A 57671-nucleotide genomic window follows, 5' to 3' on the forward strand; every position below is an offset into this window, starting at 1 on the left:
TGCTGCGACCGCTGGTGTCATAACTGGCATCGGCAATTTCATTTGCCACAGCAATCAGCTCTCGGGTTACCGCACGTTCTCTAACAATCCCAGCGTAAGCGAGAATATTCGCCGCACTCGGGGTGTTTTTCATCATTTCGGCGAGATAAACAAAGCCGCCAACATCATCAATTTGCTGCTGATTTTCCAGCGCTTCTGATAAGGTAATCAGATCAACCGGATGACCTTTTTCAATCAAGTCACCAATGTTGGTAAATATGATGCGATGAGCGCGCGAGTAAAAGTCTTCGGCAACAACGCGTTCAGAGACATTATCCCAGGCATTGTTATCAAGCAATAAGCCACCTAATACTGATTGCTCAGCCTCCATCGAATGAGGGGCAACTTTTAACTGCTCAACCTGTTTGTCTTTGGCTTGATGCTTAGCCTGCTTTTGCGCCATGGGTAATGAAATCCTGTACAGCTGAAATAGATATTACGTTAGCTGTCCAATTTAAGCGATTTCGAGCAAAATTTGAAGTGAAAAATGATTTCAGCCAATAGTTTTCAACGTCCTTTAACGGTGCATTCAAGTGGTGAATAACGGCGGATCTTTTTCTTTTGGCTTAGGGCACTGAGCTAAAATGGTGTAATCGTTGGATATCGGCTCTTTTTGCACTAATTTAACGTCAAACTGCCACAGTGAGTGCAGGTGCTTGATCACTTCGTTAAAGCTGTCGTGTAACGGCACGTTATCGACGGCAAAATATTCCAGTGTTAGTGACCTATCGCCATTCACATCAGCGTCAATAATTTGCACATTGGCCTCAAGTTGACTGAGATCGTATTGCCTAGCCAGCGCACTGCGCACTTGACGATAGCCCTGTTCGTTGTGAATGGCCACAACATCAAGGTGATTTTGTCGCTCGTCATCATGTAGCTGAAACAGTTTCATTTCGCGCATTAAGTGAGGTGATAAAAACTGACTGATAAAACTTTCATCTTTAAAATTTTGCATCGCAAAGGTCACCGTTTCCAGCCAGTCTTTTCCCGCGATATCTGGAAACCATCGCTTGTCTTCTTCGCTTGGGTTTTCACAAATACGGCGGATATCCATAAACATATTAAAGCCCAGTGCGTATGGGTTGATGCCGTTGTATGCTGGGTGGTTATACGGTAATTGGGTGATAACATTAGAGTGATGGTGAATAAACTCCATCATAAAGTTATCGCTGAGTAGGCCTTCGTCATAGAGGTGATTAATTATGGTGTAATGCCAAAAACACGCCCAGCCTTCATTCATCACCTGAGTTTGTCGCTGGGGATAAAAATACTGACCGATTTTGCGCACAATGCGCACGATTTCACGTTGCCAAGTTTCTAATTTAGGCGCGTTTTTTTCGATAAAATAAAGCAAGTTTTCTTGCGGTTGCTCAGGAAATCGTTGCTGTTTGGGTGCGTGCTCTTGTTGTAGTTGTTTATCGACTCGCTGCCACAGCGCATCGAGATGAGACTGTAAAAACTCTTCTCTGGCCAGTTGTTGTTCCTTTTCTTGCGCAACCGACAGTTTTTGCGGGCGTTTATAGCGATCGACGCCCAGATTCATTAACGCATGGCAAGCATCTAACGTATCTTCTACGGCATCTATGCCATGCTTTTGTTCACATTGATGAATATAGTTTTTGGCAAACAGCATGTAATCAATAATCGAATCTGCGTCAGTCCATGTTCTAAATAAATAATTGCCTTTGAAAAATGAATTATGACCATAGCTCGCATGGGCAATAACTAACGCCTGCATAATCATCGTATTTTCTTCCATTAAATAGGCGATACAAGGATTTGAATTAATGACAATTTCGTAGGCCAAGCCCATATGACCACGGCGGTAACTTTGCTGAGTTTGAATAAATTTTTTGCCAAAACTCCAATGCTGATAGCCAATCGGCATACCGATACAAGCGTATGCATCCATCATTTGCTCAGACGTTATCATCTCAATTTGATTGGGGTAACAGTCTAAACCATAGTGGTTGGCGACTCGTTCAATGTGTGCTTGATAACGCTGAAGGTTCTCAAAAGTCCAGTCAGGACCGTCGTCTAGTGGTGTATTCGATTTAACCTGTTGTCTGGTATTAGCCATAAGTCACCTTCGACGTTGTTCTTTCTGCTTTTTTAAATAGCTCTCTAAATACCGGATAGATATCCTGGGCATCTTTTATTTGACGCATCGTAAAATGGCTGTGTTCAATAGCCAGCTTTTGATAGTGTTGCCACATCGCTTTGGGGACCAACTTATTGATCTCGATATAAGTGAAGTAGCGACACACAGGCAACAGTTTTTTCTCCAGTAGTTGCATGCATTTTGGCGTATCGTCCTGCCAATTGTCACCGTCGCTGGCTTGCGCACCATAAATATTCCACTGCTGTGCAGGGTAGCGTTCCTCGATGATCTCATCCATTAACTGCAAAGCCGATGAGACAATGGTGCCACCGGTTTCGCGAGAGTAAAAAAAGTCGTGTTCACTGACTTCTTTAGCGGTGGTGTGATGGGTTATGTAGACCACGTCAATGTGCTCGTAATTGCGCGATAAAAACAGATACAACATAATGTAAAACCGCTTCGCCATATCTTTGGTTTGCTGGGTCATTGAGCCCGACACATCCATCAGGCAAAACATGACCGCCTTCGATGTTGGCACCGACTTTTGCTCGTAGTTGCGAAAGCGCAAATCAAAGGTATCAATAAATGGCACCCGTTGGATTTTCTCTTTGAGTTTTTCTATTTCCTCGTCGAGTTTGGCAATTTCACGCTCTCGTTGCTCACTAAACATCAACAATTGCTGCTCGACGAGCTCGTCGCGAGCCTGCTCACACCCTCTGAGTTCAGCTCGTGTCGAGGCGGTCATTGCCACTTTTCTCGCCATCGACTTTTGCAACGAACGAACAATATCTAAATTGGCGGGTACACCGGTGTTGCAGTAGCCACTGCGCACCGTTTTAGTCTCTTGTAATTGGTTTTGCTGTTTGTTTTCAAGGTTGGGTAATTCTAAATCTTCAAATAGTAAATCAATGTACTCATCGGCAGAAATAGAAAAGTTGAAATTGTCCTCGCCGCTTCCACTGTCCGAGGCATTACCTTGCCCCTGACCTTGACCAGATCCCATCGGTGGTTTGGCAATTTTATCGCCCCGATTAAACTGATCATTGCCGGGCAGCACGATATCGCGCTTGCCCCCAGCGCCTCGCTTAAACACGGGTTCGTTCAAATCTTTATCGGGAATGGTGACGTTTTGATCCGAGGTGTGATCAGTCACCTGACGCTCGGTTATCGACTTGGCTAACGATTCCTTTATTTGCCGTTTGTAACGGCGCACAAACCTCTGTCTATTAACCATAGATTTATTTTTACCGTTTAAACGTCTGTCGATAAAATTTACCATTTTACCTCCGTGCAAAAAGATAGCAGCCTCTGTTGCTCACCCAAGACATAGATTGACAAGCAACAACCTCGATGTTCACTACTCTGTATTACGATGACTTTCTCACCCGCAAATACCACTCACACAGCAAGCGAACTTGCTTTTGGGTATAGCCTTTCTCAACCATGCGCTCGACAAATTGATCGTGTTTTTTCTGATCTTCTGAAGAGGTTTTGGTATTGAAGGAAATAACAGGGAGCAAGTCTTCCGTGTTTGAAAACATTTTTTTCTCAATAACGGTACGCAGCTTTTCATAACTCGTCCACGCTGGGTTTTGACCATTGTTATTGGCTTTTGCGCGCAGTACAAAATTAACAATTTCATTGCGAAAATCTTTTGGATTTGAAATACCTGCCGGTTTTTCAATTTTTTCTAACTCGTCATTTAATGCGCTTCGATCGAGAATTTGTCCCGTATCAGAATCTCGGTACTCTTGGTCTTGAATCCAAAAGTCGGCGTAAACCACATAGCGATCAAAAATATTTTGACCGTATTCTGAGTACGACTCTAAGTACGCGGTTTGAATTTCTTTGCCAATGAAATCAATGTACTGAGGTACCAAGTAGCCCTTTATAAACTCGAGATACTTATCGCTGGTTTCTTTTGGCAACTGTTCGCGTTCTATTTGCTGTTCAAGTACATAGAATAGATGCACCGGGTTAGCCGCGACTTCGCCGTGTTCAAAGTTAAACACCCGCGATAAAATTTTGAAGGCAAAACGGGTAGATAAGCCACTCATTCCCTCGTCAACACCAGCGTAATCTCGGTACTCCTGATACGATTTAGCTTTGGGGTCAGTGTCTTTCAGTGTTTCCCCGTTGTACACTCGCATCTTCGAGTAAATACTTGAGTTTTCTGGTTCGACTAAGCGCGACAACACCGAAAACTGCGCCAGAATATCGAGCGTATTGGGAGCGCAACAGGCTTGGTATAACTCACTATTGGCCAATAATTTTTGATAAATTTTTATCTCTTCACTGACTCGTAAACAATACGGTACTTTGACGATATAGACCCTATCGAGAAACGCTTCGTTATTTTTATTGTTGCGAAAACTTTGCCATTCTGATTCATTTGAATGGGCTAAGATAATGCCGTCAAATGGCAGAGCTGACAAACCTTCTGTCGGGTTGTAGTTACCTTCTTGCGTTGCCGTTAACAATGGGTGCAGCACCTTGATCGGCGCTTTAAACATTTCGACAAATTCCATGATCCCCTGATTGGCTCGGCAAAGTGCTCCTGAGTAGCCGTAAGCATCTGGGTCATTTTGAGCAAAGTGCTCTAACCGACGAATATCGACTTTACCAACCAACGACGAAATATCTTGGTTGTTATCATCACCCGGCTCTGTCTTAGCCACCGCAATTTGCGCCAAAATTGAGGGGTTGATTTTGACCACTTTAAACTTAGAGATATCGCCACCAAACTCATTCAATCGCTTTGCCGCCCACGGCGACATAATGGTGTTTAAATAGCGCCCCGGAATATTGTATTCTTGTGTTAAAATTTTACCGTCGCTATTGGCATCAAATAAGCAAAAGGGGTGATCGTTAACCGGTGACAGCTGATCATTGGCAGACAGCACGTAAATGGGTTGCTGTTGCATAAGCGCCTTGAGTTTTTCGGCGAGCGACGATTTACCGCCCCCCACAGGTCCCAGTAAGTAAAGTACTTGTTTCTTTTCTTCTAGACCCTGACTGGCGTGGCGTAGATACGACACGATTTGTTCAATCGCCTCCTCCATACCAAAGAAATCTGAGAATGCAGGGTAGCGAGCAATAACCCGGTTTGAAAAAATGCGACTCATAACCGGATCTTTTGCGGTATCGACCATCTCCGGCTCACCAATTGCCGCTAACATACGCTCGGCTGCATTGGCATAGGCCATTTTATCGTCACGACACAGATCCAAAAACTGCTGCAAGCTCATTTCCTCTTGCCTAGCAAGTTCATAACGACTCTGATAATGTTCAAAGATACTCATAACGCCTCCATATGCGACTCGCTCTTCTTATTAATTAGAGAAGAAAAACTGCGTTAAGTTTGCAAATCAGCAATAAAATTATTTTGCGTTGCAAACACAAGCAGTACTTCTTTGTGTTACAAGGGGGTGATTACTCGTCCTTATTGATATCAAAAAGGGTAAGCAATTCATCTACCTGATAACTTAAACATGGCACAAAAGTTGAACTTGGCAAGTTTGTTGGAACGGAGAAAATAGCGAACAAGGCGCGGATTTTTATCGCAGCCAAGAAGGATATTGGCCTGCTGCACAGCAATTTTTTTTGTATACTACCTGACCAGATAAGAGCTGCGATATTGTCAATGTAGGCTTAGCGCATCGGCCCAGTTGGAGACGGCAAGCCCACAGCGGTAATTTGGCGATTTTAACGCCGCTCTGTCGCTGTGGCGATGAGCGTTAACGCTTAGATAAATGCAGCTTACCACTAATGGTAGAGGCCTTGACCAAAGCGGAACCGTCGCCAAGTCGGGTATTTAATTCTTTAGAGTTGCGATAGCCCACTTTTTTTACTGCGGTACTGTCAAGATCATTGATAATCCGACCACCCGCACCGGCAACCGCGGTGATGTCGACACTGACGTCATCAGCTAATGCCAGTGAAATGGGGCCATTAATCGACGATAGATTTAACAAGCTATCATCGGTTAATACCGCTGAGGTGATCAACGCACCATTGACCGATGAAATATTGGCATTGACCGCCTTAGCTAAGTGCAATTTCATCGAACCAGAAACCACACTCGCGTTCACGTTTGAGGCTTCGGTTTGAGCGCGAATTTTACCGCTTACCGCGCGATACTCCACTCGACCACGAGAACCTTGCTCATCAATCGAGCCGCTGACCGTCGACAAGCGAACATCGCCGGTTAATTGCTCAGCGACAATATTGCCACTGACGGTTTCTAGCGTCACTTGTGAGCTTAATTTGTTAGCGGTAATGCTGCCACTCACCGTGTTAACTTGGGTATTCGATTGTAAATTTGTCAGTTCAAAGTCAGTTGATATGCCTTTGCCAATAACACTGGCACGGCTAGGCACTTTAATGAGCAAGTCGCTGCCACTTTGCTGATCGAGCCACGCTTCATTACCTAGTTGCTTTGGCATTTTAACTTCTATTCGCACATCCTTGCCGTTGACCGTGAAAACAAACTCGATCGCCTCGGGATCAAGGGTACCGGTGACCTCGACTAGTTCACTATCGGTAGTGTGGACACTGACCTTACCGCGTAAGTTTTCAATCACAATGCGCGCATCTGCAGTCACCTTTTGGCTTTGTGATATTTGCTGAGCACGAGTGTCAGTCACCGTAAACAGCACGGTGTTTATCACTGCGAATAAGATCAGGTACCTTATTGACGTCACATTCATTTGTTTCTCTCTTTTCAAGTCTATGTCAAGCTGGCGCTTGCTCGATGTTGTCGCTAAACCGACTGCCATTTGGGCTTGTATAATTGCTCGAGTAAACTCAGCTCTTGTTGCTGAGTCCAACGCAATAAATTCAACAAATCGGTATTGTTAGGATCGTCTTTTAATGCCTTTAAAATGGCTTGTTTAGCCGAGTCTATTTCAGTAAATTGTATTTGCATATCCGCTGGTAACTGACCTAAATCAGGTTCACCAAAGCGCACTAGCATCGCTTTTTTCTGCTGTTGATACTGAGTTTCAATCGACTCCAATGCGGCAAATTTTTGCCCTGCTTGGTCAGTTATTTGCTGTGGGCTAAACTGCCAAACGAAAAGCGCGCATACCAACAAAGAGGCTGCCCACGCTACCGGTATAACAAACCTTTGTCGCTGGCCTTTACCGCTTTGGTTGGCAGCTCGCTGCGGATATCGGTGTTGATGTTCAATCGCGTGTTCAATACCCGGCCACAAGTCTCTGCTCGGACGAATGTCTTTGTCGATAGCATTGACTTGCTGTTGAAGTTGTTCACGAGTCAGTTTTTCTGTCATGGTGATACCCACCCCTGCAATAGTTTACGCGCTCGGTGATAGTGTGATTTACTCGAGCCAACTGCGATGTTTAACATCTGCGCAATTTCTTCATGTCGATAGCCCTCTACCGCAAAGAGAACAAATACTAAACGCGCTTTTTCCGGAAGCCTCAATATCGCTTTATCAAGGTCCGATAAGTCTTCTATTTCTGCCGTTTCAGGCTCGACTAGGTGTTCGCTGTCGAGACTAAACACGCGTTGTAACCAGGATTTTTGTTTGCGCATATGAGACAGCACGGTATTGGTCGTCAACGCATACAGCCAAGTAGAGAATTTGGCCTCGCCGCGAAAGCTGTCTAGCTTTTGCCACGCTTGTACAAACGCTTCTTGGGTCACATCTTCGGCCTGTTCTCTATTAGAGAGCATGCGCAAGCACAAGCCATACACTCGCCCAAGGTGCAGTTGATATAATTTAGCAAATGCCTGTCGATCACCGTTTTTAGCGGCGGTGATTAATTCGGTTTCGTGCTTTTGAGCAAACAATTTGCGAGCGTCAATAATGGTATTTTGCGCCGACACACCTGATCTCTTAGGTTAATATTTTACGGTTGTAACATTATGATGCATGCGTTGTTAAAAAGGTTTAAATAAAATTTGCTTTTTTTTTGTGATATCTTGATCTGAGGCTAACAGTGATTTTGGATAGTGGAAGACAATGAAAGTTAATTGCGATCTTGGTGAACACCCGATAGATGAAGATAGCCCAGACGAAGCGCTTATGCCGTATATCGATATGGCTAACATAGCCTGTGGCGGACACGCTGGTGACGAGCACACCATGGCACAAGCCATTGAGTTGGCCGTGCAACAAAACGTGCTCATATGTGCGCACCCAAGTTATCCCGATAAAGAGAATTTTGGTCGTCTGTCGATGGCGATCAGTGAACAGCAACTCAAAGCCAGCCTAACAGAGCAGATAACGCGACTTTATCGCCTCGCCATTGCTCGTCAAGCAAGCATCTATTGCGTCAAACCACACGGCGCTCTGTACAATGACATGATGCAAGATGAGGCAATATTTAACTGTATCTGTCAAACCGTTGCCGAGTTAAACCAACGGCTTAATGTCGATATGAAAGTAATGGCACAAGCTTTAGTTAACAATAAGGTTCAGCGTCGTATCGGTAAAAAATACAAACTCGACATTCTATTTGAGGCATTTGCCGACCGAGCCGTATTAAGTGATGGTCGATTGCAGCCCCGTACTCAACACAACGCGGTGATCACCGACCGAATCACCATCAAAAAACGCCTCCAACAGTTAGTTGTTCATGGCGAAATGACCACAGTAAACAGTGAAATTATTGATATCAATGCCGATACCGTTTGCTGTCACGGAGACAATCCCAATGCCGTAGAAATCGTCTCTACCGTACGCGATTTGCTAACGGAGCTAAATGAGGATGGTTGATTCAAGTCAGCGCCACTTCCCGTTGCGTTCGGTAGAAGCGGTCAATGAAACCAGCGTGTTATTTGTCTGGACAGATATGATTGACAGCAACTTAAACCGTTACATCCAACAAGTAAGACGCTCGTTGACTGAGCAAAACGGCACTATTATCGACGATATCGTTTGCGCCTACAGCTCCTTAATGGTGTACCTCAAACCTCCCTCTATTGCCACCGCAACTCTAGTAGAAAGGCTGAAGCAGCAAGTTATGGGCTGTGACCCACAACAATCTGGCTTTAGTACGCGCAGTATCAGGCATCACCGCATCCCCGTCTATTACGGCGAGGACGCCGGTTGGGATCTCGCCGATATCAGTCAACAAACGGGGATGACAATAGAGCAAATCATCAGCTGCCACACAAACACCTCCTATCAGGTGTTTGCCAACGGGTTTTTGCCGGGTTTTGCCTATCTCGGTGTAGTTAATCAACAACTGCAATTACCCCGTAAGAAAACACCGAGAACCGCAATTCCAAGCGGTGGCGTTGCCATTGCCGAGCAGCAAACCGCCATTTATCCATCAACATCACCGGGGGGATGGTTGATCATAGGGCAAACGCCGTTTCAATTGCTCGATTACCGTGACTGTCCGGCCAAACCAATCTTACAAGGCGGTGACCAAGTCTCGTTTTACTCGGTAACTAAGCAACAATTTGAACAACTTGGCGGCCGCGTCTGCCTAGTTGACGATACACACCATCGCTAGGACGAGATAGTCATGACGGTAACCGTGACCCGATGCACAACCAATGCGCTTATCCAGACCTTGAGTAATAGCCAGTATCAACACTGGGGCTACAGCGAAGGCGGAGCCATGGATGAATACGCGTTTATGTGGGCTAATCGTTTACTCAACAATGCCATTGATAGCGCGGCACTTGAGATAACACTGGGTCAATTGCAATTGTACTTTGAGCGCGATTGCTACATAGCGATAACTGGCGCCGATTGCGCTGCTTATAAAAGCTCAGCGAGTCAAAGTGGCACGCAAACGGTGGGTAATTGGCAAGTCAGTGCGATGTCTGCAGGCGAGACGCTGACCTTAAAGATGCCCAAACAGGGGTTGAGAACCTACATTGCATTTGCCTCAGGTATCAGGCGGGTGATCACAGCGTCAATATCAGCTCAATCAACATCAACATCATCAGCCAAGGTGAATCGAGACAACACTGGCAACAAGGACACTCGTGCTACAGATATAGACGACTTGCCATCACCGATGATCGAAAACTCTTTGGCGAGCCATGTAATTAATCGACAGCCACTTGTGCCTAATTGCAAGCTTATCATTAATCAACCAAGCCAAACCGTGGTTAAGCGCTGCGTCAACCGTCAATACATCAGCAATTATCAACAAGTAACCGACCACGATCAAACCATTGACTACGTGCCAAGTACTCTAGCCAAACAACAGGGCAAGGACTTTGGTTTAACTTTTGGCCAACAAGTCTATGTGATAGACAGCGCGTCTAATCGGATGGGTTATCGATTACGGGGCCAGGCGTTAACGATAAATCACCAACAACGCCTATCAACCCCAACCAGTTTAGGGGCTATTCAGCTACCTGCGGATGGGCAACCGATAGTATTACTCAAAGACCGACAAACCATTGGCGGTTACCCCGTACTTGGCTGTGTTACCCGTCAAAGTACCTGGCAACTAGCACAAATGCGCCCGGGTCAAGCCGTGCGCTTTCAGGCCGTAACCGCAGCGCACGCATGTGAACAGCTAAATCAGCTCTACCAATTTTTCTTTTCTTGATGAGACGGACAGGTGGGTAGTGAATAAACCACATAAAAACCGATAACCAGCAATATCAACACAGCCAGTTTTGCGTATCCCCACGGCACCGCGAAGACAAGCGAAGTACCGCCAAAGAGCACGATCGACAGCAAAGCAATGTACTTAGATTTTCGTTCAATACAACGGTTGTTTTGCCAATTATCAATCAGCGGACCAAATAATTTATTGTTCAGCAACCATTGGTGACAGGTGCGCGACGAGCGAGCAAAACACGCGCCTGCGACCAAGAGAAACGGCGTGGTAGGCAGTACCGGTAAAATGACCCCAAGCACTGCCAGCACAACAAAACCCCAACCAACTGCCATGTAGAGATAACGGCGCATGGCGAACTCAGACTAGCGCCACGGGTTATTGTCGTGATATTTAATCTGCATCCCCTTTAAAAAGTTACGCAGAAATTGATCTTTGCACTGACGGTAATGTTTGTGCTCGGCTTTTCTAAAAAACGCATTGATCTCCGATTTACCCGCGCTGATCCCCGCCAGTTTTAACAATTCAATCATATCGACATCCGTTAAATTTAAGGCGATTTTAAGTTTGCGTAAAATAATATTGTTGTTCAATTTCTTTTCTGGTTTGGGTTGCTCGCCATCGCGTTTACCGCGATGGGTGTTGATTAAGCCATTTAAGAAAAGCGCCAGCATAGGGTCCGTTAAGTTAACGAACTTAGGATCGTCATCTTTGCGTAACCAATGATGTAACGTCGCTAACTCAACGCTGCTTTGTGCACTGGCGAATATAGACAACATGTCGGCATCGCTATAGCTGAATATGTAGCGGATACGGCGCAAAATATCGTTATTTGTCATAGTAGTAAGTACTAACCCAGGTTAAACTTGTTTGATCTCGATTAAAGCTTCTCGACTTAAACCGTGTGCGTGTAATTGATGCACGTAGTGCTGCCACAAGCGCTCGCGATTGTGAGCGTACTCACTGAGCAATTGAGCGCTGTATACAGCTTCGTGTTGATCGTCAAAGTGCAAGCGAAACCCGTGCTTGCCCAACGGCTCTACGGCGCGAACAACGACTTGCTTTTTATTACTGACCGGTGGCTTATTGGCATTTGCTTTATTACTTTGCTCACTCGGCGAATAACACCGCAAGAACTCGTAACTCAGCTGTTGTTCAAAGCCATCGTCAAAGTGCAAATAGAGCATTTTAGTGCGATGATTTAATTGTATTGATGTAATCACAAATACCCTCACTGTTGACACCTCAATTGTCACCATTATACAAAAAAAAGAGCAATATCGGACAGATATCGCTCTTTTTTATTAGTCGCTTAAACGTCTCTACAAAATAAATCGGCTTAAATCTTCGTCTTCAACCAGAATGGTCAGTTTTGACTCAACATAGCTTTGATCGATGGTAATGGTTTCACCCGATTTCGCATCCGCTTGAAACGATAACTCTTCAATTAAGCGTTCCATCACCGTATGTAAGCGACGGGCACCGATGTTTTCCGTGGTTTCGTTGACCTGCCAAGCCGCTTTAGCGATGGCTTGAATACCGTCGTCGGTAAATTTAACCGATACCCCTTCGGTGGCCAGTAGAGCGATATATTGCTCAGTTAATGACGCATTTGGCTCCGTTAATATACGCACGAAGTCGTCAACTGTTAACGCACTAAGCTCAACGCGAATTGGCAATCGACCTTGTAATTCAGGAATGAGGTCACTTGGCTTAGACATTTGGAAGGCACCAGAGGCAATAAACAAAATGTGATCCGTTTTTACCATACCGTGTTTGGTGCTCACCGTTGAGCCTTCAACCAGTGGCAGTAAGTCGCGCTGCACACCTTCACGTGAGACATCTGGACCACCCGACGCATCACTGCGCTTACAAATTTTATCGATTTCATCAATGAAGACGATACCGTTTTGTTCAACCGACTCTAACGCTTTGTCTTTCAAGTCTTCGTTATTAACCAATTTTGCCGCTTCTTCTTCTTGCAGCAACTTAAGCGCTTCTTTGATTTTCATCTTGCGCTTTTTGGTTTTGTCCGACGTCATGTTTTGAAACATGCTCTGCAATTGGTTGGTCATCTCTTCCATGCCAGGAGGTGCCATAATTTCCATACCAACTTGTGGCTGGCGAACCTCAATTTCAACCTCTTTGTCGTCTAAGTTACCTTCGCGTAACTTTTTGCGAAAGATTTGTCGCGTCGACGTATTATCAGCTGGCTCTACCTCACCAAAGGTATTTTTGGGGTTTGGCAATAAGATATCGAGTACGCGCTCTTCTGCCGCTTCTTCGGCTTTGTGCTTAACCCGTTCCATTTCCACTTCTTTGGTCAGCTTCATGCCCATATCGGTCAAATCGCGAATAATTGATTCAACTTCCTTACCAACGTAACCGACTTCGGTAAATTTAGTCGCTTCAACCTTAATAAACGGTGCATTGGCAAGTTTTGCCAAGCGACGCGCAATTTCAGTTTTACCAACCCCTGTTGGGCCAATCATTAAAATATTCTTCGGTGTAACTTCAGCGCGTAACTCATCGGCCAGCTGCATCCGACGCCAGCGATTACGCAGGGCAATAGCGACCGCCTTTTTAGCGTCGTCCTGGCCAATGATATGGCTATCTAATTCATGAACAATTTCACGAGGAGTCATATTTGACATATTATCTTCCTATAATTATCCCGCTTAACAGCGATATAAGGGGATGATTGTTAAATTTCGTCGATAGTCTGGTGTAGGTTTGTGAACACACAAATATTGCCGGCAATGGTTAGCGATTTTTCAACAATTTCGCGAGCTGACAAGTCGGTATTTTCGAGTAAGGCAGTTGCCGCCGCTTGCGCGTAGTTACCGCCAGAGCCGATGGCAATTAAGTCGTTTTCTGGTTGCACCACATCGCCGTTACCGGTAATGATTAACGAGGCGGTTTCATCGGCCACCACTAACATTGCTTCGAGGCGACGCAAGGCGCGATCGCTGCGCCAGTCTTTGGCCAGTTCCACCGCTGCGCGAGTTAAGTGACCTTGATGCACTTCCAGTTTGCTTTCCATGCGTTCAAACAAGGTAAACGCATCGGCGGTACCTCCGGCAAATCCAGCTAAGACTTTCCCCTGATACAAACGGCGGACTTTCTTGGCATTACCTTTCATTACCGTATTGCCTAAACTGACTTGGCCGTCACCACCGATACATACTTTGCCATTGCGGCGAACAGAAACTATGGTTGTCACATCGAACCTCTACAAATAAAAACCGAAGTTCACCCAAAAGCGGATTTTGCGGTACGACTTCGGCTAAAAATATCTACTTGTAAATCAATGTGGGAATGAAGAAGCGTTTTTTCAAGTCCAAAGCCAAATTTGGCAATGATTAATCTGACTGCGACGCAAGGTATGCTTCGCCTTTTCGGCTAAACGTTTGCGCTCAAATGGTCCTAACACCACTTTGTACCAGACCCCATTCTTGCCTTCTGTGCGACGCACGTCACTGGCATAACCGGCAAAGGCTATTTTCGCCTTCACCGTATCGGCTTGGCTCTTGGTGCGGAACGAACCGCACTGCATTTGATAAGGGCCTTTTTGCTCTACCTCATACTCACCGACTTCAACCTTTTTATCTTTTAAACCTTCCATGTAGGTCCACTTGTCATCAGGTAACGGCGGAATATCGCTTTCTTGTGCTGTTGCTGAGGTATTGGTGTTACTCGCTGATGCCTTTTTACTGACGGTAGTAACGTCGTCAGCTGGCGCTTGCGGCGCATTGTCGATCATCAGCTTCAAACCAACAGCAAATACTGCCGAAACCGCTGCGATTAAAAACAGGTAGCGCTTGGTTTTTGGCGGGTTTTGGTTTGCCTTGGCTTTTTTATTTCGAGTCGAAGTGGTTGTTTTTTTCTTGGCTCTCGGTTTCCGAGCAACATAATCTTGATGAGCCATAGCGCATTCACTCTCATTTACTAGAGCCTAGGATCAACAGACCCTAGTGCTTTAATTTTTTTATGGTTATTAGCGGTGATTTTAACCTAGCGTCAGTTAAAGTACAGCCCTTTTATTGACAACCGGCATATCGATTTGGACGCTGAGTGGCAAACGGCCTGCTACCAAGTCAACTCTTGTGGATCAATATCCACCGACCAGCGGACTTTGTTTTTATTTGGATGCTGCTCTATCTGTTCAATAATTTGTTGCACTGCCTGATGCAAAGTCTTGCGTTGAGCTGATTGCAATAACAAGTGATAACGGTACTTACCGGCTTTTTTTTCCATTGGTGGCGGTATCGGCCCGCTGACCATGCACTCGCTACCCGCGTGCTGAGCAACATCGCGCAACAGTGACTGTGGCAACTGCGGTTTGTTGGCTTGCGCTCGAAATAACGCCTGAAATGTATACGGGGGCATCAACGCCTGTTGACGTTCAGTTAGGGCAAACTGAGCAAAATGGCCATAGCCATTATTGACTAAATCTTGCAGTAACGGATGGTCAGGGTAATGGGTCTGTACGTAAACTTTGCCTTTTTTACTTTCGCGACCTGCTCGGCCTGCCACTTGCACCAATAATTGCGCCATGTGCTCTGGCGCGCGAAAGTCATAGCTGAACAGCGCCCCATCGACATCGAGCACGGCAACCAAGGTCACATTGGCAAAGTGATGACCTTTGGCCAACATTTGAGTGCCAACGAGAATGTGATGCTCGTTGTTATTTACCTGTTGTAACAATCGCGCCAGCTCGCCTTTTTTTCGCGTGCTGTCGCGATCAATTCGCACCGAGGAGTAATTTGGAAACAACTCGTTTAATCGCTGCTCTAATTGTTCGGTGCCCTGCCCTAATGTTTTCAAGCGAATACTGCCACACTGCTGGCACTGTTTAACTATGCGTTTTTGACTACCGCAGTGATGGCACATAAGCAGCCCTTGGTTTTGATGCAGCGTGTATGGTTTATCGCAGCGCTGACAATGGCATATCCAATGACACTCTTGACAGCTAATCGCCGGTGCAAACCCGCGTCGATTGAGAAACAACAGCACTTGTTCATCTTTGGCTAAGGTTTGTTCAATCGCCAACTTCAACCGTGACGACAAACCAAATTCAATGACGTCTTTGCTCATATCTATTAGCTCGACATCGGCAAACTGACTGTTACCCGCCCTTTTGGTCAACTGATGATATTGATATTTTTTCGCATTGGCGTTGTGCAGTGTTTCCAACGCCGGTGTCGCACTACCAAGTACGATGGGGATATTTAGCTGACGGGCGCGAAGTACGGCAATATCGCGCGCGTGATAGCGAAAGCCTTCTTGTTGCTTGAATGAGCCATCGTGCTCCTCGTCAATGACAATCAGCCCGGGATTTAACATCGGGGTAAACACCCCAGAGCGAGTAGCAATAACGATTGCCGCCCTCCCCGACTTGCTCTGCAACCACGTTTGCAGGCGCTCTTTATCGCTAAGTGCCGAGTGATGCAAGGCCACAGGAACGGCAAAACGTTTTTCAAAACGCCCCAACGTTTGAGGGGTTAAGCCGATTTCAGGTACCAGTACCAACACTTGCTTGTTCTGCTCTAACACTTTTTCAATGAGTTGCAGGTACACTTCGGTTTTGCCGCTGCCCGTAACCCCATCAATTAAATGACATGAAAACGACTGTAACTGGCTACCAATCGCACTAATTACCAACGACTGCTCCAGAGACAATCGCGGCTTGTTTGCCTGTTGAACTTGACCTGACTGAAATTGATAACGTTGTTCGGTGACTTGCCCTTGTTCGAGTAAGCCTTTATTAACCAGAGCATTGAGTTGCGTTTTATTAAAGCCCGCCATGCGAATTTCTGGCCAGGTGAGTTGTTTTTGATCGGCGAAGTAATCGAGTAACGCTAATTGCTGGTGTGCATTGGCACTGATTTGCGCTTTGCATTGCTCAAACTCAGCGACAGTCAATTGTGAGTGTTTAGACCAACATGGCGTTGGCTCGATATCAACTGGCTCCACTTGTCGCAATAAGGTTGGCAGTGCCGATGCTATCACTTCCCCCACGGGGTGGTGATAATACTGGCTGACGCGCTGTAAAAATTGCACTTGTAGCTCGGTAAAATTACCTTGACTGGGTAGGACGTCGATGATCGATTTTATTTTATCCGTTGCTAACCCCGCTTGCTGGTGCGTGGTTATCACTACGCCGATTAACTGTCGGTTGGCAAATGGCACCAACACCCGAGCGCCAATGACTATCTGAGCATCGACTAACAGAGGGTCTGCGCGATAAGTAAACGTTTGTCGCATTGGCACAGGGAGTGCGACCTCAATAAATATGTCCTTGTCTGACAAAACAATATCATTTTCATTGGCTAAATTAATGACTTGTATTGTGACCATTAAACAGATATTTGCCAAGTGAAAATAAGTGCGCAAAAAATGTCACATCTGTGCATAATTTAGTTGAACATTGGTTTGCTATCACGTATTATGCGCACCCTAAAATGTAACTCGTATGGTGTCTGGCAAAAGATCAGATAGCGATACGGCCTAAATAGAGGTTATCCCATGAAAGAAGGTATTCACCCTAACTACGTAGCTATCAAGGCAAACTGTTCTTGTGGCAACGTGATCGAAACGCGTTCAACGGTCGCTAAAGATCTTAACTTGGACGTATGTTCAGAATGTCACCCATTCTACACTGGTAAGCAAAAAGCTGCTGAAACTGGTGGTCGTGTTGACAAATTCAACAAGCGTTTCAACATGCTTGGTGGTAAGAAGTAATAATTACTTCGACCGAAGAGTTTTAAAAAAGGCGCTCAGGCGCCTTTTTTGCTTTTTGCAACCAAATTCACCACCACTCGCTTTTTTGCCAAATCCCTTATCTCTACACATCAACCCGCTGCTCTCATCAATGTACCAACACGCTTTGGGTAACACTCGCTCAGGCGCCTGTTTTGTTGCCACGGTCATACCAACTCTTTAAACACTCAACATTTGCATTAGTTACAGTGAGTTGCACGAAATTTTTTGTTAGCCCAAGCGTTTTGGTTCCAAATTTACTGCCGCGTTAGCAACTTTATTGCAATATATCTCTCTGACATACAAACAATATTTGAAATTTGTCTTAAAATTTAAAATACTAACGTAAAACATATATGTAAAAATAGACTATGCTTAAGCACCTTGTTCCGCTAGCCGTGATAACGGCTATAAGTGGCTGTATGATGACATCTGAGCCACACCCGAAAACAGTTGAGCAAATCAACACTCTACAAAATTCGTTACAGCGCGTTGAAACCAACCTGTCAACGGCGATAACCAGTAATTGTCAGCAAGACAACAATGCCTTGCTAGAAGACTTTATGACGCGCTTAGAGCAGCAACAACAGCCTTCTCCTAAAGAAATAGTCTATGTCGAGCGCTGTACCGCCGAGCAACAAACTCAAGCAGCCGCGAGTAGTAATCCAGCCACTGCCAATAATTCAGGCAAGTTTACCGTTGGCGCGGTTGAAAGCGTCTATTTCAGCAAAGAAAAGCTTCGTTTTGATGCCCGCATTGATACTGGAGCGGTGACCTCTTCGTTAGGGGTCTATAATGAAACTCGATTTGAACGCGATGGCGATAAGTGGGTGCGATTTCAACTGGAAGACAAAGAGGACGCGTTAACATACGAGTATCCTGTAGAGCGCATTATCCGCATTATCCAGCAAACCAGTAGCAGTGCTGATCGACGACCGGTAATAAAAATGCGATTTAAGTTGGGCCAGGAAAAATATCGCGCAGAGTTCTCGCTTGCCGATCGTGATCACTTAGATTATCAAGTACTTATAGGTCGCGAATTTTTAACCGATATAGCCGTTGTTGATGTCAGTGCAAAATACCTACAAGGTGGAGAATAACGTTGACTTCTCGCAAACCGTTTTTGCTGCTTGTAGGCCTGCTTTTTATCGTAGGCATATCCAGTATTTATCACCGCCACACCAAAATGGGTGTCCCTCTCACCCCTGGTGAGCAAATTGATATATGGCAAATAGAAGCTGAAATAGAATTTACCGCTACAGGTAATCCGGTCACCGCTAAATTGACCTTACCCAAAGACAATCGCTTTACCTTGGTTGATGAGTTCACCGCATCACCCGGCTACGGTATGCATATTTCGCGCGAAGAAAAGGCGCCATCGGTAACCTGGAGTAAGCGCGAGGCAGAGGGTAAGCAACGGCTCTATTACCAAGCGTCGGTAAAGCGCGCCATTGATCCAGCCCCGCAACCAGCGCCCACGGGCAGCAAAGATGTTGAAGTGCTCACCGAACCTTTGCAAAGTTCGCTAAACGATTTATTTAAAAAGATCTTTTCTCGTTCTGGTGACAATGCATCGCTGGTGATGCAGGCGCGCCAGGCGCTAAATTCTGATGACCAAGATGTCGCCATTCTCAAATCCAGCCACTCAAAGAGCAGTATTTTTACCAAGTTGATGTTAATGGCAGAAATTCCCACGCAAATGGTTCGCGGTCTGGTACTCGAGGATGGTCGACGCAAACAAAGCTTAATTCCATTAGTGCAAATTTACTTTGATGAGCAATGGCACTTGTTGGATATTGAGTCGGACGTTTTTGATGATGAATTGCCCGTATTAGTATGGCAGCAAGGGGCGCCATCTTTACTTGATGTGGTTGGTGGACGCAATTCCAAAGTACAGTTTTCAATAAGTAAAACCACCACCAGTGCTGTTATTGAAGCCAATAATGCGGCCACCAAAGGCGACTTCTTTGACTTTGGTTTATACCAATTGCCCCTCGCCGAGCAAAATTTATTCAAGGGCATTTTACTGTTGCCGATTGGTGCATTAGTGGTGGTCTTTTTACGAGTTATTATTGGCTTAAAGTGCAGCGGTACATTTATGCCGATACTTATCGCCACCTCGTTTATTCAAACCGAGTTACTCAACGGTGTGATTGGCTTTTTGCTGATTGTCTCTGCCGGTTTGCTGATTCGTTCTTACCTATCACACTTAAATTTGTTACTTGTGTCGAGGATTTCGGCCGTGGTTATCGTGGTGATAGGCATAATTACCGTATTTACCGTATTTGCGTTTCGCATGGGACTCACCGAAGCATTAACCATTACCTTTTTCCCGATGATTATTATGGCGTGGACCATTGAAAGAATGAGTATCCTTTGGGAAGAAGAAGGTGGGAAAGAAGTCTTAATACAAGGCTCGGGATCAATGATTGTGGCTGTGGTCGCATACTTATTGATGGACAATTACCTGATCCGCCACTGGGCATTTAATTTTCTTGGTGTACACGCCATTGTGATGGCTTTAATTTTAATGATGGGACAATACACCGGGTATCGCCTACTTGAGTTGCGTCGCTTTCGTCCGATGGCCGAAGACACCCCGTAAATGAGATCGTCTATGTTTAACTTTGCCAACCCCTTTAAACTTCGAGACCGCGGTGTCATGGGGATGAATCGACGCAATTTTTCCTATATTAGTCGTTATAACGATCGCGCCTTGTATCCCAATGTTGATGACAAACTAAAAACCAAACACTTAGCCTTAGAGCACGGTATTGCCGTTCCCGATTTGCTCGGAGTCATTCGCCAGCAACACGAAGTCAATCACGTGTTTGATATTCTCGACAAGCACAACGGCTTTTGTATTAAACCGGCCAAAGGCAGCGGCGGGAAAGGGATTTTAGTCATTTTAAAAACAGATGAAAATGGCTACATGAAAGCCAGTGGCGACTATGTAACGCGAGATGAAGTGATTCGTCACGTCAGTAATATTCTTGCCGGTTTGTTTAGTTTAGGTGGTGCCGCTGACGTTGCAGTTATCGAAGCGCTAATCGAATTTGATCCGGTGTTTAAGGGGTTAAGTCACGAAGGGGTGCCCGATATTCGCTTGATCGTATTTCAAGGTTATCCGATGATGGCGATGCTGCGCTTAGCTACTCACGCCAGCGATGGCAAAGCCAACTTGCACCAAGGCGCAGTCGGCGTTGGTATCAATGTCGCTACGGGCAAAGCCAAACGCGCGGTGCAATACGACAAACCCATTCTCACTCACCCCGATACACAGATGACCTTTGCCGACATTCAAATTCACAACTGGGACAGCTTGTTACACCTTGCTGCCGGTTGTTTTGAAATGTCTGGATTGGGCTACCTCGGTGCTGATATCGTGCTGGATAAGCAAAAAGGCCCTATGGTATTAGAGCTCAATGCTCGGCCGGGTTTGGCCATTCAAATAGCCAATGGCATGGGTATGCTACCGCGCTTGCGACAACTGGAAACGCTCGATCACAAGCGGCGAAAAAGCATTGCCGAGCGAGTCGATTATGCGAAGAGTCATTTCAACGATTAACTGCGTTATCGCCACGGCGCTGATACAGCTCGTCTGGATTAGTGTGGCGTGTTCATTTTCTGCCTTTGCGACCTCCCCAAAACCACCGGCCTTTATTGGACCCGCAGGGGATATTAGCGAGCGCTGTCAGCACGTCAATAGCCAGTTAACCAGTGAGTTCACCTTTAAGCAAAGCGATAGTTTTGACGGCTATATACGACAACTCGAAGGCGTACTTATCCCCGCTTTTAATGTGTTGCACGAAAGTTATTTATACGCTGATGTGTTAGCCGATAAGCGTCTTAAAAACACGGCAAAACAGTGTAAAAAGACAACCTCAAGCAACATCAATGCGTTGTTCGGTCAACGCCGTGTTGGCATGTTACTCGAACGTGCGAAGCCATTCGCGAGTAACCCTTTACAGCACAGAGTGCTGCGCAAGTATTTATCGCGTCACAACAAATACAGCAATCAGCAATACACTGAGATACGAAGCCGCGCTAAGCACGTATCAGGAGAATTTAGAAAGCAGGCGCAGATACCAGTAGACGCTTGGTTCGAGCTGCCACTGAGCTGCCGCGCTGGTTTGTCGGCTGAGCAACAACAGCGCTTTGTTAAAGACGATAAACTTCGCGCTGCAATAACCGATAAGCACTACCTGACTATGGTCAGTCGCATCAGCAACTCATCGTGTCGGCGCTCAGTGTATCAGCAATATCAAGGCAGGCACGCCGCCACAAATCGCGACAACTTACTCGAGTTACTGGCGTTGCGTGAACAAACTGCCAAGATTCGAAATTACCCGCATTACGCCGATTTATCACTGCAATCGACGATGCTTAAGTCAGCAGATAACGTCGCTGAATTTCTTGACGAGACGGTCAAAGCACTACCCGAGGCACCAGCCCCATGGGATTATCGATATCAAGCGCGAGTCGCCAAACAATCACTGTTAGGACAAACCGAACAAAACCAACAATCGAGTGCATTCAGCGAGGTAAAATACCTAGCGCCAACCATTGTCAAACAAGGCTTGTTTACCTTGCTTGAACAACAGTTTGCTTTAACCGTTGAAAAAGTCACGGCGCAAACTTGGCATCCTGACGTTGAAGTTTATCAGCTAAAAAGTCAGGCCGATGACGCTCAGTTATTGGCTGTGTTTTATCTCGATTTACACCCACGAGATGGCAAGTATAAAAACAACCGGCATCGCGCACTGCACCGTGGTGTCACTGACATACAGTTGCCCAGTAGTGCGCTGGTTCTCAATTTGCCGAGGAAAAAATGGACAGAAAAGCACGTTAAGTCGCTGTTTCATGAATTTGGCCATCTGTTACACAACGTGTTATCAAGTAAGCCTTACCACACCGTTTCCGGCATTCGCATTGAACGCGACGTGGTTGAAATGCCTGCTAAATGGTTTGAATTATTAAGCCTTACCCCACAACTGCAACAGCAATTATTTGGCGCTGTGTTCAACCGTGATAACGTCGATAACACCAATCCTGTGTTGCGCATCCGTTTGTATAAAGCCGCTATGGCATTGGCTTATCACCGCCAATCAATAACCAAACAAAATATTGAACAAATAAACGCCGAACTCGCCAGTCGCTTTTGGGGACATGCGTATCCGCAAGGAGCATCTAGCCAATACAGCTTTTCCCATCTGGCCACCTACGGTCCTCGGTACTATAGTTATATCTGGTCGGAACTAATGGCAAAGCGCTTATTGGCCGATTACGCTAACAAGCGCTTTAACGGTCAACAGTTTGTACAGGCAATGTTTATCGATAACCATGACGGAGTAATGCAAAATGCTCTATCTCGGTTGTATCAACAACCCTTGTCGTTAACAGATATCATTCAATGGGTTACCCATGACAAAGCGCTATAAATCCACAGCGGGGCAAATTTGCTCAACCATTTGGCTACTACTGATAAGTTACGTTACTGTTGCCGCGGAACAAGCGTCGCATGAGCATATGGCGCAACGCATTAAATCGACGTTTGAAAGTCAGTTGTTTCAACTGCCTCCCCGTATCCAGGGACATTACGGTATTCGCCTTTATCGGATCAGTGGTCAACAGCAATACCTGCCGGCTGCATTGTATGATTATTACGTGGTCAATGATCGGATGCACGCCCTGCGCACCCAACTCAATGATGCCGACGCGATTGCTGCATACAGCCAGCAGCTGATCGCACAACTAGGGGATTCAACCCGCGGTAAAGCACGTCGTCGCGCTTTAGCAGCACACCCTAGCTTTATTTTTTACGCCGATCAGTTACTGCGTTACGCCGCTCGCTTACACGAGTTCGGCGTGGCCATACCAGAGGATGTCAAACTCGCATTACAAAACTACGATTTCGGTCCCGCTCTAACCGATCCGGTAATGATTCGCGCTTGGGCTGCACAGCTGGCAAACTACGTCTATTGGTTACGCGATTTAGGCATTGCTGATCATCGACTAACCTACAAAACCGCGTTTTTAGCTGCCTACCCCAATAGCCAGGACGACTCGTTAACGCGTTGGCATTTTCGCAATAAACTCTACGGTTTAACCCATTTTGTATTTGCCGCGTCACAGTACTATCAACAGTTTGTCAGCGCTTCTGAATTTGAGTGGATTATCGATTATTTTCGCGCCAATCAACAGCGTATTCTCAAGCAAGCAAGTGAGGATATTAAAGCGGAAGTGGGGTTAGTATTTTTACTCTGTCAACAAAACTCAGAACCTATGTTAGCGTTACTTAAGCAATCCCTGGCGAGCTCTTTTGATCAACAGGCTGGCATGATCCCCAGTGTTAACGGCAGAGTTGACTTAGCAACTGGTGAGCATCGCAATGTACTCGCTTATATGTTGTTTAACTGGCCACCGCGCCTGCACCGAGGGCCCATTTTTAATGATATGGCCGAATTAAAGCCGTATTTACCGGCCTATACTCAACACTCACGCTCACTCAACGATGGACATCAATAATATGGGTAAGTTACTGTTAGTAACCCTGTTGGCTTCTGGTTTATCTGGCCTCGTCGCCAATGTCGCCAACGCTACAAGCGATAAAACCAATGCTCAACAGCAGCAACAATGGCGCGCTACAGCAGAGCGCATCCGAACAACCTACGACAGCAATTTCGTTCGCTTGTCTCGCGGTGCGCAAAACCATTATGCGGTGAGAATGTACCGCCTGACTGGTGAGCTATATTACGCCCAACAAGCCGCCACCGAAGTACACCAGATAACCGACCGACTCAATATGTACGCTGAACACATTCACGATCGCGACTGGCGTCTGCAGCAGTCTAAGGCGATGATCGAGCGCATTAGAAAAACCCCGAGAGGCAAATTGCGTCGCGCCGTTTTACAAGATACACAAGACAAGCGATTTGCCCTATTCCTCATTTATCAAATGGCCAAACTCAACGAATACGGCTTACGCCACCCTGCGCATCAGTTGTTTGTCGATTATATCAACACTGTACAGTTGTACGAGCTGCTTATGTCATCGTCGTTTATTCACGCCTATGCTGCGCAAGTAGCCAACTACGTTTATTGGCTCAAGGAGCTCAAAATTAGCGACTGGACGGATGATTTAAAGGCGGCATTTTTACGCGCCTACCCCGATGACCAAGACAGTAAATTGAGTAAACGCGAGTTCAATAACAAGTTATATGGACTCACCCACATTATTCTGGCCGATAGCCAGTACTATCAGCACACTGTCTCAAAACAGGAGCACGCATGGATTCTAGACTACTTTGAACAACGCCAACAGCGAATTGTCAAACACTCAAAAGAAGACGTTCAGGCGGAAGTAGGCTTGTGCTTTTTACTGGCTGGCCTAAACAACCACCCGACATTATTGGCTATGCAAGACGCGATCAACAACGCCGTTGATGAAGAGAAAAATATGGTGCTTTCCGTTAAAGGCAGTGACGATTTGAGCACAGGCGAGCATCGCAATGTATTAGCCTATGCCTTGCTCAATTGGCCTGAAACCCTGTTTCAAGGTCCGCACTTGTTAGAACACCGACAACTGAAAGGCAAAGTACCGATAGTGTATCGTCAATAAGTGACGTTTATACGTCGTCAGAGTAAATAACATATTGAACTAATTAAAAGTTTCTCTTGTCGATGAGACTACAACGATTATACTAATAGGCAGACTGACACCCCCGTAGACAGCAATAGTGGATCTTGACATGCAATATAACACCTCAGAATTATGCAATCTTTACTCAGATTCGATCGACGTACTCGAACCTATTTTGAGTAACTACGGTGGCCGTAGCTCCTTTGGCGGTACCGTTGTGACGATTAAGTGCTTTGAGTCCAATGGCTTAATCAGCGACATGGTCGAGCAAGATGGCTCTGGTAAAGTATTAGTGATTGATGGTGGCGGCTCTTCTCGTCGCGCCTTAATTGATTTCTACATCGCAGAAACCGCCGAGAAAAACGGTTGGGAAGGCATCATTTGTTATGGCAGTGTACGCGAGGTAGATCAGCTTGAAGATTTAGATATCGGTATTCAAGCGATGATTGCAATCCCGGTCGGTGCTGACGATACCGAGGTCGGCGAAGTGGATGTCGCTGTGAATTTTGCTGGGGTTACCATTTTACCCGAGGATCATATTTACGCCGACAATACCGGTGTGGTGTTATCTCAAGACGCTTTAGATATCGATTAACCTGGCAATAAACACCGGCGATATCGACAATCTGGCTCATCGCCATAACCGACATCTACTGCGCTCTGTGAAGTGTTGCTCACATTGCTAGGACGTATTGATCTTCGCTGTGTGTTTTAGCTACGGTCAATACGCCCTAGAGTATCTAGCGCACCTTGTGACCGTGCTTGAACAACGCTGTTAGCGGATTAACACCAAATTGATAACACAGCTGTGCTGGTTGGCTAATATCCCAAACGGCAATATCGGCTTCCATACCAACAGCAATCTCGCCAACTTTATCATCAATACCGAGTGCGCGCGCCGCATTACAGGTCACTCCTGCCAGCGCTTCATTTGGCGTTAACCGAAATAGAGTACACGCCATATTGAGCATCAGTTGAATTGAATTGATCGGTGAAGACCCTGGGTTGGCATCACTCGCAATAGCCATGCGCACATTGTTATCGCGCAACATTTGAATTGGCGGTAATTTGGTTTCTCGCAGAAAATAAAATGCCCCCGGCAACAGTACGGCCACCATAGAGGCCTTACTCATTGCTTTGACGCCGGATTCAGACAAGTACTCTAAGTGATCACTTGATAGGGCGTCATAACGAGCGGCCAGCTCTGTTGCCCCTAAATCAGACAGCTGTTCAGCGTGTACCTTGACTGATAACCCATGCTGTTTAGCCGCTTGGAATACGCGTTCAGTTTGTTGCACACTAAAGGCGATGCCCTCACAAAATACATCAACCGCATCAGCTAATTGTTGTTCAGCCACTTGCGGGATCATCTCATCGCACACCAAGTCAATGTACCCATCGCTGTCGTTTTTGTATTCTTTGGGTAAGGCGTGTGCGCCTAAAAAGGTTTTTTGCACTCGCACAGGCAACGCCTCAGATAAGCGTTTAGCAACCTTCAGCATTTTTAATTCGTTGTCGACATCCAGGCCATAGCCCGATTTAATTTCAATACTCGTCACCCCTTCGCTGTGTAACGCCGACAACCGAGGTAAAGCGGCATCAAATAGCTGGTCTTCACTGGCCTTGCGCGTTGCTTCAACGGTTGACACTATGCCCCCGCCGCTTTGTGCTATTTGCTCATAACTCGCGCCTTGCAGGCGCATTTCAAACTCATTGGCGCGGTGTCCACCAAAGACAATGTGGGTATGGCAATCAATTAATCCAGGGGTTAACCACTGCCCATCGACATCAATAACCTCAACCGATGCGGTTAATTCGGGTAGTTGGCTCATGTGGCCTAACCAGGCGATTTTGCCATCGGCAACCGCGAGTGCGGCATTTTCAAGAGCGCCGTAAGATGTCGCGGCTTGTGTCATAGTGGCGATATTGGCGTTAATAAATACCGTTTGCCATGATTGAGACAACATTGATTGCATGAGTACCCCTTTTACATATCGTCGATGAAATCGGCCGCTATTGTACGGTGAGTGAAGACGCCGCGCAAATAATGATCTCCCGGTGACGATTATCACTTGCTTGCTAGTACGTTGATAAGCGTGACTTTAAAACGGTCACTTTGTCCTTCATTTTGCTCGGTCAGATGTTACTATATGGCGATTTTTGTTAATTATAGCGATGAGTTATGTCTTTGTATCGATATGTTGTAAGCCTCGCATGTACGTTTAGCTTGCAAGCGACAGCGTCTGTTCAGTCTGCTGAGCAAGCCGCAGACCAATCCCTGGCAATGGAACGCATTGTCGTTCAAAATCAAAGTAGCCGTACGACACTCGTCAGTGGCGTTAATAAACAAGCCATAGCCAACGTCAACCCAGAACACATTGAACAGCTGATGGTGCGCATCAGTGGCAGTGAATTTCATCGAGGTAGTGGCGTTGAATATCTACCCTCGCTACGCTCCGGTGTGCTCACCGGTGCTGGTGCCTGCGGTAGCCTATTGACCTTAGTCGATAGTATTCCACTTCGCGCCGCCGGCTTTTGCAATATTAACGAATTGTTTGAGGCGCCCCTAGCTCACGCCCAATACATAGAGGTGTTCAAGGGCCCTTGGAGCTCAGTATTTGGCTCAAACGCCCAAAATGGGGTTATTAACGTGATCACGCCAAATGTCATTGCTAATGATTTTGCCGACCTAGACCTAAGCGTCGGCAGCGAGGACATCTATCGCGCAGGCATCGACATCAATCATGCCGATAGTGCCATACGCGGCCAATTGTCCGTCACTAGCGATCACGGCTGGCGACAAAGTTCAGGCGTAGAACAGCAAAACCTGTACCTTAAACACCAAACCGAAAGTCGTCATAGACGCTACACCAGTACTTTTAGTCTCAATCACTTAGCACAACAAACAGCGACATACGTGGTTGGTAAAGACGCTTATAAAGACGAACAACTCAGCCAATTAAACGCCAATCCAGATGCGTATCGCGACGCCTACTCCTTGCGCGCAGCCGTGCACATTGAACAAGATCTGCAAAATGGCGACGTGATATCGCTAAGCCCGTATCTTCGCCACAATGACATGGCGTTTTTGATGCACTTTTTACCCGGCCAACCGATTGAACAAAATCGCCAACAAAGCATCGGTATCAAGAGTCAGTATCAAACTAGCTCACAGCCAGACTTACAGTGGTTAATGGGCTTTGACGGTGAATTTAGTCAAGGCTCCCTGTTGCAATATCAGGATGGTCCTACCCTTGGCTCTAACTTTCTGCAAGCGACGATCCCCGAAGGTAAACATTACGACTATCGCGTTAACGCCCTGTACGCAGGTGCGTTTGCACGCCTCGATTGGCTTGTATCTGACCGCCTGAGTTGGCAACTTGGTCTGCGCGTCGATTATCAAGGTTACGATTACCACAACAATATGCTCGCCGGTAGAACCGACGAAAATGGCGTCGCGTGTGAGTTTGGCGGCTGCCGTTACAGCCGGCCGGAGAATAGAGAAGACAGCTTTACCACGCCTTCTTATCAACTGGGTATGCAATACCGACTTAGCGATGACAGTCAGCTCTACATCAACGCTGGCCATGGTTTTAGAGCGCCACAAGCCACCGAGCTATACCGCTTACAACGCGAGCAACAAAGTGCCGATTTGGGCGAGGAGCAAACGGATAGCATTGAGTTTGGTTACGCTATCACTGACAGCGTTTTGAGCCTCAAACTGGCGTTGTATTACAGTGAAAAACAACAGTTGATCATTCGCAACAGCGATGCTTTTAACATCAACGGCGCGGGTTCTCGTCACCACGGTATTGAGCTGGATCTCAACTGGCCTATCAATCGACACCTAACCTATTTTCAACACTCTAGTTTCAATCGTCATCGCTACACCCATGGTCAACGCAATGCGCTTGCAGATATCGCCGGTAATGACCTTGATTCAGCGCCCAAGCACTTGCACACTTTAGGCATGCAATGGCAGGCAAGTGATCGAGTCAGTGCTCAATTGCAATACCGATGGGTGGATGATTATTTTACTGATGCAGAAAACCAACACCACTACCAAGGCCATCAGTTAATCGACGTACTCAGTCAGTATCAGCTCAACAAGCGACTGAAGCTGCAATTGCGCGTACTCAACCTTCTAGATACGCGCTATGCTGCCCGAGCGGACTACAGTAGCTTTAGTGGCGATCGCTACTTCCCCGGCCAAAGCCGTCGCTTTTATGCCGATATCAATTACCAATTTTAATCGTTAGGTAATAAAAAGTGCAGCGCCTGAAAATCACTTTGGGCGCTGATGTTAACGGCCTCATTCGGGGCGAGAGCAAAGCCATCTCCAGCTTTAAATTGACGCTCTGCGATTTCAGCCTGCCCTTCGATAATATGGACATAAGTGACGTAGTGCTGGTCGTGTAAACGATAGTCATCGCCCTTAGTTAATACCAAACGCGACAATAATACATCTTGATCTAAGGTGAGCGAATCGGCGACGCCAGTTTCACTGACCAATGGCGTTAACACACCTTGCTGCTTGATATATTTTTGTTGATACGACGGCTTTCGCCCTTTGTGCTTGGGTTGAATCCAAATTTGTAAAAAGTTTACCGGTTCGGTCTTTGACCCATTGTATTCCGAGTGCATGATACCGCTACCCGCACTCATACGTTGTACTTCACCAGCAGTAATTTTATAGCGATTACCGGTACTGTCTTGGTGCTCCAAGCTTCCCGACAACACATACGAAATGATTTCCATATCGCGATGACCATGGGCACCAAAGCCAGCACCCGGTGCGACGATATCATCGTTAATCACCCGCAACACCGACACCCCCATGTGTTTCGGATCATAGTAGTGGCCAAAGGAAAAGCTGTGTTTTGACTGTAACCAGCTAAAGTCAACATGGCCTCGCTCTTCACTTAAACGAATATATTGCATCATTGCCTCCAAAAAAAACTAATAATCTCTATGATCTTTGTGGTATCGATTTCATTCGCATCAACAGGGGGTTAATCGAAGTGCGGTGAGAAAATGACTTTTAAACCAGTCCAATAACCGAATATGTTAGGACTGCGTTTATTAAGCATTTTTAACGCGTTGTGATTTACTCATCAAGAATAACCACACAGCGCAAGCGCCACTTTGAAAAAGCACTCGCATAACTGCGACAAAACAGACAGCAAAGATCAACAGTTCACAGTGTAATCAACGAGGGCGCTTTACAAAATTAGTATAAATAACCTACTGCATTCGAAATAATCGAACTGTCTGCCCACCCTAGATTCCGCGAATTTTCGGATGTCGGTTAACACAGATAGCGCAATTCGGCGAGAAACGTTCGCGCCGCAGGTCCCAAACTATCGCCATCTTTAAAAATCAGATATAACGCGGCTTCGCGATGATTTTCAAAGCTTAAATTCAATGTTTTGAGTTGATTTGATTGCAATTCTTGGTTTATTGAACTGATCGGCAGCCACGCATAGCCCAAACCGTTTTTAATGATATCGATGGAACTGCGCATATGGCTTACCGTCCAGCGCTGCTCAGCGCCAAGCCAACCTGCATCGGTATTGGTATGCAGAGCAGAGTCTCGAACCACGATTTGTCGATGGGCTTTTAAGTCTTCAATGGTTAACGGCCGTTCGATTTGGTGTAATGCGTGTTCGGGGTGAGCAACCGCTTGAAATACTATGCGGGTGAGTTGCTCACTAAATCCACCGCTTAAGCGAAACGGAGATATGGCTAAGTCAACCTCATCTTGTTCGAGTAGTTCGCGAGCACCACCTAAAATACACTCGCGAATTTCAATGTTTAATTGAGGATACTGGGCCGACACATTCTCCAGCACTTGATAGAGTATATTGACTGGAAAAATCTCTTCGACGGCCACCCGCAACGTGGTTTCTTCGCCTTTGGCTAGGGTTAAGCCCACGGCTTCTAACTTTGCCGCTTCCTGCAATAAATAATCCGCCCGTTGTAAAAGCTTTTCTCCCGCTTCAGTGAGCACCGTTTTGCGCCCTTCCACTTCGAGTAACTTAATGTTCAACGAGTCTTCAATTTTACTCACTGCGCTGTGCACACTCGATTGGCTTTTGTGGATATGAGTGGCCGCTTGATTAAAGCCACCGTACTTAACGACGGCGCGAAACATGCGCCATTGCTCTAGTGTTATTCGCAGTAATGAGTCCATTTTTTTTCCTGTTATGACGCGGCCAAACGCTGTCTATTGTGCGCACTTAAATAATCAATATCAGGACCGGCTGGCACAACTTGAGTTGGGTTAATCATGGTGTGTGAAAAGTAGTAATGACGTTTTATATGATAAAAATCTACCGTTTCAGCTACCCCTGGATATTGATATAGCTCGCGTAAATAATTACTGATATTTGGATATTGTTCAATGGTTTGTCGATTGCATTTAAAATGTCCCACGTAAACGCTATCAAACCGGATCAAGGTGGTGAATAAACGCCAATCGGCTTCGGTTAGCACGTCGCCAACTAAGTAGCGTTTGCTGTCTAAGCGTTGCTCAATGGTATCTAGTGCAGTAAACAACTGGTGGTAAGCTTGCTCATAGGCTTGTTGCGTGGTGGCAAACCCAGCTTTGTACACACCATTGTTGATGTGCTGGTAAACGTAGTCATTAATTTCATCGATTTCTGCGCGCAATGCACTGGGGTAGAAGTCCAACTCATTACCTGTTAACGAGTCAAAGGCACTGTTAAACATGCGTATAATTTCTGACGATTCGTTAGAGACAATACATTGGCGCTTGGTGTCCCACAGCACGGGAACAGTCACTCGACCACTGTAGTCAGTTTTGTTTTTGGTGTAAATTTGGTGCATGTAATCGAAACCAAATAAATGATCGGAGCTCGAGCCGGATTCGGTGTCAAAGGTCCAGCCGTGCTCTAACATGTCGGGACTGACAACCGATACACTGATGTAATCCTCTAGCCCTTTTAGTTTGCGAAAAATAAGGGTTCGATGCGCCCAAGGACAGGCCAGCGATACGTATAAATGGTAGCGCCCGCGCTCGGCGGCAAAGCCTGCTTCACCGGTAGGTCCAGCGCTGCCATCGGTTGTTATCCAATTGCGCAATTGCGCGGTTTCACGCTGAAATTCGCCTTTGCTCTCGTCAGTGTTGTACCATTGATCGTGCCATACGCCATTAACTAGCAAACCCATAATTACTCCTCTCATTCTATCTTGTGTCTAACTCATAGTATGGCTTGCTCTGGGCCAGTTTAATATTTCAAATAGCGGTTTTATTAATTCGCTTTAAACGAATGAACCGTCAACGCTCGTTCAAAGTGATGAGCAACAACGCGTGTACATCGACATTGTCGGATAGTTAGTTATTGACGCTATAGATAAAAAAATGCATTAACCTAGCCTTGGCTAAGTTAATGCATTTATAAGGATATTGATGTGAGCGAGTTACAGCGACAAGTTATCTAAGATGTCGTCGTCAACGCGGTTAGCTAAAGTCACTTTAAGTTTTGGCGTACGCGCCATTTCTCGGCGAATAGCAAAATCCGCCTCTTCATTGCGGGCCCAGCTGCGTCGCGCAATACCGTTATTAACGTCAAATAACAGCATCGATTGCACACGGCGCTCGGCATCATCGCTACCGTCGAGCAACATACCAAAACCGCCATTAGTCACTTCGCCCCAGCCTACGCCACCGCCGTTGTGAATAGACACCCAAGTTGCGCCGCGGAAACTGTCGCCAATCACATTGTGAATTGCCATGTCTGCGGTAAAGCGACTGCCGTCATAAATATTTGAGGTTTCTCTAAACGGTGAATCGGTGCCACTGACGTCGTGGTGATCGCGCCCCAATACCACCGGCCCTATTTCACCGCGATTAATCGCGTCGTTAAAGGCTTTGGCTATTTCAATGCGGCCTTGCGCATCGGCATAAAGAATTCGCGCTTGTGAGCCAACCACCAATTTATTTTGCTTAGCATCCTTGATCCAAGTGATGTTATCTTGCATCTGTTGTTGAATCTCTTCTGGAGACTCTAGCATAATGCGCTCGAGTACCTCAGCGGCAATGGCGTCGGTTTTATCGAGATCGTCACTGTTGCCCGATGTACACACCCAGCGGAACGGACCAAAGCCATAGTCAAAACACATTGGCCCCAAGATATCTTGAACATACGATGGATACTTAAAATCAATACCGTTGTCCGCCATCACGTCACCACCTGCGCGTGATGCCTCAAGTAAAAAGGCATTGCCGTAATCAAAGAAGTAAGTGCCTTTTGCCGTGTGGCGATTAACCGCATCTGCATGGCGTTTTAAGGTTTCTTGTACTTTCACTTTGAAAACATCAGGCTCTTCGCGAATCAAGCGGTTTGACTCTTCATAACTGATGCCTACTGGGTAGTAACCACCCGACCACGGATTGTGTAATGAGGTTTGATCAGAGCCTAAATGAACAAAAATATCTTCCTTGTCGAAGCTCTCCCAAACGTCAACAACATTACCGATGTAGGCGATAGATACCACTTCTTGTTGCTGCTGTGCCGTTTTAACGCGGGCGATTAGCTCGTCCATATTATCAATAAGCTCGTCAACCCAACCCTGCTGGTGACGCTTTATCGCCGCTTTAGAGTTGACTTCAGCACATACGGTAATGCAGTTAGCAATATTACCCGCTTTAGGTTGCGCGCCGCTCATACCGCCAAGACCTGCGGTCAAGAAGATCTTGCCTTTTGCCGTTTCACCTTTGGCTAAGACCTTGCGAAATGCGTTCATCACCGTGATCGTGGTGCCGTGTACGATACCTTGCGGACCGATATACATAAACGAACCCGCGGTCATTTGACCGTACTGGGTCACACCTAAGGCGTTAAATTTTTCCCAATCATCCGGCTTCGAGTAATTCGGGATCATCATGCCGTTGGTCACTACAACGCGCGGTGCGTCTTTAGACGATGGAAATAAACCCATTGGGTGACCAGAGTAAAGGTGCAATGTTTGATCGCTTTCCATTTCACTCAAGTACTTCATCGCCAGCAAATACTGCGCCCAGTTTTGGAAAACTGCGCCGTTACCACCATAGGTGATTAACTCTTCAGGGTGCTGGGCTACCGCTGGGTCAAGGTTGTTATCGATCATCAACATGATTGCTGCCGCTTGCTCGCACTTGGCTGGGTAATCACTGATCGAGCGCGCTCTTAATTCATAGTTTGGTTTGAAGCGATACATGTAGATGCGCCCGAAGTCTTTTAGCTCTTGCAGAAATTCTTCAGCCAGCTCTTGATGCCACTCTTTGGGAAAGTAACGCAGCGCATTGCGCACCGCCAGTTGCTTTTCTTCTGCGCTGAGAATGTCTTTGCGTTTTGGCGCGCGGTTAGCGTCTGCTGGATATGGCTTAGCCGCTGGTAGCTCAGCTGGGATGCCTTGCTTAATTTGTTGTTGGAATTGACTAATACTCGTCATGTTCTTCACCTTGTATTTAGTGCGAAAAGCTTACCGTAAATGCTTGAGTTTTTACCAACTCAATCATCGCATCAATGTCTGGTTTTAGCAGTCTGTCTTCTTCTAACTTAGCCACTTTACTGCGGATCAATGCAAAGTTTTGCTCAATCAGATCAGAACATGTATTCGGGCGTCTAAACTCTAGAGCTTGCGCTGCATACATCAACTCAATGGCAAAAATTTTGTCGAGATTACCTAGAATTTGATTCAATTTACGACCTGAAATACTGCCCATTGACACGTGATCTTCTTGTCCCATTGAGGTTGGCACGCTGTCAGCTGACGGTGGGAAACACAGCGATTTATTTTCAGTTACCAAAGCCGCTGTTGCGTATTGCGGGATCATCATCCCCGAGTTCAAGCCACCCGATGTGGTGAGTAAGCGCGGCAAGCCATGCAAACCTTCTAGTAATAAGTAGCAACGTCGATCGGCGATATTACCTAACTCAGCTGCCGCAATGGAGGCATAGTCGAGAACCATTGCCAGCGGTTGACCGTGGAAGCTACCGCCTGAAATAGCTTCTTCGCTACTGATAACAATTGGGTTGTCAGTTACCGAGTTCATTTCAATTTCAACTAGCTCTTGTAGGTGGTAATAGGCATTGCGAGACGCGCCGTGCACTTGCGGAATACAGCGCAGTGAATACGGATCTTGAACGCGATCACAGTCGGTATGAGAGGCCATATTCTGCGAGTCTTTGAACAGACGTCGCATACGCGATGCCACTTCTAAATTACCTTTAAAAGCACGGGTTTGGTGTAGCTCATCTCTAAATGGTGACTGGCTACCTTGCATCCCCTCAATACTCATTGCGCCGGCGACATCGGCCAAGTCCAACAAGTAACGCATTTTAGTTAATGCGGTAATCGCGTGCGATAGGATAAATTGGGTGCCGTTGATCAATGCTAAGCCTTCTTTCGCCTGCAATTCAAGTGGCTGAAGACCATGCTCGGCAAGTAAGGTTGCGGCCGAGATGGTTTTATTACCTTGCCAAAACTCACCTTCACCGATTAACGGTAAAAACAAATGTGATAACGGTGCTAGATCGCCCGAAGCACCTACTGAACCTTGCTCGGGAACGACTGGAATGAGATCGAGTTCGAGAAAGGTCAACATGCGCTGAACAACGTCTAAGGTAATACCAGAGAAGCCTTGACTCAAAGCGTGCACTTTGGTGATCAGCATAAGCTTGGATATCGACTTTGCGATTGGCTCGCCTACGCCCACCGCATGGGTAATCAATAAGTTTTTCTGCAATAAATTGGTTTCTGCTACTGAAATCTGGGTGTCACAAAGCGGACCAAAGCCAGTATTAATCCCGTATACCGCCTCATCAGAATTAGCCATTTTCTCGACATTCTGTCGACTTTTATTAATTTTATCTATTGCTTGTTGGCACAATTCGGCTTTAATCGCACCCGATGCAATGCCATTAACCGTATCTAGGTCTAGGCGATCAATACCATATTTAAAAGTCACACGTATCTCCTAAAAAGTTAAGTGACCTCCCAAGCGATACTTGTCGCCGGGGGAAGTCAAAACGGCAAAACTGACAACGCCTTGAGATGACCAAGTACGTCGTTTTACCTGTAAACAAGGTTGTTGTTGGTCGATCGACAACAACTGATTTATTTTTTCACAAGCGATTATCGCTTCTACTTCGTGCGTTGCCTCCGTGAGCGGAGCAACCTTTGATAAATATTCGTGTGGCGTTAACTGACTAAAATCTTGATCGAGATAGTCAGGTGCCACTAATGGGTTGACATAACGCTGTTCTAGTTGAATCGGTCGCTGATTTTCAAAGTGTAAAATTTCACTGTAAAAGATATCCGTGCCCCGCTCTAAGTCAAACAAGCTGTGCAGTGGTTCGGGTAAATGCAGTTTCGACAAGGCAATAGTTTGGGCTTGGTAAGCATGACCGCGCTGTTGAATTTCATCGGCAATATTTTTTATTTCTAACAACGACGATTGTGATTTAAAACTGGCGACGAATGTTCCGCGTCCTTGAGTTCGGTATAAAACATTTTCATCGGTTAACTCTTGTAACGCACGACGGGCGGTCATTCGGCTAACCTTAAACTGGCTAACCAACTCGTTTTCTGAGGGCACTTGCTGATGCTCGGGCCAGATCCCGTGTTCAATGTTGTGCAAGATGTGTTGTTTAATAACCACAAATTTTGGCTGCGACACTTTATATCCCTTAACCATTAAGCCTGTTACACACTACCCGTTAAGCATGTGCTTGCCTTAATTCAATCAAACCGATACGGATAACAGTGGGGCGCTAGTTTGGCATAAAACACTTGTATATACAACCTCTAAGAACCCGATATAACGGGGCTAGCTACTAACAGTATAGCTAGACTACGCAGCGCGGTTAACAAAACCAAGTAACAGATCTGTGCAGATAAAAAAACAGCGCTTAATAAGCGCTGTTATGTCATTGATGGGTAAATTCGGTTAACTCAGGTTAACGATATTAAGCTGATTTTCTCGTTGTTGCTGTTGATCATCTTCGTCAACAACCACTGGCTGACTGGGAATGTCTGGACTGTCAAAACCAATGTCGCCGTCGGCAAACGGCGTGCCTGTGGCTTTTAAGCCGGCAAAGTCGTACAACTTGGTATCAGCCAAATGCGACGGCACCACATCGGTAACCGCTTTAAACATGGTTTCGATACGACCTGGGTATTGTTTATCCCAACCGTTGAGCATTTCTTTGATAATTTTGCGTTGCAAGTTTTCTTGCGAACCACATAAATTACACGGAATAATCGGGTAAGCACGTTGCTCTGCGTAACGAACAATGTCTTTTTCTCTACAGTAGGCAAGTGGACGAATGACTATGTGCTCGCCGTTGTCGGTAACCAGTTTAGGCGGCATACTTTTTAGCTTACCGCCGTAAAACATGTTCAATAATAAGGTTTCTAAAATATCATCGCGATGATGTCCCAAGGCAATTTTTGTCGCGCCTAGGCGCTTAGCCGTTTTGTACAAAATGCCGCGACGCAAACGCGAACACAATGAACACGTGGTTTTGCCTTCTGGTATTTTTTCTTTAACGATCGAATACGTATCTTCGTTAACGATGAGATGTTCTACATCAATTGACTTCAAGTATTGCGGCAACACATGCTCGGGAAAACCCGGTTGCTTTTGATCGAGATTAACCGCAACAATATCAAACGAAATAGGCGCGACTCGTTGCATGTGCATTAACGTATCGAGCATGGTATAGCTGTCTTTGCCTCCAGATAAACAAACCATGACTTTGTCACCGTCTTCAATCATATTGAAGTCAGCAATGGCTTTACCCACCTCGCGGCGAATGCGTTTTTCCAATTTGTTAAAACTGTAAGCCTGTTTTTTGCTGATAGCGTCTTGCATTTTGACCTCGAACCATTTCAGATGTGTTAAATCGGCGCGAATTATACTGAATATCAAAATTAAAAGGTATTAAAAAGTGTACAAGCATTATGCCATTAATGCTCAACCAGTTAGCGGATAATACGCGTGTTGTTGGCGTCGCCCATCGCTTGAGGTCTGCGCCATGCTGTATTTTGCCAAATGTCGTGTGATCAGTGTCGATCCGTTAAGCTCTTTAATCAGCCAAAAGCCAATGCTAAGTGCGGTTAATACGGGTTTAGTAATTTTGACATATTATGTCGCAGAAATAATAAAAAGCTGTTATATTGGTTTTTATTCGGTTAATAATTGTTCATTCGAGCAACCAAAGGAGGTGCGATGACGTTTGCAAACGATGTGATTGCCTGGGCAAGTGTTGGTGTGTTTTTAATGGTCGCAGAGTTAGTAGTACCGGGTGGTATTTTGGTATTTCTCGGCAGTGCAGCGGTGATCATTGCCGCGTTATTGCAATTTGGCGTAATTGAGCACTGGGTCCATGCCTTTACCGCTTGGTTCATTATCTCTATTGTGCTGTTATTGGCGTTTCGCAATCTCGGTCAATCATTGGTCGGCGGTGACAGCCGAATAGATAACACCGATGAAGAGCTCGACGTCTATGGCAAACAAGTGCCGGTTATTGCAACAATTGGTCCGGGCAATAAAAAGGGACGCATTTTACTGCAAGGCACTGAATGGAGTGCCCTTGGCGATGGCAGTGAAATCAAAGCCGGTGAAGTGGCAACCATCATCTGTCGAGATAATATTTCTTATGTCGTCGAACGCTGTACCGATCGCCAATAACAATAATCAAAACAGAACATTGACGCGACAGTGTCACTGATAATAAGGAGAGTTATGTGTTTGTGTTAACCTTGGTCTTACTGGCCGTTCTATTTATTATTTACAAATTAATATTGATCGTTGAGATGCGCGAAGTTTGCGTGGTCGAGCGATTGGGAAAGTTTCGCGCGGTTATGCAACCCGGCGTTCATTTTTTAATTCCATTTTTTGACAAAGTCGCTTATCGCCATGAAACGCGAGAGCAAGTACTCGATATTCCAGCGCAAAGTTGTATTTCTAAAGACAACATCCAAATTGATGTCGACGGTTTGGTTTACATCAAGGTGATGGACGGCGCCAAAGCCAGTTACGGTATCGAAGATTACCAACGGGCGAGCGTCAATCTTGCGCAAACCACAATGCGCAGTGAAATTGGCAAATTAAATTTAAGTCAAACCTTCTCTGAGCGCGAAGCGCTAAACGAAATCATCGTACGTGAAATTGACAAGGCTTCCGACCCTTGGGGTATTAAGGTACTGCGCTATGAAGTACGCAATATCACCCCTTCGGCTAACGTGATTCACACCCTAGAGAAGCAAATGGAAGCCGAGCGTAAAAAACGCGCAGAAATCACCCTTGCCAACGCCGAGCGCGATTCAATTATCAATTTATCCGAAGGGGAGCGTCAAGAAGCCATTAACTTGTCTGAAGGCGATAAACAGCGACAAATTAATGAAGCGGAAGGCAGAGCAAAAGAAATCGAAATTATAGCGGATGCCACCGCCAAAGGCATGGCTCTGATTGCCAGAGCAGCTAACCACCCAGGCGGAGATGACGCCATCAAAATGCGCCTGATGCAGGAGTTTATCGATCAAGCCGGCAGTGTGTTAAAGCATGCTGATGTATCGATATTACCGACTGAAATAGCCAAACTTGACGCCTTTTTTACCGGCGTTGAAAAAGTCAGCTCAACGGTAAAAGGAGCCTAATGATGAATGATATGAGTTACAATTTACCCGCTACCGATGTTGCTGTGTTGGTTATTTGGGGAGTGATATTTTTAATCTTTATCGTCAAACTTCTCCAATCGATACGCCTAGTGCCAACCAAATCCGCCTATATTGTTGAGCGTTTGGGAAAATACCACAAAACCTTAGAAGCCGGCTTTCACGCGCTTATTCCGTTTATTGATCGAGTGGCCTACATTCAAGATTTAAAGGAAGAGACCATTGACGTACCACCGCAAGAGTGCTTTTCAATGGACGAAGTAAACGTTGAAGTTGACGGGGTTATTTACATCTCGGTTACCGACCCAGTTAAAGCGAGTTATGGCATCACCGATTACCGCTTTGCGGCGATGCAATTGGCACAAACAACGACCCGCTCGGTCATTGGTACCTTGGAATTAGATCGCACCTTTGAAGAACGCGACTTGATCAGTGCCAAGGTGGTTGAAGTACTCGATGCCGCTGGCGAAGTCTGGGGCATTCGCGTGCACCGGTACGAAATTAAAAATATCACTCCGCCGCAAACCGTGCGCAACGCAATGGAAATGCAAGTCAACGCAGAGCGTGAGCGTCGCGCCATTTTGGCAGAAAGCCTTGGCGAAAAACAAAGTCGCATTAATCGCTCTGAGGGTAATATGCGTGAGATGATTAATATTTCAGAAGGTGAGAAGCAGCGACGCATTAACGCCGCTGAAGGTAAAGCAGCTGAAATATTAGCGCTAGCCCAAGCAACTTCCGATTCCATCGTCAAAGTTGCGGATGTGATTAACCAACAAGGTGGTCAGCAAGCGTTAAATATGCAATTGAGTGAGCAATACCTCAAACAAATGCAAGGTTTGAGTAAAGAAAACCGCAAAGTGATATTGCCCGCAAACATATTAGATTATCAACAGTGGATGACCACGATCGGTTTGCAAACTGAGGCCAAGTAGCGGAGTAACAATAATCGCTAGAGAGCTAGGGCGTGACATTACCCTAGCTCTTTTTTTCTCAATCAACCGAACTTGACGGTTGCAGTTGCTGACAAATATACGCGTAACTTTGCTCCGACAAGACCGCTTTCGACAGATAGTGTTGCGCGCCATTTTTCTCAATTAAAATTAACCCTTTGGCGGTTTTAATTAAGCGTTCAACATCGCTCCATAAACACTGCCTATCAACGAAATCCGACTTGCTGTGAACCCCCTGCTGATCGATGGTTAAGGTGACTTCATTACCCGCCGCTTTGGAGAACATCTGACGGGTTACCCACCAACCTCGAGCAAAGCGGACACTGAGTACCTCAACCAAGCCTAATACGTAAAAGAAGTAACCTAAGTGACCACTCAGTTTTTCGATATTGGCCGCGGAAATAAAAAAACCCAGCGCAAATAAAATCAACGCCTTGCTGTAGCGCTTCCACCCTTGTTGACGCAGACTTGCAGATTGTTCAAAACACTCGACAAAGTGCGCCTTGTCTAAGGTAAACGTATGTTCAAATTTTGTCATTTTACGATCATTAAAAAAGCCCAGTTCACGGTTGTTGACCGGGCTGAGTTAGTAAATAAAGCGGTGAGTAAACTAAGGTTGAGGCACCAATTTTTTTATTCCTTGGCCATCAATTCCGACATAAATAAAGCCATCGCGCCCTTGATACACATTGCGCACTCGACCAATACCATCGAGCACTTTTTGTTGTTCAACGACCTCGTCTCCATTCAGGGTAATCAGCACCAAGTGACTGAATTTCATCGAACCGAGTAAAATCTTATTTTGCCATTTAGGGTACTTGCTCGAAGTTACAAAGGTCATCCCAGACGGGGCAATTGACGGATCCCAATACAGTTTCGGTTGCTCCATACCATCTTGACGAGTAAGGTCGGTAAACGAGGTGCCATTGTAATTAACACCGTAACTGATCACCGGCCACCCATAGTTTTTACCTGCTTCGATTAGATTGAGTTCATCTCCTCCCTTAGGACCGTGTTCGTGTGCCCAAATACGACCTGTATTTGGATCGGTAGCCAAGCCTTGAGGATTGCGATGTCCATAGGAAAAAATGGCCGTTTTCGCCCCAGCGACATCGACAAAAGGGTTGTCGTTAGGAATACGGCCATCATCGTGCAAACGATAGACTTTTCCGCCGTCAACACTGAGATCTTGTGGCAACACATCGCGCTGTCCCCGATCGCCAATTGAAAAGTAGACGAACCCTTGTTTATCAAAGGTAATACGCGAACCGTAGTGATGACCCTTCTCACTGTTTTCTGCACCTTTGTATAGCCATTGCAGATCAACCAGTGAAAAATCCTTTAAACGAGCGCGAATCAATGCCGTATTGCTGCCTTTGCCTTCGCCTTTATCACTTGAAAAAGTAAAGTAAATCCAACCGTTGTCTGAGTATTCAGGATGTAAGGCGACGTCCAACAAGCCCCCCTGGTTATTGACTACCACATTAGGTAAACCTTCGATGTCTCGGTCAATCATCACCCCATCTCGAATGAGGCGTAATTTGCCGCTTCGCTCAGTCACTAATAAATCGTTATTAGGTAATTGCACCATCCCCCAAGGGATTGTGACATCACTTTGAGTGGGCATGACTTTCACGGCTTGTTCAACCTCAGATGCCGCTTGTTTTTGAGCGGCAGAAAGGCTGTTGTCTTGAGCGTAACTGGTGTGACTGAACAGAAGTGTAGAACTCAGGGCTATTGCACTAGCTAGTTTGTGATTCATCGACTTTCTCTTTCCTAACAATAACTTTATAAAAATAATTAATAACCAATAGCATAACACAGGCACTGAGTACCGTGAAAACATGTACTACGAGGGTACTCACTTTTAGGTTGTGTTGCCACAAAAAAACCACGCCGGAACGGGTCACAAAAAACAAGTTAAGCAAACTTAGGTGAATAAATAACACACCGGCAAAAGTTGCTAATTTTCGTGATGTTAAGTTACGCATGGTCGGTTTCTAGTATCTTTTGTTGGCTAAAATAATTCAGTAAGTCATTTACGTTAAATTTAAAATTATGCTCGTTAAAGTAGCGACTGGCCACGCACTTGGTCAACGGCCCCTGCCAAGGGGCAAATGCCACAGGGTTGCGACCAACTGAAGCAAACGCGGTTTGATAAAACGCTTTTCGCGTTGGGTGATGAGGACACACACCATTGACGACCTCTGGTGCACTGTCCATCGCCAGCAATGCAACAATAAGCCCTATGGCATCATCTCTGTGAATCATGTTGACCACTGAGTCGGGGTTATCAACAGTGCTCTTATTGCTAAAAAAACGTGCAGGTTGCCGCTCATAGCCAAACAGCCCTGCCAGCCTAAGCACGGTTTTTTGCGCCACATGGGCCTTTAGCACCGACTTTTCAGCACTTGCTAACAACGCCACTTTATCATCGCTCATATCCAGCTCAGCGTGTTCATCGACGACACCAGACAAGCCATTGTAAACCGCGGTTGAGCTAATTAACACAATCTGTTGCAGTGCACATCGGTCGGTTTGCGCCAACTGCATCAGCGCCTCGATTTGTGCCGGGTAATTGGTGCGCCCATGGCGAATACCCGGTGGGATACAAATAACCCAATGGGATGCGGTTAACAGCACATCGTTGAGCAGATGCGGTGCATCAACAACCGATACTTGCACCGCATTGGTTCGAGCGGTTGGCGATGTAATACTCTGTCTGAGTTGCTCACATTTTTGCTCTGTGCGACTTGTTGCGATGACATTGTATCCAGCTTGTGCTAACGCGCTCGCTAACGGGCGGCCGAGCCACCCGGCGCCAATCACCGCGACCGTAGCCGCTTTGTCAACCGGCGAAGTCATGCTGTTACTATTTGGAACCGCCATATGTATCCTCTCACTCTCAGCTTAGCGCGCTAAAATAACATACTTACCGCGGAACGTAGCGACCTGATTGTCACCGTCAAACACCCCTACCTGTACGTGGATTCGAGCCTTGTTTTTACTTTCCAATAGACCAATATTACCGTCTTGTTCGAGTGTTCTTGCCGTCGGAAAGCCGTGCAGTGGTTTGCGGTATTCAATCGATGCATCGGCGAGGACGATATCACCATCAAGCATAGCATCGGCTAATAACAAGTACACTTGTCCCCAACCAGTGAGTGTCGCTAATGTGTATACACTACCGGCAAACATGGTGTTGTGTAAATTCAAGTTAGCTTGACGATCTGCACAGGTGGTCAATGCCCCGTCGATAACGCTACACGGTTTGATCTGCATAAATTTACTCAACGGAATAGTCTTATGCCAGACCCTCTCTAAGCGTTGCAACACGCGCTCATAACCACTGTCAGCAAGAGCAATTGTTTTTTGCATTTTATAGTGCTGAATTTGGCCATACAGCAAGTGACTTTTGGCAAGTATTTGATAGCCGCAGTTGCGATAAAAATCCAATGCATTTTCGCGCGCCTGAAGCTCTATGGTACTCACCCCACGCTCTGCTGCCGCTTGCTCTAACGCCGTCAGTAACTTTGCCCCTAAACCTTTGCCCTGATGCGCATCATCTACCGCCATAAAACGAATGTTCGCTTTATCTACCCCCACCTTGTGAACACGACCTACGCCAACCACGCGATCGCACTGGTCGACAACCATGCGATGCACTGCCTGTTGTTCAAGATCATCGAGTTCAGAGCCAACGGGTTGCTGCCACGCTTGTCTTAGTTGACAATAACGCAACTGGTAATAGGCCTCAAATTGGGCATCGCTTTGAGGCGAAGTAATTCGGTAACTCATCGCTAAACCCTGAGTTGAAAGGTTACAGGACCGTCATTGACCAACGATACTTGCATATCTGCTCCAAACTGTCCGGTAGGAACACTAAAGCCCATTGCTCGCAGGTGTTGACAAAACTCGAGGTAGAGAGTTTCACCGAGTTCGGGTGACGCAGCAGAAGAAAAACTCGGGCGTTTACCACTGTTGGTATCGGCCGCTAGGGTAAACTGCGATACCACTAAGATGTCACCACCAACCTGGCTGACGTTGTGGTTCATTTTACCGTTTTCATCGTTAAACATGCGATAGGTCGCGACTTTATTGGCAAGGCGCAGTACCTTACTAGGTTCATCGCCTTTTTCGACACCGAGTAAGACCAGTAAGCCGGTGCCAATTTCACCGTGAGTTTGACCGTCAATAACCACTTTGGCGCTACTGACGCGTTGAAGTAAAGCAATCATAATAGTTCTTGTTATTTCGATTCTAGTAAGAAGTCTGCCATCATATCAGATGCTTGGATAATGGCATCAATTATTCCATCCTCAAAGCCACTGTGCCCGGCATTGGGAATAATGTGTAGGCGCGCATTTGGCCAACGGTCGACTAATTGATAAGCCGCTTGCACCTGACACACCATGTCGTACCGGCCGTGAATCACATACGCCGGTAGGTGGGCTATGCTGCTCAGTTTTTTCAACAGCTCATTGGGCTGTAAAAAACACTGGTTGATAAAATAGTGATTTTCTATCGACGCCATGGCAATCGCATTGTGTGTGTCTTCGGGCGTGTCGATACTGCGCTGCTCGACGTGCAAGGCCGATATTCGCGTTTCCCACAATGTCCATGCCTTAGCAGCAGCAACTTTGGCAATGTCGTTATCAGAGCTCAACAATTTGTGATAGTTGGCAATAACTCGACCTCCTGCCATGAACTCAATTGGCGCTAGAAAATTTTGATAATCATCGGGAAAAAATCGGCTGGCACCATTTGCTCCATACAACCATTCTAGCTCTGTCTCTGAACCGAGGAAAATACCGCGAAGAATAAAACCAAGTACCCGATGGGGAAATGCTTGTCCATAAGCGAGCCCCAATGTTGTCCCCCAACTGCCACCGGCGATTAGCCATTTATCAATGCCAAAGTGCTCGCGGATCTCTTCGATATCTTCGAGCAGCAAGGCGGTGGTATTATTTACGGTGCTCGCATGTGGCGTTGAACGCCCTGCTCCGCGCTGATCAAATACGATAATGCGATAACGCTGAGGGTCAAAATAGCGGCGGTGATGCTCGCTGCTTCCACCACCGGGACCACCGTGTAAATAAAGTACTGGGATACCATCCGCGTTGCCACTTTCTTCTAGATACAGGCGGTGCTCTGCGCGCTGAATAAAGAGCTGCTGGTTTGGCTTAATATGAGGGTATAACAGGCGCACTATAGCTCCCAACCGACTATCTTGATGCTAAGTTTAGTCGATCTTTTCATCAGCTAAACTCGGTTGCTGTTTAAATTCGTGCAAGCTCACGGTAAATTCGGCGCCGATAAACACCACCAACCAACTCACATATACCCAAACAAACAGTATTGGAATAATCGCCAAAGCGCCATAAATTGCCTCATAAGAAGGCAAATGGGTGACATAAGCGGCAAAGCCTTTTTTCGCGATTTCAAACAAAACGGTCCCCACTATTGCCCCAACTACTGCATATTTAATCACCACATCGGTGTTGGGAACTATTAAATAGAGCACCATAAAACCAGCCCATGAGGCAACAAAAGGCAAACTGTGCAGCAAGATATTATTGACATCTTCACCGGCAAAAGAGACCAAAGATACGATATAACTTGTTGCCACTATCGAGACACCAATAAGTACAGGGCCGAGGGTTAATATCATCCAATAAATAGCAAAGGAGGTGACAACTTTGCGGCGTTTGTAGATACGCCATATGCGATTTAATGCTGTGTCCACTGACGAAATCAATAACATTGCTAAAATAAACAAACTAAAAATAGCGGTTGCTGACATTTGTGAGGCATTATCAACAAAGCCATTTAAATGACTCTGAATCGTTTCAGATGCGGTGGGTACAAAGTTACTGAATACAAATGTTTCAATGTCTTGCTGCATTTTAGCGAAAATGGGAAACGCGGTAATAATTGAAAACATCACCATGAACAGCGGCACCAATGACATTAACGTCACATAGGACAGGTACCCTGCTGACACTTGTATTTGATCGTGTTTACAGCGTTCGATAAGATGCTTGATAAACTGCCAAATTGGCAGAGTGTTGTTGTTGATTGAAAACTTTTGTGACAATTTCATTAGTAACACGTTGTAAATATTAATATATATTACACTATACTAAATTATCGAGAGAACTCTAGGGAGTATTTAATGGCGGGTCAAGGTTCTGGTGGTAATGTGATTGCAGCAATTTGCAATGTTTTTATCCCAGGTTTAGGTCAACTGGTGCAAGGCAGAGTGTTGGCTGCCATCATATTTTTTGTCTTTACCGGTATCCTCTATTTCACCGTTGTACTGTGGATTGTGGGCGCGATTTTCCATCTGTGGTCAATTATTGATGCGGCGCGTTATAAAGGCCCCTAAGCCGCTCGACATACGACGTTATCTGACAAAACCATAAAGTGCCAACGCACCTTATGGTTTTTGCCATTCACCTACAGCAATTTTAACACGGCAACAAAAACAGCTGTCAGTAACACACTTGAACCTATCACGCCACGCACACTGGTCATCGGTCCTTGCTTACCAACAATGGCATTAGCTTCGAGTAAACCGATAATCAGTACACAAACCCACATAGCCATTGAGCCCCAGCCGTAACCGTAGCCGCCTGACAAGTGCGGACCGGCCAACATAAAACAGACCATTGGCGCAGAAAATAGCGTATTGGTGCGCGACGCTAACAACGCTTTACCTGCCGCGACAGGTGCATCGCCGTCAACGAGGCCAAGGGCAATTTTTTGGTTTGGCCAAATCACTAACCAGACGTTTAAAAACATCAAGGTGCCCAATAATACGCCCAACACGGTATAGTCGTTGATCAAACCGAGTTTAGTCACGCCCATTAACAACATCAGGCCGGTCAAAAAGGTAAACATCGCCGCCCAACGAAACCACCATAGCGCATCTGGTGCTAAGTGTTTTTTAGCGTCTGCCAACGCTTCAGCACTGGCTTTTTTAAAATAGCTTCCCTGAATAAAATTAAAATAATAAAGCAAACCTATCCATGCTATGCCAAATAGTACATGTGCCCAGCGAGTGGCAAAGTTAATCGTTTCCATTACGCTCATCGTAAACCTCACGTGAATTGTTGTTATTGGCGGTTACCGTTGGATCAATACCGCTAGTTAATTAACCAATTGTTAATCTAAACAACATACGCCTCACATTGTTTTTTTGCAATTATTTTAGGTGCTTACAATATAAAATGGGTTAGCGCTCAAGCGTGACCTAACACTCATCTCGATGGGTGTTAAACGCGTAAATGACTATAGAAAACAATGAAAAGATCTAAAAAGCTACTGGAAAAAGCTAATTTAGTAGTTAAAATGAACGCCCTAGTCAGAACAATTAGCTGACTGACATTAATAACATATATCCGGAGAACACTATGGCAATTTCATTACCAGCATTACCTTATGCAATGGACGCACTTGCGCCGCACATTTCTCAAGAAACTCTAGAGTTTCACTACGGCAAGCATCACAACACTTACGTTGTAAAACTAAACGGTTTAATTGAAGGCACTGAACTTGCTGACAAATCTTTAGAAGAGATCGTAAAAAGCTCTGAAGGCGGTGTATTTAACAACGCTGCTCAAATTTGGAACCACACATTTTACTGGAACTCATTAACGCCAAACGGCAACGGCGCACCAGTTGGTGAATTAGCTGAAGCTATCAACGCTCAATACGGTTCTTTTGACGAGTTCAAAGCTAAGTTCAACGACATGGCTGTAAACAACTTTGGTTCAAGCTGGACTTGGTTAGTGAAAAAAGCAGACGGTTCTTTAGACATCGTTAACACGTCTAACGCCGCGACACCGCTAACTGAAGACGGCGTTACCCCGCTAATCACTGTAGATTTATGGGAACACGCTTACTACATTGATTACCGCAACCTTCGTCCAAGCTACATGGAAGCGTTCTGGACACTAGCGAACTGGGAATTTGCCAACGCAAACTTCACCGCTTAATCGCCAGCGATTAAAATCATTACAAAAAAGCGACCTCTTTAGGTCGCTTTTTTTTATTGCCGCGACAAACACCATAACACGGCCTAACCGCAATGCGACGCCAGTTATAACGTCATTGTCAAATGGCTAAAAACAAAAATGCCAGCTTAATACTGGCATTTTTATCTGGTTAAATAATCAACCGATTATTTTTTATTGCGAGATTCACGCTTGCGATCCGACTCTTTTAAGAACTTCTTACGAATACGGATATTCTCTGGCGTAACTTCGACTAACTCGTCATCATCGATGAACTCAAGCGCTTGCTCAAGTGTCATTTTAATTGGTGGCGTTAGTACCTGTGCATCATCAGTACCGGCAGCACGTACGTTAGTTAATTGCTTACCTTTTAACACGTTTACGGTTAGGTCGTTATCACGGCTGTGGATACCAACAACCATACCTTCGTACACTTCAACACCGTGACCAATCATGAGACGACCGCGATCTTGTAAGTTAAATAGTGCGTTAGTTAATGCTTTACCTTGCGCGTTAGAAATCAATACACCGTTTAGACGCTGACCAATTTCACCACCTTTATGTGGACCGTACTGTAAGAACGTGTGGTAAATCAAACCAGAACCAGACGTTAACGTCATGAATTCAGTTTGGAAACCAATTAAACCACGACTTGGCATGATAAAGTCCATGCGAATGCGACCTTTGCCGTCTGGCGCCATATCGGTTAGTTCGGCTTTACGCAGACCCATTTTCTCCATGATCGAACCTTGATGCTCTTCTTCAACATCAATCGTTACGGTTTCATACGGTTCTTCGATTTGGCCGTCAACTTCGCGCATGATTACTTCTGGACGTGAAACCGCTAGTTCGTAGCCTTCACGACGCATGTTCTCGATAAGGATACCTAAGTGCAATTCACCACGACCTGATACGCGGAATTTATCTGGATCATCGGTTTCTTCAACACGCAACGCAACGTTGTGAACCAATTCTTTTTCCAAACGCTCTAGGATATTACGTGACGTAACATATTTACCTTCTTGACCCGCAAATGGAGAAGTATTTACTTGGAACGTCATGGTAACAGTTGGCTCATCTACTGATAGTGGTGGTAGTGGCTCAACTTCGCTTGGACAACAGATGGTGTCAGAGATTTTTAAATCGCCTAAACCAGTAATCGCGATAATGTCACCCGCTTGTGCTGAGTCTACTTCGTAACGATCTAGACCTAAGTAACCGTAGACTAAGCCAACCTTGCCGTTGTGTATTTTACCGCTGGCTGTTTGCACAGTAACTTGCTGACCTGGCTTAACTGTACCACGAGTAACACGGCCTAAACCGATAACACCAACGTACGAGTTGTAGTCAAGCTGAGAGATTTGCATCTGGAAAGGACCATCTACGTCAGCATCTGGACACGGTACTTCGTCGATGATGGTTTGGAATAATGGCGTCATGTCGGTGCCAGTTTCGCCTTCTTCAAGAGAAGCCCAGCCATTGATCGCTGACGCGTAAACCACTTTAAAGTCTAACTGTTCATCAGTAGCACCAAGGTTATCGAATAAGTCGAATACTTGATCCATAACCCAATCAGGACGTGCACCTGGTTTGTCGATTTTGTTAATTACAACAATCGGCTTCAAGCCTTGTGCGAATGCTTTTTGGGTAACGAAACGCGTTTGCGGCATAGGCCCTTCTTGAGCGTCAACAATCAACAATACGGAGTCTACCATTGACATAACGCGCTCTACTTCACCACCGAAGTCGGCGTGACCAGGAGTGTCGACGATATTCACGCGGTAATCATTCCAATTAATGGCCGTATTTTTAGCCAAAATGGTAATACCACGCTCTTTCTCGATATCGTTAGAATCCATTACGCGTTCATCAACGTCTGCGCGAGAGTCTAAAGTACCAGATTGTTGGAGTAGCTTATCAACCAAAGTCGTTTTACCATGGTCAACGTGCGCTATGATCGCAATGTTACGTAATTTATCTAACACTGTATTTGCCCTTTCTAATGCTCACAATTGAGCGGTCTAAATGTCTTACAACTAAAAGTGGCGCGTATTATAAACTAAAACCTTGCAATAAGCCGAAGTTTTTTGTTTCATAGCAAGTAAATAATAAAAATGCTTGTGCGGCAAAAACCGTTTGAGTAGGAAACCGGCATTTCAGGCTGTCAAAGACAGTGCAGGTAGATGAGATATTCAAGCGCACCGCAACAATGCGGTGCACCAAACTAGTGCACCGCAGCACCAGAATGATCCAACTGGGACGCGAAAATAAAACGAATAAATATAATAGCCTTATATATTAATCACTTGAAAAGTTGGCATGGTTTTAGCTTACTAAATGTCAATCAGGTCGGTATACGGCTAATAAAAAATTTTAATAATCAACCTGCACACACATACGGAGACTTTCATGTCACAAGCAGTTTTAGATCTAATTAAAGAAAACGACGTAAAATTTGTTGATTTACGCTTCACTGACTCAAAGGGTAAAGAGCAACACGTTTCTCTTCCTCACCATCAGATTGATGAAGATTTCTTCGAAGATGGCAAAATGTTCGATGGTTCTTCTATCGCTGGTTGGAAAGGTATCAACGAATCAGACATGGTATTGATGCCAGATGCGTCAACTGCTGTGCTTGACCCATTTACTGAAGAAGTTACATTAAACATCCGTTGTGACATCCTTGAGCCAGCAACGATGCAAGGTTACAGCCGTGACCCTCGTTCAGTTGCCAAGCGCGCTGAAGAGTACATGCGTTCAACAGGCATCGCAGACACCGTATTAGTTGGTCCAGAGCCAGAGTTCTTCGTATTTGATGATGTAAAATTCAAAGCAGACATGTCAGGCGCTATGTACAGCATTGACGACAAAGAAGCACACTGGAACAGCTCAACTTCATACGAAGATGGTAACCACGGTCACCGTCCACGTGTTAAAGGTGGTTACTTCCCAGTAGCACCAGTTGACTCATCACAAGATCTTCGTTCAGCAATGTGTCTAGTAATGGAAGAAATGGGCCTTGTTGTTGAAGCGCATCACCACGAAGTTGCAACCGCTGGTCAAAACGAAATCGCTTGTCGTTTCAACACCATGGTTAACAAAGCTGACGAAGTACAAATCTACAAGTATGTTGTACACAACGTAGCGCACGCTTACGGTAAAACGGCTACGTTCATGCCTAAGCCATTAGTTGGTGACAACGGTACTGGTATGCACGTTCACCAATCTCTAGCAAAAGACGGTGTTAACCTATTTGCTGGCGACCAATACGGTGGTCTTTCTGAAACTGCTCTTTACTACATCGGCGGTATTATCAAGCACGCTAAAGCACTAAACGCTTTCACTAACGCGTCAACTAACTCGTACAAGCGTCTAGTTCCAGGTTTCGAAGCACCAGTAATGCTTGCATACTCTGCGCGTAACCGTTCAGCGTCAATCCGCATTCCAGTGGTACCTTCACCGAAAGCTCGTCGTATCGAAGTTCGCTTCCCTGATCCGACAGCTAACCCATACTTAGCATTCTCAGCAATGCTTATGGCTGGCCTTGACGGTATCAAGAACAAGATCCACCCTGGCGATGCAATGGACAAAGACTTGTACGACCTACCAGCAGAAGAAGCTGCGGCGATCCCACAAGTAGCGTCATCTCTAGAAGAAGCATTAAACGCTCTTGAAAACGACCGTGAGTTCTTAACAGCTGGTGGCGTTATGGATGACGACATGATCGACGCATACATTGCACTTAAACGCGACGAAGTTGAAACGTTAAACATGACAACTCACCCTGTAGAGTTCGAAATGTACTACAGCGTTTAATTCTATTCGCTGAACAGAAAAGCCCGCACTTAATGCGGGCTTTTTTTATGCTGATTACATAGTTAGGCGTGTTACCCCGGGTTGGTATTCTCTGCAATGAGCTATTTCGTGTAATAGCAAAGTAAAATAAACGTCGTTTGGTTATTGCAAATGAGAGAGTTCTACTGCTGCTAGTGTGATAAATCGCCATTGCCCCTTGGCTCAAGCGAAAATATACTGGCAAACAGCGCGATATTTAGTTAAATTAACAATAGCTTGTTGTGACCTTTTAGTAAGCTTTTCGCTCACTTATCTGGGTCACTAAACTGCAATACACTTCGGTACCGTTTATCTAGGAAAGCACATGTTAAGGTATGCCTTATTAACAACCCTTTTACTGAGTTTGGTAACACCTGTTGCCGACGCCGCCAGTAAGGTGTACGTTTGGCGAGATGAAAACGGTAACATGGTCTTTTCCGATAGTCCTAAACCAGGAGCAGCAGAAGTCGGTGAAGAGATTGAAGTCAAAGACAAACAAACCATTATTTCCTCTGTGGATACATCCATTCTCGACGTCAAACCAGAACCTGTTAAAGAGCAATATGAAGTTGAGATCACCCAACCTGAAGATCACGCCACCATTCGCGACAATTCAGGCTCCATATACATTGCCGGTCGCGTTGCCCCCTTGTTTAAACGAGGTTATCAGGTTCGTCTGATGTTCAATGGCCAACAGCACGGTGAGCCACAAACGCGCTCGGTGTTTATTTTGAGAGATGTTGACCGCGGTGAACACAAAATAAAATTAGAGCTACTCGACGATACAGGCAAGGTTATTGCATCCTCCAATGAAAGAACCGTTTATTTGCACCGTGCGAGAATAAAACGCCCCTAATTATCGCTTTTAAGGTGCAAATCTGCCGGCATTTGATTAAACTCAGATAAATGGCGCACCATTTTGGTGCATTGGAGAGCACCGTGCTGAGCAACAAACACTTAAAAGAGACACGCCTATTCTACGCATCACAAATGGTGCCGCAGATGGTTACTGCGGTCATCGTGATCAATGACGAACTGTGTGTACAGTATCTCAACCCGGCAGCAGAAGCCTTGTTAAGTAAAAGCCTGAACCGACTGTTTGGGCAAAAGTTATTGGATGTGTTTACCTATTCGAGCTTGTCAGAGCAGCGCTTGACGCAAGTGTTAAACAGCGGCCAAGATTTTACCGACTCCGACGTTGTCTTTGAATTCATTGAAGGGCATCACGTGACCGTTGAGGTAACAGGTTCGGTTTCATTGTTTAACAACACCGAGCACCTATTGCTCGAGTGTCGTCGCATCGATAAACAAAAAGAAATATCGCTTGAAGTGTTTCAAGAGCAACAATGGGAAGCGGCACAAGATTTAATCCGCGGCTTGGCTCACGAGATCAAAAATCCCTTAGGTGGTTTGCGCGGCGCAGCACAGTTACTCGATAGAGAAATACTTCCTGAACAACGCGAGTTTACCGCGATGATTATGGAACAAGCTGATCGGCTTAAAAACTTAGTCGACCGTTTGTTAGGCCCTAATCAGTTACCCAAGCTGGGTTGGTATAATATTCATGAAGTCGTTGAAAAAGTGTATCAACTAATGAGCCTAGACAACGACAAAGGCATTGCCTTTGTACGCGACTACGACCCGTCGATTCCCGATCTGCATATTGATACCGAAAAACTACAACAGACATTAATCAATATTATTGGTAACGCCAAGCAGGCTTTACCAGAAAACGGTCAAATTACCTTGAAAACTCGCATCGCAACCAATCAAACCATTCACGGTGTTAAGGTCAAGTTAGCGGTAAAGTTATCCATTATTGATAATGGCCCTGGTATTCCCCCTGACATTCAGGATACGCTTTTTTACCCCATGGTATCTGGACACCAAAATGGCACGGGTCTCGGCCTGTCAATTGCCCAAACCCTAGTCCACCAACACAACGGTAAGCTAGTCTGCCACAGCTATCCTGGGCGCACTGAATTTTCGATTATTTTACCTTTACCAAAGAGACAATAGTATGCAAGCAGAACAAGTTTGGATAGTCGACGACGATAGCTCAATTCGTTGGGTACTTGAAAAAGCATTACAAAACGCAGACATCAACTGCGCCTCGTTTAGTAACGCCGACGACATTCTCCGAGCGCTTGACTACGATCAACCGCAAGTGATTATCTCAGATATCCGCATGCCCAATATGGACGGCATGACACTGTTGGCTCGTATCAACGAACAATTTCCCAATCTGCCGGTGATCATCATGACCGCACATTCTGATTTAGACAGTGCCGTCAATGCCTATCAAGGTGGTGCTTTTGAATATTTGCCTAAGCCATTTGACATTGACGATGCGATTGCCTTGACTCAACGAGCACTTGACCACGCCAAAGAGCAACGCGCTCGTCGAAGCAAATCAGCGCAGAGTGCACCGAGTGTCGGTATTATTGGTGAAGCTCCGGCGATGCAAGAAGTGTTTCGCGCCATCGGCCGCTTATCTCGATCGAGTATCAGCGTGCTAATCAATGGCGAATCAGGTACCGGTAAAGAACTAGTAGCCAATGCACTGCACTCTCACAGCCCGCGCAAAAATGCGCCATTTATCCCTCTCAATATGGCAGCAATTCCCAAAGAGTTAATTGAGTCAGAGCTATTTGGTCATGAAAAAGGCGCGTTTACCGGTGCCAATTCAGTTCGCGAAGGCCGTTTTGAGCAAGCTCATCAGGGCACGTTGTTTCTCGACGAGATTGGCGATATGCCAATTGACGTGCAAACTCGTTTATTGCGTGTTTTGGCGGAAGGCGAATTTTACCGAGTCGGCGGGCACAGTCCAATAAAGGTCGATGTCAGGATCATTGCTGCTACTCATCAAAACCTCGAAGAGCTGGTTGCAAAAGGCGAATTTCGCGAAGACTTATTTCACCGTCTTAACGTCATCCGCATTCACTTGCCCAACCTCAAAGAGCGCAAAGAAGACATTGAACAACTGGCCAAACACTTCTTGGCCATCGCGGCAAAAGAATTGGGTGTAGAGGCGAAAACCATTTCCAAGGAGGCGATCAGTTTTCTCAGTCGATGCGACTGGCCCGGCAATGTAAGGCAGTTAGAGAACACCTGTCGCTATTTAACCGTTATGGCCAGTGGTAAAGAGATATTAGTCAGCGACATGCCAGCCGAAATTGCCGCCACCAATTCTGCTAGTCCAAGCAACCACCAGACAATAGACTGGCAAAGTTTATTGGCTCAGGCCATTGATCAAAAACTGCTTAGTGGCGTCGATGATATTTTGACTCAAGTGGTACCTGAATTTGAGCGAATTTGTCTTGATAGGGCGTTGGAATTTACCCATGGCCACAAACAAGATGCGGCTAAGAAACTTGGTTGGGGAAGAAACACCTTAACTCGCAAGCTAAAAGAGTTGTATTAACCCGCCGGTACAACAGTCCATTAACAGCCAATATATCGCAGGTAACAGCAATGCAAAAGGGAAGCTAAACGCTTCCCTTTATTGTCTATGTCAGTAACGGCTCACGAGCGGCGCTGCTTATGGCGTTGCACAACCGTCGTCATCGTGGCAAGAACGACAACCGTTACACAGCTTTAGGTTTACCACATGAGCGGCAACTAATAAGCCCGCACCAAGCAATATCATCAGCGGCTGTACGCTTTCATCAACACTGTGCTTGTGCCAGTAGATAAAGCCACCTAAAAACAATAAATAAAATGGGTAGATCTTTTTGTGGTAATTTTTAAACCCTGAGAACAATGCAAATGACCCCAAGGCCAGAGTAGCGAATAAAAACGCGTGCTCTACGTCGTGAGACGCCCATGCTTCAAGACCAAACAGAGACAACAAAGGCAACAACACTGGTAATAAAATACAGTGTAACGCGCACAGCGACGTCGCGGTAATGCCGAGCCTGTCTAACATGTAAAACACCTATCTGAAGATATACTGAATCTGTGATCGAAACGAGAAACAGAGGAAAAAATAAAGAGTGATATTATCACACTTCCATCAGTATAACAGGTATTTTTTGTTACGCATTGTTAATGCTAAAGCTGATGACCTGATCTATGCTCGGTTTATCTAACGCCAGCATTAACAAACGATCAACCCCTAAAGCAACACCTGCACAGTCCGGTAACCCATGGGTTAGCGCGGCGATCAACAGCTTATCGATCGGTTTGATTGGCAAGTGATTTGCGAGACGCCATTGGTTATCCTGCTCAAAGCGTCGCGCTTGCTCTTGCGCATCAGTTAACTCGTGAAAGCCATTGGCTAACTCAAAGCCCTTAAAATACAGCTCAAACCGACGAGCAACGCGTTGGTCGTGGTCATCAATACGGGCTAAGGCGCTTTGTGACGCAGGAAAATGATAGACAAAGCAAGGCCGTTGCTGACCGATTTTGGTTTCGACTAACTCGGCAAATAAAAACTGTAATATTATATCTTTATCAGTTTCTTTTAACACCCAGTCTGCATGCAAACCGTGTGCTGTCACCTGCGCTTTTAATTGGTCAATAGAACTGGTCAGTGGATCAACGCCAACACACTGTATAAACACTTGTTGATAGGTGATTTTTTCACTGCTTTCACAGCCTAAAATGGTTTGCATTAACTGCTCAACTTCCGCCATTAATTGCACGTGATCAAAGCCAACTCTATACCACTCTAACATGGTAAATTCGGGGTTGTGATAACGCCCGGCAAGTTCGTGGCGAAAGGCTTTACACAATTGATAAATGCAACCACTTCCGGCAGCCAATAGGCGCTTCATCGCAAATTCAGGCGATGTTTGCAAAAACAATTGCTGCGCCTGATTACTGTTGTGTGCACTGCCATCTAACTGAGTGGCAAACGCATCGAGGTGCACATCGGTTACCGTTGCGTGAGATAAACACGGTGTTTCAACTTCCAATACGTTACGCTCGGCAAAAAATTGGCGGATGTTAGCAATTAACTTGGCGCGCTGTTTTAAAGTGGTGATATTCGCAGTGGGTTGCCAACGGTGCTCCATCGTTACTGTCCTTCAACATAGGTTAACTTAGAAATAAAGGTTGTGTATTGGCGCAACA

General features: G+C 45.7%; 54 protein-coding genes (1 of these 54 only partly in view). 21 read left to right on the plus strand and 33 right to left on the minus strand.

Annotated features, from left to right (window positions below):
* The 7 genes from dnaB to ACAY30_RS12605 all read right to left on the minus strand — a co-directional run.
* Positions 1 to 442: the 5' portion of a replicative DNA helicase gene (dnaB, locus tag ACAY30_RS12575; RefSeq protein WP_290252606.1), read on the minus strand. Its footprint begins 962 nt before the window's first position; only the first 442 of its 1404 coding nucleotides appear in the window; the start codon lies at positions 440 to 442; its stop codon lies beyond the left edge, outside the window.
* 126 nt (positions 443 to 568) lie between these two features.
* Positions 569 to 2122: a SpoVR family protein gene (locus tag ACAY30_RS12580; protein ID WP_290252605.1), complete on the minus strand. Its 1554-nt coding sequence runs from the start codon at positions 2120 to 2122 to the stop codon at positions 569 to 571.
* The gene (locus tag ACAY30_RS12585) at positions 2115 to 3422 is read right to left on the minus strand and encodes a YeaH/YhbH family protein (protein ID WP_290252604.1); all 1308 of its coding nucleotides are present in this window, start codon (positions 3420 to 3422) and stop codon (positions 2115 to 2117) included. The genes ACAY30_RS12580 and ACAY30_RS12585 overlap by 8 nt, the downstream gene beginning before the upstream one ends.
* Positions 3423 to 3510: 88 nt before the next feature.
* Positions 3511 to 5445, minus strand: a complete 1935-nt coding sequence (locus ACAY30_RS12590; protein WP_290252603.1) for a PrkA family serine protein kinase — start codon at positions 5443 to 5445, stop codon at positions 3511 to 3513.
* 435 nt (positions 5446 to 5880) lie between these two features.
* Positions 5881 to 6921 carry a hypothetical protein gene (locus tag ACAY30_RS12595; RefSeq protein ID WP_290252602.1) on the minus strand — a complete coding sequence of 347 codons (1041 nt, stop codon included), beginning with the start codon at positions 6919 to 6921 and terminating at the stop codon, positions 5881 to 5883.
* Positions 6906 to 7436 carry a hypothetical protein gene (locus ACAY30_RS12600; protein WP_290252601.1) on the minus strand — a complete coding sequence of 177 codons (531 nt, stop codon included), beginning with the start codon at positions 7434 to 7436 and terminating at the stop codon, positions 6906 to 6908. Before ACAY30_RS12600 ends, ACAY30_RS12595 begins: the two co-directional genes overlap by 16 nt.
* Complete coding sequence (locus ACAY30_RS12605; protein ID WP_371189926.1) at positions 7433 to 7996, minus strand: RNA polymerase sigma factor; 564 nt, start codon at positions 7994 to 7996, stop codon at positions 7433 to 7435. The genes ACAY30_RS12600 and ACAY30_RS12605 overlap by 4 nt, the downstream gene beginning before the upstream one ends.
* Before the next feature lie 136 nt (positions 7997 to 8132).
* On the opposite strand from ACAY30_RS12605, the gene ACAY30_RS12610 reads away from it, so the two are divergent.
* From ACAY30_RS12610 to ACAY30_RS12620, 3 genes are read left to right on the plus strand one after another with little or no spacing between them, the layout of a single operon-like run.
* Positions 8133 to 8888 (plus strand): 5-oxoprolinase subunit PxpA, encoded by a 756-nt coding sequence (locus ACAY30_RS12610; RefSeq protein WP_290252600.1) that lies wholly within the window; start codon positions 8133 to 8135, stop codon positions 8886 to 8888.
* Complete coding sequence (locus ACAY30_RS12615; protein WP_290252599.1) at positions 8881 to 9633, plus strand: allophanate hydrolase subunit 1; 753 nt, start codon at positions 8881 to 8883, stop codon at positions 9631 to 9633. The genes ACAY30_RS12610 and ACAY30_RS12615 overlap by 8 nt, the downstream gene beginning before the upstream one ends.
* Before the next feature lie 12 nt (positions 9634 to 9645).
* Positions 9646 to 10689 carry a biotin-dependent carboxyltransferase family protein gene (locus tag ACAY30_RS12620; protein WP_290252598.1) on the plus strand — a complete coding sequence of 348 codons (1044 nt, stop codon included), beginning with the start codon at positions 9646 to 9648 and terminating at the stop codon, positions 10687 to 10689.
* On the opposite strand, the gene ACAY30_RS12625 is transcribed toward ACAY30_RS12620, so the two are convergent.
* The 7 genes from ACAY30_RS12625 to priA form a co-directional block, all read right to left on the minus strand.
* Positions 10668 to 11054: a YbaN family protein gene (locus tag ACAY30_RS12625; RefSeq protein WP_290252597.1), complete on the minus strand. Its 387-nt coding sequence runs from the start codon at positions 11052 to 11054 to the stop codon at positions 10668 to 10670. The two genes, ACAY30_RS12620 and ACAY30_RS12625, sit on opposite strands and share 22 nt — an antisense overlap.
* Before the next feature lie 12 nt (positions 11055 to 11066).
* The gene (locus ACAY30_RS12630) at positions 11067 to 11540 is read right to left on the minus strand and encodes a DUF1456 family protein (protein WP_290252596.1); all 474 of its coding nucleotides are present in this window, start codon (positions 11538 to 11540) and stop codon (positions 11067 to 11069) included.
* Between the two features lie 21 nt (positions 11541 to 11561).
* Positions 11562 to 11924, minus strand: a complete 363-nt coding sequence (locus tag ACAY30_RS12635; protein ID WP_290252595.1) for a gamma-butyrobetaine hydroxylase-like domain-containing protein — start codon at positions 11922 to 11924, stop codon at positions 11562 to 11564.
* Between the two features lie 99 nt (positions 11925 to 12023).
* Positions 12024 to 13355, minus strand: coding sequence for an HslU--HslV peptidase ATPase subunit (gene hslU, locus ACAY30_RS12640; protein WP_290252594.1), 1332 nt, complete (start codon positions 13353 to 13355; stop codon positions 12024 to 12026).
* A gap of 50 nt (positions 13356 to 13405) precedes the next feature.
* Positions 13406 to 13924: an ATP-dependent protease subunit HslV gene (gene hslV, locus ACAY30_RS12645; RefSeq protein WP_290252593.1), complete on the minus strand. Its 519-nt coding sequence runs from the start codon at positions 13922 to 13924 to the stop codon at positions 13406 to 13408.
* Between the two features lie 111 nt (positions 13925 to 14035).
* Positions 14036 to 14629: an SPOR domain-containing protein gene (locus tag ACAY30_RS12650; protein WP_290252592.1), complete on the minus strand. Its 594-nt coding sequence runs from the start codon at positions 14627 to 14629 to the stop codon at positions 14036 to 14038.
* A 161-nt stretch (positions 14630 to 14790) separates the two neighbouring features.
* Positions 14791 to 17061, minus strand: coding sequence for a primosomal protein N' (priA, locus tag ACAY30_RS12655; RefSeq protein ID WP_290252591.1), 2271 nt, complete (start codon positions 17059 to 17061; stop codon positions 14791 to 14793).
* Positions 17062 to 17229: 168 nt separating this feature from the next.
* Between priA and rpmE the strand changes: the two genes are divergently transcribed.
* The 8 genes from rpmE (at position 17230) to rraA (ending at position 25700) form a co-directional block, all read left to right on the plus strand.
* On the plus strand, positions 17230 to 17445 hold the full coding sequence (rpmE, locus tag ACAY30_RS12660; protein ID WP_290252590.1) for a 50S ribosomal protein L31: 216 nt from the start codon (positions 17230 to 17232) through the stop codon (positions 17443 to 17445).
* 440 nt (positions 17446 to 17885) lie between these two features.
* Positions 17886 to 18563, plus strand: a complete 678-nt coding sequence (locus ACAY30_RS12665) for an ATP-dependent zinc protease (protein ID WP_290252589.1) — start codon at positions 17886 to 17888, stop codon at positions 18561 to 18563.
* A 2-nt stretch (positions 18564 to 18565) separates the two neighbouring features.
* Positions 18566 to 20068: an inactive transglutaminase family protein gene (locus ACAY30_RS12670; RefSeq protein WP_290252588.1), complete on the plus strand. Its 1503-nt coding sequence runs from the start codon at positions 18566 to 18568 to the stop codon at positions 20066 to 20068.
* Positions 20069 to 21031: an alpha-L-glutamate ligase-like protein gene (locus tag ACAY30_RS12675; RefSeq protein WP_290252587.1), complete on the plus strand. Its 963-nt coding sequence runs from the start codon at positions 20069 to 20071 to the stop codon at positions 21029 to 21031.
* A complete protein-coding gene (locus tag ACAY30_RS12680) occupies positions 21006 to 22904 on the plus strand; it encodes a M3 family metallopeptidase (RefSeq protein WP_290252586.1) in 1899 nt (632 codons plus the stop codon). Before ACAY30_RS12675 ends, ACAY30_RS12680 begins: the two co-directional genes overlap by 26 nt.
* Entirely contained in the window at positions 22888 to 23991 is a 1104-nt protein-coding gene (locus tag ACAY30_RS12685) for a DUF3541 domain-containing protein (protein ID WP_290252585.1), read from the plus strand. The genes ACAY30_RS12680 and ACAY30_RS12685 overlap by 17 nt, the downstream gene beginning before the upstream one ends.
* A gap of 1 nt (position 23992) precedes the next feature.
* Positions 23993 to 25084, plus strand: coding sequence for a DUF3541 domain-containing protein (locus ACAY30_RS12690; RefSeq protein WP_290252584.1), 1092 nt, complete (start codon positions 23993 to 23995; stop codon positions 25082 to 25084).
* Between the two features lie 130 nt (positions 25085 to 25214).
* Positions 25215 to 25700 carry a ribonuclease E activity regulator RraA gene (rraA, locus tag ACAY30_RS12695; RefSeq protein ID WP_290252583.1) on the plus strand — a complete coding sequence of 162 codons (486 nt, stop codon included), beginning with the start codon at positions 25215 to 25217 and terminating at the stop codon, positions 25698 to 25700.
* Positions 25701 to 25845: 145 nt separating this feature from the next.
* Here the strand turns inward: rraA and hutI are convergent, their stop codons facing one another.
* Entirely contained in the window at positions 25846 to 27081 is a 1236-nt protein-coding gene (gene hutI, locus ACAY30_RS12700) for an imidazolonepropionase (protein WP_371189927.1), read from the minus strand.
* Between the two features lie 206 nt (positions 27082 to 27287).
* Between hutI and ACAY30_RS12705 the strand changes: the two genes are divergently transcribed.
* Complete coding sequence (locus ACAY30_RS12705; protein WP_290252582.1) at positions 27288 to 29357, plus strand: TonB-dependent receptor; 2070 nt, start codon at positions 27288 to 27290, stop codon at positions 29355 to 29357.
* On the opposite strand, the gene ACAY30_RS12710 is transcribed toward ACAY30_RS12705, so the two are convergent.
* From ACAY30_RS12710 to ttcA, 7 genes are all read right to left on the minus strand, one after another.
* Positions 29354 to 30046, minus strand: a complete 693-nt coding sequence (locus tag ACAY30_RS12710; protein ID WP_290252631.1) for a pirin-like bicupin family protein — start codon at positions 30044 to 30046, stop codon at positions 29354 to 29356. The two genes, ACAY30_RS12705 and ACAY30_RS12710, sit on opposite strands and share 4 nt — an antisense overlap.
* Before the next feature lie 367 nt (positions 30047 to 30413).
* Positions 30414 to 31298, minus strand: coding sequence for a LysR family transcriptional regulator (locus ACAY30_RS12715; RefSeq protein WP_290252581.1), 885 nt, complete (start codon positions 31296 to 31298; stop codon positions 30414 to 30416).
* Between the two features lie 11 nt (positions 31299 to 31309).
* The gene (locus ACAY30_RS12720; protein ID WP_290252580.1) at positions 31310 to 32296 is read right to left on the minus strand and encodes a glutathione S-transferase family protein; all 987 of its coding nucleotides are present in this window, start codon (positions 32294 to 32296) and stop codon (positions 31310 to 31312) included.
* A gap of 252 nt (positions 32297 to 32548) precedes the next feature.
* Positions 32549 to 34561: a urocanate hydratase gene (locus tag ACAY30_RS12725; RefSeq protein WP_290252579.1), complete on the minus strand. Its 2013-nt coding sequence runs from the start codon at positions 34559 to 34561 to the stop codon at positions 32549 to 32551.
* 16 nt (positions 34562 to 34577) lie between these two features.
* Positions 34578 to 36080 (minus strand): histidine ammonia-lyase, encoded by a 1503-nt coding sequence (hutH, locus tag ACAY30_RS12730; RefSeq protein ID WP_290252578.1) that lies wholly within the window; start codon positions 36078 to 36080, stop codon positions 34578 to 34580.
* A 9-nt stretch (positions 36081 to 36089) separates the two neighbouring features.
* Positions 36090 to 36791 carry a histidine utilization repressor gene (hutC, locus tag ACAY30_RS12735; protein WP_290252577.1) on the minus strand — a complete coding sequence of 234 codons (702 nt, stop codon included), beginning with the start codon at positions 36789 to 36791 and terminating at the stop codon, positions 36090 to 36092.
* A 270-nt stretch (positions 36792 to 37061) separates the two neighbouring features.
* Positions 37062 to 37988 carry a tRNA 2-thiocytidine(32) synthetase TtcA gene (gene ttcA / locus ACAY30_RS12740; RefSeq protein WP_290252576.1) on the minus strand — a complete coding sequence of 309 codons (927 nt, stop codon included), beginning with the start codon at positions 37986 to 37988 and terminating at the stop codon, positions 37062 to 37064.
* A 357-nt stretch (positions 37989 to 38345) separates the two neighbouring features.
* On the opposite strand from ttcA, the gene ACAY30_RS12745 reads away from it, so the two are divergent.
* Genes ACAY30_RS12745 through ACAY30_RS12755 form a run of 3 tightly spaced genes read left to right on the plus strand, consistent with a single transcriptional unit; the run spans position 38346 to position 40725 of the window.
* Positions 38346 to 38807, plus strand: a complete 462-nt coding sequence (locus ACAY30_RS12745; RefSeq protein ID WP_290252575.1) for an NfeD family protein — start codon at positions 38346 to 38348, stop codon at positions 38805 to 38807.
* 56 nt (positions 38808 to 38863) lie between these two features.
* Positions 38864 to 39775 carry an SPFH domain-containing protein gene (locus tag ACAY30_RS12750; protein WP_290252574.1) on the plus strand — a complete coding sequence of 304 codons (912 nt, stop codon included), beginning with the start codon at positions 38864 to 38866 and terminating at the stop codon, positions 39773 to 39775.
* Entirely contained in the window at positions 39775 to 40725 is a 951-nt protein-coding gene (locus ACAY30_RS12755) for an SPFH domain-containing protein (protein ID WP_290252573.1), read from the plus strand. The genes ACAY30_RS12750 and ACAY30_RS12755 overlap by 1 nt, the downstream gene beginning before the upstream one ends.
* A gap of 58 nt (positions 40726 to 40783) precedes the next feature.
* Here the strand turns inward: ACAY30_RS12755 and ACAY30_RS12760 are convergent, their stop codons facing one another.
* The 7 genes from ACAY30_RS12760 to ACAY30_RS12790 form a co-directional block, all read right to left on the minus strand.
* Entirely contained in the window at positions 40784 to 41281 is a 498-nt protein-coding gene (locus ACAY30_RS12760) for a YcxB family protein (protein ID WP_290252572.1), read from the minus strand.
* 72 nt (positions 41282 to 41353) lie between these two features.
* The gene (locus ACAY30_RS12765; protein WP_290252571.1) at positions 41354 to 42505 is read right to left on the minus strand and encodes a PQQ-dependent sugar dehydrogenase; all 1152 of its coding nucleotides are present in this window, start codon (positions 42503 to 42505) and stop codon (positions 41354 to 41356) included.
* A 221-nt stretch (positions 42506 to 42726) separates the two neighbouring features.
* Complete coding sequence (locus ACAY30_RS12770) at positions 42727 to 43632, minus strand: NAD(P)-binding domain-containing protein (protein ID WP_290252570.1); 906 nt, start codon at positions 43630 to 43632, stop codon at positions 42727 to 42729.
* A gap of 21 nt (positions 43633 to 43653) precedes the next feature.
* Positions 43654 to 44541 carry a bifunctional GNAT family N-acetyltransferase/hotdog fold thioesterase gene (locus ACAY30_RS12775; protein ID WP_290252569.1) on the minus strand — a complete coding sequence of 296 codons (888 nt, stop codon included), beginning with the start codon at positions 44539 to 44541 and terminating at the stop codon, positions 43654 to 43656.
* A 2-nt stretch (positions 44542 to 44543) separates the two neighbouring features.
* Positions 44544 to 44981: a D-aminoacyl-tRNA deacylase gene (gene dtd / locus ACAY30_RS12780; RefSeq protein WP_290252568.1), complete on the minus strand. Its 438-nt coding sequence runs from the start codon at positions 44979 to 44981 to the stop codon at positions 44544 to 44546.
* An 11-nt stretch (positions 44982 to 44992) separates the two neighbouring features.
* Positions 44993 to 45952, minus strand: coding sequence for a prolyl aminopeptidase (gene pip, locus ACAY30_RS12785; RefSeq protein WP_290252567.1), 960 nt, complete (start codon positions 45950 to 45952; stop codon positions 44993 to 44995).
* A gap of 33 nt (positions 45953 to 45985) precedes the next feature.
* Entirely contained in the window at positions 45986 to 46846 is an 861-nt protein-coding gene (locus ACAY30_RS12790; protein WP_290252566.1) for a virulence factor BrkB family protein, read from the minus strand.
* A gap of 72 nt (positions 46847 to 46918) precedes the next feature.
* Between ACAY30_RS12790 and ACAY30_RS12795 the strand changes: the two genes are divergently transcribed.
* Entirely contained in the window at positions 46919 to 47131 is a 213-nt protein-coding gene (locus ACAY30_RS12795) for a hypothetical protein (protein ID WP_290252565.1), read from the plus strand.
* Positions 47132 to 47202: 71 nt separating this feature from the next.
* Here the strand turns inward: ACAY30_RS12795 and ACAY30_RS12800 are convergent, their stop codons facing one another.
* Positions 47203 to 47829, minus strand: coding sequence for a urate hydroxylase PuuD (locus ACAY30_RS12800; RefSeq protein ID WP_371189928.1), 627 nt, complete (start codon positions 47827 to 47829; stop codon positions 47203 to 47205).
* A 329-nt stretch (positions 47830 to 48158) separates the two neighbouring features.
* Here ACAY30_RS12800 and ACAY30_RS12805 point away from each other — a divergent pair, with 329 nt between their 5' ends.
* Complete coding sequence (locus ACAY30_RS12805; protein ID WP_290252563.1) at positions 48159 to 48743, plus strand: Fe-Mn family superoxide dismutase; 585 nt, start codon at positions 48159 to 48161, stop codon at positions 48741 to 48743.
* A 185-nt stretch (positions 48744 to 48928) separates the two neighbouring features.
* On the opposite strand, the gene typA is transcribed toward ACAY30_RS12805, so the two are convergent.
* Complete coding sequence (gene typA, locus ACAY30_RS12810) at positions 48929 to 50746, minus strand: translational GTPase TypA (RefSeq protein ID WP_290252562.1); 1818 nt, start codon at positions 50744 to 50746, stop codon at positions 48929 to 48931.
* A 424-nt stretch (positions 50747 to 51170) separates the two neighbouring features.
* Here typA and glnA point away from each other — a divergent pair, with 424 nt between their 5' ends.
* The 4 genes from glnA (at position 51171) to glnG (ending at position 56019) form a co-directional block, all read left to right on the plus strand.
* Complete coding sequence (gene glnA, locus ACAY30_RS12815) at positions 51171 to 52577, plus strand: glutamate--ammonia ligase (protein ID WP_290252561.1); 1407 nt, start codon at positions 51171 to 51173, stop codon at positions 52575 to 52577.
* 343 nt (positions 52578 to 52920) lie between these two features.
* Entirely contained in the window at positions 52921 to 53451 is a 531-nt protein-coding gene (locus ACAY30_RS12820; RefSeq protein WP_290252560.1) for a DUF4124 domain-containing protein, read from the plus strand.
* A gap of 83 nt (positions 53452 to 53534) precedes the next feature.
* Positions 53535 to 54614, plus strand: a complete 1080-nt coding sequence (gene glnL, locus ACAY30_RS12825; protein ID WP_290252559.1) for a nitrogen regulation protein NR(II) — start codon at positions 53535 to 53537, stop codon at positions 54612 to 54614.
* A 1-nt stretch (position 54615) separates the two neighbouring features.
* On the plus strand, positions 54616 to 56019 hold the full coding sequence (glnG, locus tag ACAY30_RS12830; RefSeq protein WP_290252558.1) for a nitrogen regulation protein NR(I): 1404 nt from the start codon (positions 54616 to 54618) through the stop codon (positions 56017 to 56019).
* A gap of 117 nt (positions 56020 to 56136) precedes the next feature.
* On the opposite strand, the gene ACAY30_RS12835 is transcribed toward glnG, so the two are convergent.
* Positions 56137 to 56523: a MerC domain-containing protein gene (locus tag ACAY30_RS12835; protein ID WP_290252557.1), complete on the minus strand. Its 387-nt coding sequence runs from the start codon at positions 56521 to 56523 to the stop codon at positions 56137 to 56139.
* A 109-nt stretch (positions 56524 to 56632) separates the two neighbouring features.
* Positions 56633 to 57613, minus strand: coding sequence for an elongation factor P--(R)-beta-lysine ligase (gene epmA, locus ACAY30_RS12840; RefSeq protein ID WP_290252556.1), 981 nt, complete (start codon positions 57611 to 57613; stop codon positions 56633 to 56635).
* Positions 57614 to 57671 lie beyond the last annotated feature (58 nt).

Origin of the sequence: Thalassotalea ponticola, assembly GCF_041379045.1 — a bacterium.
Classification (GTDB): Bacteria; Pseudomonadota; Gammaproteobacteria; order Enterobacterales; family Alteromonadaceae; genus Thalassotalea_A; species Thalassotalea_A ponticola.

Coding starts and splice junctions, on each gene's coding strand:
- ACAY30_RS12835 (WP_290252557.1), bottom strand. CDS start 56,523: ATGTTAGACAGGCTCGGCATTACCGCGACGTCGCTGTGCGCGTTACAC.
- ACAY30_RS12715 (WP_290252581.1), bottom strand. CDS start 31,298: ATGGACTCATTACTGCGAATAACACTAGAGCAATGGCGCATGTTTCGC.
- ACAY30_RS12770 (WP_290252570.1), bottom strand. CDS start 43,632: ATGGCGGTTCCAAATAGTAACAGCATGACTTCGCCGGTTGACAAAGCG.
- ACAY30_RS12600 (WP_290252601.1), bottom strand. CDS start 7,436: ATGACAGAAAAACTGACTCGTGAACAACTTCAACAGCAAGTCAATGCT.
- ACAY30_RS12795 (WP_290252565.1), top strand. CDS start 46,919: ATGGCGGGTCAAGGTTCTGGTGGTAATGTGATTGCAGCAATTTGCAAT.
- rraA (WP_290252583.1), top strand. CDS start 25,215: ATGCAATATAACACCTCAGAATTATGCAATCTTTACTCAGATTCGATC.
- ACAY30_RS12590 (WP_290252603.1), bottom strand. CDS start 5,445: ATGAGTATCTTTGAACATTATCAGAGTCGTTATGAACTTGCTAGGCAA.
- ACAY30_RS12685 (WP_290252585.1), top strand. CDS start 22,888: ATGACAAAGCGCTATAAATCCACAGCGGGGCAAATTTGCTCAACCATT.
- hslU (WP_290252594.1), bottom strand. CDS start 13,355: ATGTCAAATATGACTCCTCGTGAAATTGTTCATGAATTAGATAGCCAT.
- ACAY30_RS12675 (WP_290252587.1), top strand. CDS start 20,069: ATGAGATCGTCTATGTTTAACTTTGCCAACCCCTTTAAACTTCGAGAC.
- ACAY30_RS12820 (WP_290252560.1), top strand. CDS start 52,921: ATGTTAAGGTATGCCTTATTAACAACCCTTTTACTGAGTTTGGTAACA.
- ttcA (WP_290252576.1), bottom strand. CDS start 37,988: ATGCAAGACGCTATCAGCAAAAAACAGGCTTACAGTTTTAACAAATTG.
- ACAY30_RS12760 (WP_290252572.1), bottom strand. CDS start 41,281: ATGACAAAATTTGAACATACGTTTACCTTAGACAAGGCGCACTTTGTC.
- ACAY30_RS12615 (WP_290252599.1), top strand. CDS start 8,881: ATGGTTGATTCAAGTCAGCGCCACTTCCCGTTGCGTTCGGTAGAAGCG.
- ACAY30_RS12710 (WP_290252631.1), bottom strand. CDS start 30,046: ATGCAATATATTCGTTTAAGTGAAGAGCGAGGCCATGTTGACTTTAGC.
- ACAY30_RS12720 (WP_290252580.1), bottom strand. CDS start 32,296: ATGGGTTTGCTAGTTAATGGCGTATGGCACGATCAATGGTACAACACT.
- dtd (WP_290252568.1), bottom strand. CDS start 44,981: ATGATTGCTTTACTTCAACGCGTCAGTAGCGCCAAAGTGGTTATTGAC.
- ACAY30_RS12805 (WP_290252563.1), top strand. CDS start 48,159: ATGGCAATTTCATTACCAGCATTACCTTATGCAATGGACGCACTTGCG.
- rpmE (WP_290252590.1), top strand. CDS start 17,230: ATGAAAGAAGGTATTCACCCTAACTACGTAGCTATCAAGGCAAACTGT.
- ACAY30_RS12765 (WP_290252571.1), bottom strand. CDS start 42,505: ATGAATCACAAACTAGCTAGTGCAATAGCCCTGAGTTCTACACTTCTG.
- ACAY30_RS12630 (WP_290252596.1), bottom strand. CDS start 11,540: ATGACAAATAACGATATTTTGCGCCGTATCCGCTACATATTCAGCTAT.
- hutI (WP_371189927.1), bottom strand. CDS start 27,081: ATGCAATCAATGTTGTCTCAATCATGGCAAACGGTATTTATTAACGCC.
- ACAY30_RS12625 (WP_290252597.1), bottom strand. CDS start 11,054: ATGCGCCGTTATCTCTACATGGCAGTTGGTTGGGGTTTTGTTGTGCTG.
- ACAY30_RS12725 (WP_290252579.1), bottom strand. CDS start 34,561: ATGACGAGTATTAGTCAATTCCAACAACAAATTAAGCAAGGCATCCCA.
- priA (WP_290252591.1), bottom strand. CDS start 17,061: ATGGTCACAATACAAGTCATTAATTTAGCCAATGAAAATGATATTGTT.
- ACAY30_RS12755 (WP_290252573.1), top strand. CDS start 39,775: ATGATGAATGATATGAGTTACAATTTACCCGCTACCGATGTTGCTGTG.
- ACAY30_RS12580 (WP_290252605.1), bottom strand. CDS start 2,122: ATGGCTAATACCAGACAACAGGTTAAATCGAATACACCACTAGACGAC.
- ACAY30_RS12775 (WP_290252569.1), bottom strand. CDS start 44,541: ATGAGTTACCGAATTACTTCGCCTCAAAGCGATGCCCAATTTGAGGCC.
- ACAY30_RS12705 (WP_290252582.1), top strand. CDS start 27,288: ATGTCTTTGTATCGATATGTTGTAAGCCTCGCATGTACGTTTAGCTTG.
- ACAY30_RS12620 (WP_290252598.1), top strand. CDS start 9,646: ATGACGGTAACCGTGACCCGATGCACAACCAATGCGCTTATCCAGACC.
- epmA (WP_290252556.1), bottom strand. CDS start 57,613: ATGGAGCACCGTTGGCAACCCACTGCGAATATCACCACTTTAAAACAG.
- ACAY30_RS12790 (WP_290252566.1), bottom strand. CDS start 46,846: ATGAAATTGTCACAAAAGTTTTCAATCAACAACAACACTCTGCCAATT.
- ACAY30_RS12680 (WP_290252586.1), top strand. CDS start 21,006: ATGCGAAGAGTCATTTCAACGATTAACTGCGTTATCGCCACGGCGCTG.
- ACAY30_RS12650 (WP_290252592.1), bottom strand. CDS start 14,629: ATGGCTCATCAAGATTATGTTGCTCGGAAACCGAGAGCCAAGAAAAAA.
- ACAY30_RS12595 (WP_290252602.1), bottom strand. CDS start 6,921: ATGGCAGTCGGTTTAGCGACAACATCGAGCAAGCGCCAGCTTGACATA.
- ACAY30_RS12800 (WP_371189928.1), bottom strand. CDS start 47,829: ATGGAAACGATTAACTTTGCCACTCGCTGGGCACATGTACTATTTGGC.
- ACAY30_RS12610 (WP_290252600.1), top strand. CDS start 8,133: ATGAAAGTTAATTGCGATCTTGGTGAACACCCGATAGATGAAGATAGC.
- ACAY30_RS12585 (WP_290252604.1), bottom strand. CDS start 3,422: ATGGTAAATTTTATCGACAGACGTTTAAACGGTAAAAATAAATCTATG.
- ACAY30_RS12690 (WP_290252584.1), top strand. CDS start 23,993: ATGGGTAAGTTACTGTTAGTAACCCTGTTGGCTTCTGGTTTATCTGGC.
- ACAY30_RS12745 (WP_290252575.1), top strand. CDS start 38,346: ATGACGTTTGCAAACGATGTGATTGCCTGGGCAAGTGTTGGTGTGTTT.
- ACAY30_RS12665 (WP_290252589.1), top strand. CDS start 17,886: ATGATGACATCTGAGCCACACCCGAAAACAGTTGAGCAAATCAACACT.
- glnG (WP_290252558.1), top strand. CDS start 54,616: ATGCAAGCAGAACAAGTTTGGATAGTCGACGACGATAGCTCAATTCGT.
- glnA (WP_290252561.1), top strand. CDS start 51,171: ATGTCACAAGCAGTTTTAGATCTAATTAAAGAAAACGACGTAAAATTT.